The organism is Vibrio sp. 704 (genome assembly GCF_033339295.1).
Genome location: NZ_JAWOUH010000002.1, coordinates 114,881 through 171,872 on the forward strand (window position 1 = coordinate 114,881; position 56,992 = coordinate 171,872).

The window sequence follows — 56,992 nt, forward strand, 5'->3', positions numbered from 1 at the left end:
GCAGCGACTTGTACTCGGAAGTTACTCGGCCCCACAATCGGCGTAAGCATATCTGCTGCGCGTTGGATGATCTGTTTTTCAACACTCTTCTGGTATTCAAGATATTTCGCATTTACTTTACCAGCTTCCGCAGAAGCGACATCCGCACTAAGAAGACGGCCATACTGGTCAATGACAGAAACAAATTCTGGCTTCATTGCCGTGACACTGCCGACCACTAGGTTAATGATCGCTTCAACTTGTTCGGGCTTTAAGTCTTCACCAGGTTTGAGCTCAAGCATGACAGATGCTGAAGGATTCTCACTGTTTTGGCGGACGAATAGAGTTTGACGAGGTATTGCTAAATGAACACGCGCGTTCGCTACTGAGTTCAAAGACATGATAGTACGTACTAACTCACCTTCTAAACCATGACGATAACGCGCCGTTTCCATAAATTGGCTCGTACCAAGAGAGCTATCTTCCTTGAGCGAATCCAAACCTGTCGGCAGCTTAGCTTTAACACCTTTTGATGCAAGCAACATGCGTACCTTCGCAACCTCACCTTCTGGTACAAGAACTTGTCCATTTTGCTCTTGCATGCGGTAGCTTACGCCTTCGCTTTCTAATACCGACACAATTTCGCCGATATCAAAACGCTCTTGCTGGCTATATAGCGGACGAAAGCTCTGCGAGGAACTCCATAGTGCAACCACAATAATCGCTGCAACAATCGCAGCTAACACCGCAGATAGCACTAAGTTTCTCTGACTGCTAGACCAGATTTGCTTCAGCTTCGTTGTCACATCGTCCATGCCGTTGGCAGTAGAAAATGTCTGTGCTGTGCCGGTAGCCATAGCTGTGTTTCCGGCGACTTGGGGGGTTAGTTCTGACATGAATTACACCGGCATCTTCATAATATCTTCAAATGAGGTCACGACTTTGTTGCGCACTTGCATCAAAGCATTAAAGGACAAGCTGGCTTTTTGGCTCGCGACCATTGCACCAACTAGGTCATCACTTTTTCCTGTTTCTACGGCCGTCATTTTTTGACTAGCCACTGATTGATGTTGATTCACTGTATCCAACACATTTGTCATCGCTTGTGAGAACGATAAAGGTGCGTTTAGTGATTGTTGATCTAAAGGATTTGCACTCACGATAAACTCTGGCGGCTGCACTTGTGCCTGCATCGCCTGCATTTTTGACAACATAAGTTGCTCTGCCGAGACCGCATGAGTAGGTTGACTTGCCATCTATTTTTTCTCCTATTAGGCAGCCGAGCCTAGTGCCGACTGTAAATCAATACCATGTTCTCGCATTGCTGCGAGCTTGTAGCGTAGCGCTCGAGTAGAGACTCCAAGCGCGTTTGCGGTTTTCGTTCGGTTTCCACCAAACTGACGTAACTTTTCCAAAATAAACTGATATTCAGCTTGCTTCTTCGCTTCTACATGACCAAAACTTGAAGTTGGCTCTGCTGTAGGAACTGACGCAACAAGCTCAATAGGCAGCATCAGGTCATGGGCTGTAATGTAATCACCATGACGCATGACCAAAGCGCGTTGAATGACATTTTCCAACTCACGAATATTGCCCGGCCAGTGATACTGACTCAGCGCACTAATCGCATCTTGGGATAGGTGACAGCGGCTGCTATCTTGATACTTTTCAATAAAGAATTGGCTAATCGGTAGAATGTCCTCTTTTCTTTCACGCAAAGGCGGCCAGTGCAGAGGCAGCACATCTAATCGATAATAAAGATCTTCACGGAACGTGCCTTTTTGAACTTCCTCACGTAAGTCTTTGTTGGTTGCCGCAATAACACGAATATCGAGCTGAACGGCTTTATGGCTACCAACACGTTCTACTTCACGCTCTTGAAGGACGCGTAACAATTTCGCTTGAACCGCAGGTGACATTTCACCAATCTCGTCAAGCAGAATCGTCCCGCCATTTGCTTCTTCAAACTTACCGCTTTGAGAATTTGTCGCTCCGGTGAACGCGCCTTTTACATGACCGAATAGCACAGCCTCTAACATTGACTCTGGAATGGCGGCACAGTTAACCGCCACAAATGGACCATTGATACGCGGAGAGTGCTCATGCACATATCGCGCCAGCACTTCTTTACCCGTTCCCGATTCACCTGTAATAAGCACACTCGCGTTAGTACATGCTGCACGATGCGCCAATTGCAGAACTTGTTTGCTTCTCCAAGACTCCGCAACAATGTTGGCCATTGGCTTACCTAACGCTTCAACACGTTTAAGCAGATTAACCAACTGATTAGATTCAAATGGGCGTAATAGATAATCAGTAGCGCCCGCTTTCATCGTCTCAGCAGCCAAGATGCCTTGTTCTTGGTCGACAATCGCAATAACAACACCCGAATTTCGCTGCTTTTGGTGACACGCGACAAACTCACGAACACACATATCCGGCAGCGTAGAGCTCACTAAAGTGATTTCTGCTCGCTCTTCAAGCAAAGCGCCTCGACCAGTACGAGTGTGTTTCGCGGTGTAACCTGCATTTTGCAACACATCCAATACTGGTTGAGCAAGAGCTTCATTTGGCTCAACCAACAAAATTTTCGTTTTCGTCATCATTGAACCTTAACTTTCGTTTGTTGATTTTGTGATTGTAGATCTGGGTAGTGTTTCGCAGCCGTATACTCGTTGTCCCTCACTAAACGCAGGGTGACACGTCGGTTTTTTGCTTGGCCATTAACCGAGTTATTGCTGGCAATTGGGTAACGTGAACCATGAGCTCGTGTTTCGATCATCGACTCGTCGACCCCAAGCTCAATCAAAGCATTGGTGACTTGCTCTGCTCGAGTACGTGACACAGAAAGGTTCGTTAAACTTGAACCAACGTTATCGGTGTGACCGTCGATGAGGATTTTGGTCACTCGATCATCCACAGATACATAGCTATACAGCGCTTCTAGTGTTGCTTTCTGTCCACGACTTAACGTCTTCTGACCAAACTCAAATGATAGCGCCATATCCCTTGCCTCTGAAAAAGACAATTTAGGCAATCGCGCGCGACACGCATTAAATGATTTCAATGCGTTTTGAATTTGAAGAGTAGGAATCACAATCTCTGAAACAGAGGAAGCATTACTTCCTTTAAGTGACAGCGTCACCCAACTGCCCGAAGCAATTGAATCCATGAATTCTTCAGCGCCTTTATTAAAGATGAAACGCTGAGACGGCTTAGTAAATTCAAGGGAACCAAATTCTTTTCTATAAAGCTCATCACTCCAAGGAGCATTTTGAGCTGTTAAAGCAATCGTTTTCCATTTATTGTTTTCATATTCTATATCGGAAATAAAATAGAATTTATTATTAGGTTCCGCTAGGAAATAAAACTTCCCATAGTCATTATTTGATTGCAACAAGTTGCATTTGAATTTATTTCCCTCATATGTCCATTTAGAGAGGTCCATAGGGATTGTTAAGACTTCTTCTGAATATGACACTTTTGAAAAAATAAAACTGATAACAATAATTGTGTTACAAATTATCAAACGGACATGATTCATGTATATCTTACATTCCCATGACTTAAACCGTTTAATTAAATATGCCACCAAGCCGAGAGAACTGGCATAGCTAATCATTTTAATTACCTATTCTGAATATTAAAATTGTTTACAAAACGCTCAAGAGAGCACGCTTAGCCTCCGTCGGAAGCTTTAAGCATAAAAAACAGTATCTTATAATTTATTTATTTGAAGTTATTGTTACGCCATAAAGGCAATTTAAAAAATCCATAACAACTAAAACGCTCAACATTGTTATTTTATTTATTAAGCGATTTATAAAGAAAACTAACTCTTTTTAAATTTCATTAAAAGATTATGACTATATGAACAAAGCAACATGTGAACTAAAGTCACAATCTTAGAGTTTGGAGCTAAAAGATCATTAAAATTTCTGTGTAGACTACACGCCATTAAGTTAAAACACTTTCGATTGTTAACGCACGGTAAAATATAAATGGAAAATAGAGTTAGCGAGCCTATTTCTGATAGTCAACTACTTGATGTAGAATTATTAGGCAAACCTATTCATATCATTCGTGAGAAGCTCGATAATTTAATTTCAGAATCTTGCTCAAACCTTACGAATGAATTACAAAATTGGCTCAGCACAGGAAAAGTGGAAGCTAGCTTAACCTCAGTAGACTTGCACCGCTTTACATCGGTTGAGATGGACAAAGAGCAAACGTCGACCTATCAACATCAGGAAGGCGGCATGGTATTCATCCATGGTAACCCCCACACGCTAATAAAGTTGGCTGATAGATTTTATGGTGCAAGTGCAGAGCGTTCAGCCGCTACTCTGACGGCCAGTGACTTACGTTTACAAGAGCGCATCAGTCGAATCATCATCGGTTGGCTTGCTCCTGGTGAAATGTGGGACACGGGTGAGTATGAGACCCCTAGAGGTATTGGCATTAACGTTCAATTAAACATTGCATTTGACGATCATCAAGGCTCAATTCATCTCAAGCTAGATGGTCATCTTATTCAAACGCTGATCGAGCAGCTTGAACTGCAGCCTGATACCGATTTGTTTCAACCTTTCTGTCGTTCTTTAGAGACGACCCCCGTTCGACTGAACGTTGTTCTAAGTAAAAAGAAGATGCCTTTAAGTGATGTGGTTGGCTTACAACCCAACGATATTTTACCTATTGAGCTTCTTAACACGGTTCCAGTAAGCATTGGCAACCAATCTCTATTTACAGGTCGTATTGCCGAGCAAGACGGCCAACTTGTTTTGATCTTTAACCCTGATAAGGAACCGCAGCGATGAGCGAAGCGCTAGAAACTAATGCATTCGACGCAGAAGAACTGAACTTTGATGATTTTCAATTAGAAGACTTTGAAGCCGAAGATACGCTCCAACAAGAACCAGCCACTGCGGAACGTGACCTTAGCTTTTTCAAAAGCATTCCTGTCACAGTCACGCTGGAAGTTGCGAGTAAGGAGATCCCACTTGGGGACTTAATGAAAGCGGGTGAAGGCACGGTTATCGAGTTGGAAAAGCTCAATGGCGAGCCTTTAGACGTGAAAGTAAACGGTTCTCTTATGGGCCACGCTGAAGTTGTCGTTGTCAATGATAAGTATGGACTTCGTCTGATCGATGTACATGACTCTGCATTGAGTGGCGTTGGTCAATAATCTTAGGTAGGCATCACAATGAAAAATCTGAGCGCTTGGCACCGTTGGTTACCTCTTTTGGTATTGGTGTCACTTTTGTTTGCTTTCCCAACAATGGCGGCTGACAACGGCTTAACTATCTTGTCCGTTTCTGATGGCGACACACAACAAGAATACAGCGTTAAACTGCAAATTCTGTTGTTGATGACGGCGCTCAGTTTTCTTCCAGCATTTATTTTGATGGCGACGAGCTTTACTCGAATTGTCGTTGTCCTTGCGATTTTGCGCCAAGCTCTTGGTCTTCAACAAAGCCCACCTAACAGAGTGTTGGTCGGGATCGCTCTCGCATTGACGTTACTGATTATGCGCCCTGTCTGGAGCGATATTTATGAAAATGCGTTTCAGCCATACGACAACGGCGAAATCACGCTAATACAGGCTTTTTCTGTTGCAGAGAAACCAGTGAGAGAGTTCATGCTGGCACAGACGCACCAAAGCTCTCTTGAACAAATGTTACGTATTGCCAATGAGCCTCTCGACCAAAACGTTGAGGATATTTCATTTGCCGTTGTCTTGCCTGCATTTGTCATTAGTGAACTAAAAACCGCCTTCCAAATTGGTTTTATGCTTTTCATCCCGTTTTTGGTCATCGACTTGGTTGTCGCCAGTGTCCTGATGGCAATGGGTATGATGATGCTATCACCTTTAATTGTCTCACTTCCCTTTAAGTTGGTGGTATTTGTACTCGTGGATGGTTGGGCAATGACAGTTGGCACCTTATCTGCCAGCTTCGGTTAACTAGGAGCAGTTATGACCCCAGAACTAACCGTAACGTTATTTTCCGATGCAGTATGGCTGATCATTTTGATGGTTGCCGTATTGGTTGTTCCAGGCTTAATTGTCGGTTTGTGTATCGCCGTATTTCAGGCTGCCACACAAATCAACGAGCAAACACTCAGCTTTTTGCCACGTTTGCTCGTTACCTTATTAATGGTGATTTTTGCAGGTCACTGGATGCTCCGTAAGATCATGGAACTGTTTGATTTCTTGTTCCACAACATACCAGGGATGATTGGCTAATGGCCATCACATTTGCAGAGCTCTCGGCGATACTCGGTCAACTCTGGTGGCCGTTTTTTCGTGTGGGAGCCGTATTTATTTCAATGCCTTTCTTTGGTGATGCGATTATTCCAGTTTGGGTTCGTACTTTACTGGCCCTCTCGATCGTTGTCATTACTGGACCGTTAATGCCACCCATGCCACAAGTCGAGTTATTCTCTATGACTTCCCTGTTCCTTGCTTTTGAGCAAGCTATTTGGGGGGTAATGTTTGGGTTAATTTTGCACATGCTCTTTAACGTTTTCACCATGCTTGGTCAGGTGATTTCTCTGCAAATGGGCTTAGGTATGGCGATGATGAATGATCCTATTAACGGGCTTTCTGTCGCCATTTTGGGACGCATATTTCTGATTTTCTCAACCTTGTTGTTTCTTGCGCTAGAAGGACACTTACTCGTCATAGATATCGTGATTCAAAGCTTTGTTGTTTGGCCAGTCGGATCTGGTATCACATCGCTTTCTCTGCAAGGTGTTGTCAATATTTTCGGTTGGATGTTTGCCTCTTCACTAGCTTTGGCTTTGCCCGCTATTGTTTCCATGCTTCTAGCCAACATCAGTTTTGGTGTAATGAACCGAGCCGCACCATCACTTAATGTCTATGCGTTAGGTTTTCCTATGACGATGCTGCTGGGTCTATTCAGCGTATTAATCTCAGTTTCTGGTGTTCCTGGTCGCTACACGGCGCTCGTTCACGACACCATTAGACACTTGAGTAACTTTATGTTGGGGGGAGCATGAGCGATCAATCTTCTCAAGACAAAACTGAAAAAGCCTCACCGCAGAAGGTAAAGAAAGCCCGCCAGGAAGGACAAATTCCTCGCGCGAAAGAGTTTACTACTGCGGTAATATTTCTAGCGGTGGCGCTCTACTTTTACTCTCAGCTTAATAGTATTTGGGAAAGCATGTCGGGGATCTTTCGCTACAACATGATGCTGACGCGAGCCGACCTAGAAAATCCTAAACAACTTGTCGAGCAATTGGGACAAAGTTTAGCGGTCATCATCGACATGCTATTACCATTGTTTACCGTCATTATTATCGTGACCTGTGGTAGTAGCCTTGTGCTAGGCGGCTGGATGTTCCGTCCCGCGAACGTGATGCCAAAGCTGAGCAAAATTAATCCTTTGAGCGGGATAAAGCGCATTTTTTCGACCCGCTCAGTGGTTGAGCTCTTAAAGTCGACGTTCAAAGTAGCCGTGATCTTCGGCATCTTATATGGCTATTTAGACAACCACTTACAGCCATTACTTGGCATGCAAAATCTCCCGCTCAGCCAAGGTTTTTCTCTAGTAATGTCAATTCTGTTTGAAGGCTTACTCTTAATGGGCTTCGCCTTGTTGTTATTTGGGGTTATCGACATTCCTTATCAGCGTTGGGAACACCTAAAAGAACTCCGCATGACGAAACAAGAATTGAAAGAGGAATTTAAAAATAATGAAGGTCGTCCGGAAGTAAAACAACGTATTCGTCAAATACAGCAACAGTTTGCGCGCCGTAAGATCGATAAAATGGTGCCGACGGCTGACGTGATCATCACAAACCCAACGCACTACGCAGTCGCACTGAAATACGAGCCTTCGCTCTCTGACGCGCCCTTTGTCGTCGCAAAAGGCGTAGACGAAACTGCTATGCACATTCAACGTATCGCCCGAGAAAACAAAGTGGAAATCATTAACTCCCCGCCACTTACCCGTTCGATTTATCACACGACGGCGATTGAACAAGCAATCCCAAGCCAACTGTACATCGCAGTGGCACATATTCTTACTTACGTTTTGCAATTGAAAGCCTTTCGTAAAGGTGAGGGAAAAGAGCCAATTCCTTTACCTCATTTTTCGATTCCAAAACATTTGCAGCACTGATTAACCCGCGTTTATCCAAGGACACGAAAGTATGCTTAACCGGTTAAAACAACTTCAAACATCAACCAAAGGCTACGTTGGCATTCCAATCGTCTTGCTAATGATATTAGCAATGGTGATTCTTCCTTTGCCTCCTCTGCTACTGGATGCGCTGTTTACCTTTAATATCGTCTTAGCAATCCTAGTATTGCTGGTCAGCACAACCGCAAAGCGACCATTAGATTTCTCTGTTTTTCCAACTATTTTGCTGGTCGCAACATTATTACGTCTCACATTGAACGTGGCTTCTACGCGAATTGTACTCCTAGAAGGACATAATGGTGGTGACGCAGCGGGTAAGGTCATTCAAGCATTCGGTGAAGTCGTCATTGGCGGTAACTACGTCGTTGGTATGGTGGTTTTTGTTATCTTGATGATCATCAACTTCGTCGTAATCACCAAAGGTGGTGAACGTATTTCTGAGGTTTCAGCCCGCTTTACGTTGGATGCCCTACCAGGCAAACAAATGGCAATTGATGCAGACTTAAACGCTGGCCTTATCGATCAGGAAACGGCTCGCTTACGCCGTAAAGAAGTCGCCAACGAAGCCGATTTTCATGGTTCGATGGATGGTGCATCAAAGTTTGTGCGTGGCGATGCCATCGCAGGTTTGTTGATTCTGTTTATCAATATCATTGGTGGTATCAGCATTGGTGTCTTCGAGCATGGACTCGCTGCGTCTGACGCCTTTAAAACTTATGCCCTACTCACAATCGGTGATGGTCTAGTTGCTCAAATTCCTTCACTACTATTGGCAACGGCTGCCGCGATTATCGTTACGCGAATTAATGATAGCGATAATGGCATGTCGGAAACCATGCAAAAGCAATTACTGGCAACTCCTGCAACGCTATTTACTGTCGCAGGTATTATGGCGGTAATCGGTATGGTACCGGGTATGCCACACCTAGCCTTTTTTGCGTTTGCTGGCGCATTAGCGTTCGCAGGGTGGCGTCAAACCAAGAAGCCAGTGCAAGACTCCCAGATTGAAGAGGTCGAAGCACTTTCACAAGCAATGCAAGACGATGATACACCGCTGACATGGGATGATATTCCTCACGTCCAAACATTATCACTTGCGCTTGGTTACCGACTCGTCCATCTAGTCAATAAAGAACAAGGGGCACCTTTATCACAACGAATTCGCGGTGTGCGTCGAAACCTTTCTGAACAAGTTGGCTTTTTATTACCTGAAGTTCGTATTCGTGACAATCTGAGCCTCAAGCCAAACCAATACACAATTTCTCTAAATGGCGAAGTCATTGAGCAAGGTTTTATTGAACCAGAGCGTTTAATGGCGATAGCGGTTGGCGAAACTTACGGTGAGGTAGATGGCATTTTGGGTAGCGATCCTGCTTATCAGTTGCCGGCTGTGTGGATTGAGCATCAAGATAAAGCAAAAGCACTTAATATGGGTTACCAAGTTGTCGATGATGGCACTGTTATTGCCACTCATATTAGTAAAATCATGAAGACAAACCTTGCAGAATTGTTTACGCACGACGATGTGGAAGCAATAACCCAGCGTTTGACACAACAAGCCCCGAAACTAGCAGAAGCATTAGCAGCAGCACTTAATCCAGCACAGCAGCTGAAAGTATATCGCCAGCTTTTATTGGACCAAGTGCCACTAAAAGATATTCGCACGATTGCCAACACAATGTTGGAATCCGCGGAAAATACAAAGGACCCGATCCTACTTGCATCTGATGTACGCTGTGCACTAAAGCGTACGCTTGTTAACTTAATTGCAGGACAAAAGAACGAATTAAATGTCTACGCACTGTCTGATGAGTTAGAACAAATGCTACTAACTTCACTGCAACAAGCACAATCTTCTGGTACGGTAACACTAGATAGCTTCCCAATTGAGCCAAACATTCTTGGTCAGTTCCAACAAAACTTGCCATTGATTAGACAACAGCTTAAACAACAGGGGCTACCTCCGATCCTTCTCGTTATGCCACAGCTGCGCCCTCTTCTAGCGCGTTACGCTCGCACATTTACACAAGGGCTGGCAGTATTGTCTTACAACGAAATCCCAGAAAACAAACAAATCAATGTGGTAGGAAACCTTGGTTAATCTTATTTCAACACATGCGATGTACGAACATTTGGTTGGTCTCGCAGTACAACACATCGTCACGGATGACGATCAATTAGTCTTTGATGCTTTAAAACACAATGATGTCCAACACGCATGCCAAGCAATTAGGGAAGCTCAATCAGGGGAAGTAGAATTCCAACACCTGACGTTGAGATTTGGTATGCGTGGAGAACAAAGTGTCTATCAGTTCAAACTCTCTGAACAAATGCAGTACTGCCTGGATTTGTTCAGTCTTTACCTTGCACTAAGACAAACACAATTTCAGTTAGAAGCCTTTCATCACGACTTGATTAGTAATGTTGTCGTGCCGATTCGCGTGGATGCATTACTTTGGGAGCCTGGGGTTTATTTTCTCGAACAGACGATTCAATTCCACTCTTCTGCTTTTCAACATGTGATTCCTTCTCTTCAAGCTGATGAAACGTTATGTGATAGTGATAAAGTCGCCACACTCACCAAAAAGTTAAAAGAGAATGCATATTCACTTTGGTTTGAAGTCGCGACATCGCAAGTGAACTTCGAGCGCGTCGCAGACTTTAGTCCCGATATGATCAAATTGTCAGTCACACTAGAGGATAAAGAAGAAAGACACGCTTTCCTACCTATTGCTAAGTTCTTAAGAAAGCATAAATATACTTGGGTTGCCGGACGTGTAGCGAGTCAAACGGAACTTAACCGCTATCGTTTATTGGGTGCCAGTTATTATTTTGGTTATTTCAGCGATATCCCAACCTCTCTCTCCTTTCAGTCTTTTGATGAGGAATAGTTGAAACTCAACCATTTATATTTAAAACAGCACGATTTATTCGTGCTGTTTTTTTATTTATAACGGATAACCACAAGACCATTGGGCAATAGTTTCTTTTACTTAACTAAAAAATTTAGGCTTATATGATGATTTTCCCGGTTTTCATGGAATACAAATCACTAAAAATCATCAATTTTTATCTTTTTTAGAAATTTTTTAATTTTCAAATTAATCATTAAAGCCGACCGACCGCCTCTAGTTAGTGACAAGGGAATATCCCGAGGCCTGAAAGATATAGTGACTAACTAAGGAGACTAAGATGGCTTTATCAATGCACACTAACTACGCTTCGCTTGTAACTCAAAACACAATGAACACAACAAGCGGACTTCTAAACACAGCAATGGAACGTCTAAGCACAGGCTACCGTGTGAACTCAGCTGCTGATGACGCTGCTGGTCTTCAAATTGCTAACCGTCTAGAAGCGCAAACACGCGGCATGTCAGTAGCAATGCGTAACGCACAAGACGGCATCTCTATGATGCAAACTGCTGAAGGTGCGATGGATGAAATGACAAACATCGTTTACCGTATGAACGACCTTGCTACACAATCGTTGAACGGTTCAAACAGTGCAACAGACCGTGCGTCTCTTAACAAAGAGTTCACACAGCTTACTGCAGAACTAAACAACATCGTAGACAACACTAAGTTCGGTGGTCAAAACCTTCTTAAAGGCGGCGGCTTCGGTGCAGGTGACGTAACATTCCAAATCGGTGCATCTTCTGCTGAAACATTGACTGTAAGCGCAAGCGCAGGTATCGGTGAAATCACTACTATTCTTGCTGATGCAGCAATTACAGATGGTATCGATGACGCGACTAAAGCAAAAGCAGCACTAGACAAAATCAGCGGCGCTGACGGTCTAGTAGAAAAAATTGGTAGCTCTCGTGCAGACTTCGGTGCGAACATCAACCGTCTTGAGCACACTATGGCTAACCTTGGTAACATGGTAGAAAACGTTACAGCATCTAAAGGTCGTATCATGGATACAGACTTTGCAGTAGAGTCTTCAAACATGACTAAGAACCAAATGTTGATGCAAGCAGGTACAACTGTTCTGTCTCAAACTAACCAGCTTCCAAGCATGGCAATGTCACTACTACGCTAATTACTTAGTTAATAGTGCGCTTAATTTAAATCGTCTTAATTATAAAGCCTTCCTATGGAAGGCTTTATTTTTATCTACGAATATAAATAGAGCTCGTATTATCTTTGTGAGATTCAGGTACTCTGAATCCGAATTTCAACATAATATTAAATAAAACCTTATTAAACAGTTCTAATTCTATCGTCTCTAATTTGCTTCCTATTTTACTATCTCTAAGTTCAGGAAAATTGAACTTAGCTTCCTTTAAGATACTAGCTATCTCATCAGAATTGATGCTCTGTTTACTTAATAGTTTTTTGTTAATGAACTCTTCATATGCACGAGCACACTTCATCAATCGCAACGCAAATTCATTCATAACTGACATTCTTTGAAACGTAAAAATTTAATTTTTAGTGAGAACACTTGCACGTCACACTATCAAAAATAATATCAGAACGTAATTAATGTACTCTGTAAGAATTATCTGAATCAAGCTGAAGTAAAGGCTGAATATAACGTCTAATTAAAACATCTCTCCTAATTAGAACCGTCAATACAATTAAATATTTTCTTTGTTTAGGTCGCCTTTTCTTATAAGGAAATTACTTTTTCCATGGAGGAAGGCGGAACAAACAAGGTGGAAACACCACTTCCTCCCAAGAAAACAAAATAGCTTTAAACCTTTGTTTTAGTTGAATTTAATATACGGCACGTATCTTGCCACTGATAATTAAACTAAGGCGTAGCATTCAAAGTATTCAAGCCAATAAGAGATGAGAGGAGCACACCTCATGAGTTCTTTAGACCCAGTAAAAATGGCAACCCAATTCGCACAATTGGACACAAACCCATTCAAAAACCGTTACCAAGCGCAAGCTAATGTGTACCAGTCACAACTGTCAGCTTTTAATAAAGTTGAAAGCGCACTACGTGATTTTCGTACTGCAATGAAAGAGATGAATAACAGCACAAACAGCATCATCAAAAACAGTGCGACACTCTCTCAAGAAGGTAACTTTACTGCAAACGCGGATGCTAAAGCGCTAACGGGTAACTATCAGATTTTTGTAGAAAAAGTGGCAACGGCGCATCAAGTATCTACAGGAATGCCGGCAGACCTTGAGGCAACGACAGAAGTACCAACAACTGGATCTTTAGAATTCACCATCAACGGTGAAACAATGACTCTAGACTTGTCCTCCGTTGATGTTAATGGTGACGGCACTGCAACGATCAGTGATTTAGCAAGCGCGATTAACAATCACACGGATAACCCTGGCGTTAACGCCACTCTAGTTCGCTCGAATGGTCAAACACACTTTATGCTATCGAGCACTGAGACTGGTGTCGAGAATAAGATCAACGTATCTGCAACGGGTACTGGCCAAGCGTGGTTTGAAGACGCCTTCACCAACCTCAAGCAAATTAACGCTCCACAAGATGCGGTTATGTGGCTAGGTGCAAAAGACTCAGGCCTGAAACTAACCAACGCAAGTAATACTTTTGAAGGTGTCATCGACGGTGTTGACATTACCGTATCTAAACCGCAAGCCGCGGGAGATTCGCCAATCGGTTTAAAAATTGGAGCTGATAGCGAAGGCACTAAAGAACAACTAGATAAGTTTGTGGAAACCTACAATGCCCTTGTTTCGACTATCGATCAGTACACCCAAATTGGCGGTGAAGATCAGAAACGCGGCGTGCTCGCTAGCGACTCGACATTGCGTTCTATTGAGAGTCAGTTAACGGGGTTAATCCGAGGTGAACACAATGGTATGCGCCTAAGCGAAATCGGCGTGAGCCTAGACCGCAACGGTAAAATGAAAGTTGATCAAGAAAAGTTCAAAGAAGCTCAACAAACAAACAGCGCAGGCTTAGAGGCGTTGTTTAATGGGGATGACGCTTTGCTAGATTCTCTTGACGCAATGGTAGAGCCTTTCTTGAAGTTCTCATCAGGTACCTTCAGCACGCGTAAAGACGCAATACAGTCAAGCTTAGACCGAATCAAAGATAAACAAACCAATTTAGAGCGTAAGTACGAAATGTCGTACAACCGCTACCTCAAACAATTCACTCAAATGAATTCAATTATGACCCAAATGAACCAAACCATGTCCATGTTTAAAGCTCAAAAATAAGACATTTGGTTCCAAATTTAGGAGAAATATTCATGCTTATGGATTCTGGTTACGATTCGTACCAACAAGTCGATCTCGACGCTCAAGCGGCAGCAGCAAATCCACACCAATTGGTCATCATGTTAATCGATGGCCTACTCAATGAAGTTGAACGTATTCGCGGCCACCTAGCCGCAAATCGTTTGGCCGAGAAAGGGAATGGAATCAACAAATGCATGAACATCTTGATTGGACTAACAAGTGCTTTAGATGATGAAAACGGCGGTGAAATTGCGGAAAACCTACGCCAGCTATATGACTTCTGCCAAGTCGAACTTTATTACGCTAGCGTGCAAAACGATGCAAATCGCTTGGTTAACGTTGAGCGTGTAATGGGTAACATTCGTGAAGGTTGGATGAATTTTGGACAACAAGCATAAAGTATCGCCAGAGCGATTCCGTCATTTATCTCAGCTCATCCAGTTCGCCGCAAAAACGGCCGATTGGCATGCGCTCAAGCGGTACGACTTGCAGTTGCGAGAGCTTTTGATCAGTCACAAGCCTTTTTTGAAAGATCCTAAGCTTGCACCTGAAATCCAGCGAGCGAAAACAGTGCACGCTAATGCCTTCGCAGTATTAGAGAAGTCGACCAACGAGTTGAAAAAAGAGATGAACATGGTCAATGACCATCAAGAACGCGCTATGGCCTATCAATTAGCAATGACCATGGAGCTAACTCAATGATCATACCTTCTTCAACTCAGCACTCAGTTAATTCGCCAGCTAACAATGAGGGTCACATCAAGCAAGCGAGCTCGGTACACGGCTTTTCTCATGGTTTTAAATCAGGGAACAAGCAGAATGGTGAGCAAGACTTTAACTCTGCGTCAGAGGTACCGAGTTTTCACCTTACGGCCTCTACTTTGAACAGCGCAAACAAAGTACAAAGTCATGGTTTTGATACTGATGACCGCTCAGCTTCAGATCCGGATGCCAACTTGACCAGTACACCAGGGTTAACAGAATCGACTGATCTTGCAGCGCAAGCTCAAGCTTTAACCCAGGGTATGATTACCATGGCAGAGAAGCAGGCTGAGAAACTAGGAAAAGCGTCATCTTTAATGGCTGCGAGCGAAGTTAAGTCTGTTACTCAAGATTCGTCTAACGCCATGTTAAACACATCATCAAAACAAGATGTGAAGCAAAGTCTGCCGACTTCATCGAGTTCGCGTTTGCCTATCTCCGGTGCTGAGTTTCAAACTCTTTTGAATCAACCTGTTCAAGGGCAACCAACCGCCTCTCTACTTCAAGCACAAGCTCCTACAACACAACCTGCACATTCACCGGTTGCGACGAGTCATGTTCAAGCTCAAGGCTCTGAGTGGGCAGCAGTGCGTGTTGATACCACTGCCGGAAAGTGGGGCGAGCAAATGATGCAAGTTTTACATGATCGCGTGACGCTCCAAGCTCAACAAAATGTACAAGAAGCAAAAATCCGCCTAGACCCACCAGACTTAGGGAAATTGGATTTACTTGTACGTGTTGAAGGTGACCGATTGAGTGTCCACATCAACGCCAATGCCGCAGCAACACGAGAAGCTTTAATGCAAGTTTCGGAACGATTGCGTACTGAGTTACAAGAGCAAAACTTCGTTCATGTCGATGTCAATGTTGGCTCTGATCAAAACCAAGGTCGAAATGACCCACATGCAAACGAAGAAGACGCCAATATTTTCGCCGCACGAGAATCTGGTGCATTCCAAACCACGACAACAACTAACTATTCAGAACACTGGCTAAGCACTCAAGCTTAGTGAATCTTCGAGGAAAAAGGTTATGACCAAACAACAAATGATCGCCCTGTTTATCGCCATGATCATCACCAGTGCCCTCGTTTCGGCCGTCACAATTATGGGCGGAATCTGGTACTTAAACAAACACGCTCAAGAGTCACCTGACTCTGGTTCACTGATCGAAGACTCTCCACTGTCTTTTTTGGTCACAGAACAACCGACAAGTAAAGGTCCTAGCTTCCATCCTTTGGACAAAGTCGTTTTGACCGTTAAAGGCAAGAAACAGACTCACTTTGTGATGCTAGAACTGGCAATTGAGACACGCCGTCCAGAGCGTATCAAAGAGATCGATGAATACATGCCTATGGTACAAAACTCTCTATTAAAACTGTTTAGCGACAAAACGTTTGATCAGTTACAGCAAGCGGGTGCCATCGATATTCTGCAAGACGAAGTGAAGCAAACGCTTCTACTCGCTTTTGCTAAAACAGACATCGTCCGAGAAATCGACGATGTTTTGTTGACTAAATATGTTGTGCAATAACGGAGCACAACCATGTTAGACATGAATGTACAAGACACTTACACCACAGAAGAGGAAGTGACAACACCGTCACGACCAATTGATGAAAACGCATTGCTACAACGTCATCAGGTCATGGTAAAACGCGTAGTTAACCAGCTGCGCGTTCATGCCACTTCTCACTGTAGTATTGAAGATATGCAGCAGATAGGCCTTATCGCTCTAGTCGAGGCTGGACGCCGATATGGCGATGTTGACGATCCTCACTTTCCTGCTTTCGCCGTTTGTCGAGTTCGGGGAGCTATTTTAGACGAATTACGCCGACTAGATTGGCGTTCACGTAAGACTCGTCAACAAGCCCACGAGCTCAACGACGTGACTCGAGATCTCACTCGAACGTTAGGTCGAATGCCAACGGATGCCGAAATCATCCAGGCTTTAGGGACGAATGAGCAAGATTATTACAACCGCCAAAATGCCGCTCTCGCAGGCGAGATGCAAAGCCTTGACCAACTGATGGAGAGCAGCGGTGATAGCTACATTGGCGGGCAATACGATGGCATGGAACATGAACATATTCGTCGTAGTTTAGACAGTGCTTTGGGTAAATTACCTAAGCGCGATCAACTGCTCCTGACTCTGTTCTATCAACATGAACTCAACTTACACGAAATAGCTCTGGTATTGGATCTGACACCACCTCGTATATGTCAGCTTCACAAACAAGCGCTGAAACAACTCAACCAATTAATGTCCTCTTAGGAGTCACAAGATGCAAAAGTTTTTTGGAGTGCTCACTATCCTGGTGTGCGTCTTCGGTGGATATATGTGGGCCGGTGGTAGCTTAGGTGCTATCTGGCAGCCAGCCGAATTCCTTATCATTATTGGCGCCGCTGCTGGTTCTTTGATCATCGGTAATCCGCCTCATGTACTGAAAGAAATGCGTCGCCAAGTGCCAGCGACCATTAAAGGTCCAACAGAAGAGCATGAGTACTACATGGAATTAATGGCACTACTCAACAACTTGCTAGAGACAGCGAGAAACCGCGGATACAAGTTTCTGGATTCTCATATTGAGGCTCCGGAGCAAAGCTCTATGTTCCTCGCTTACCCGACGATTGCAGAAGATCATCGCCTAATTTCTTTCATTACTGACAATTTACGTTTAATGGCAATGGGACAGATGTCGCCTCATGAATTAGAGGGACTGCTAGAGCAAGAAATCGAAGCAATACAGAACGAAATGCTTTTACCTTCACGCTCACTACAGCGTACAGCAGAAGCACTACCTGGCTTCGGTATTCTTGCAGCAGTTGGTGGCATCATTATCACCATGCAAGCTATTGATGGCTCAATCGCTATGATTGGTTATCACGTTGCGGCAGCTCTCGTTGGTACATTCATTGGTATTTTCGGTTGTTACTGTGGCTTAGATCCACTAAGTAACGCCATGGCTCAGCGAGTAAAACGTAATATGACTGCTTTTGAGTGCGTTCGTGCAACCTTGGTTGCCTACGTAGCGAAAAAGCCGACATTGCTCGCCATTGACGCTGGTCGTAAACATATTCAGCTAGACATCAAACCAACATTCAACCAAATGGAGAAGTGGTTAGCTGAACAGGAGGGATAATGCAAAAACAAGAGCATGTAGTGTTCAAACGTGCCAAAGTATACAGCCATGATGAGTCGTCTCATGGCGGCGCGTGGAAAGTCGCGTTTGCTGACTTCATGATCGCCCTAATGGCGCTGTTTCTTGTACTTTGGGTTATGCAGGTGGTAGACAAAGAAGAGCGTAAAGCGATTGTTGCCCACTTGCATAGTTCAAGCGTATTCGACAAGAGTTACGGCAACCCATTTGATACGTCACAAAGTATTTCTCCTATCGACTTGGCACAGGACTCTTCTGTGCCAAGTAAACACAACTCCAACCATGTGGTAAGCTCTTACTTTAAAGGTGATGGGGATGGACCAGAAATTGATTCTTTGATTCCTGGTAACTTCGATACTCAAGAGCAACTTGCCGCACTAGCGAAAGTAATTGAGCAAATGACTGCCCAAATTAATGCGCAGGGAAATGTAAACGTCACGGTGACACCACAAGGTTTGCGTATCGTCCTTCAAGATGATTACAAACAGCATATGTTCAGCCGTGGTGGTGCAGAACTTACTCCTTTTTTTGAAGATTTACTGCTCGCACTAGCACCTGTATTTCATCGTGTTAACAACCCTCTGATCATCAGCGGACACACAGATGCAATTCCATTTAAAAAGCGTTTTGGTCGTCAATCTAACTGGGCGTTATCAGCCTCTCGAGCAGACGTAGCAAGAAATACGTTAGTTGAAGGCGGTATGCCAGATGATAGAGTAATGCAGGTAACGGGTATGTCAGATAGAGCGCTGCTTAATCCTGATGAGCCAGATTCTAGCGAAAACCGTCGTATTGAGCTGTTTGTTTTAACGACTCCTGCAGCTAAAGTGCTTGAGACCCTTTTTGGCAACCACCAAGAAAGTGAACTGCAAAAAGCGAAAGATAAGGCTGAATTTAACCAACCAGTCATTCGTCAAGAAGTCATCAATTACTCCGGCGATACCGCCACCAGCGAAGTAAAAATTCAAGAATTATAATCTTAAAAGGTCACCACTCTGATGGTGACCTCTCTAACCAAAGCCTCTGTTACTGTGACTTTTTAGTTGAGTTCTATATGCACATAACATCATCCGAAAAAAGAAAAAGCGACTTACTGAAGAAAGCCTTTTTATGGCTCATTGTCTTCGATTACCTTTTATTGGCGTTTTTCTTAACTCAGCTATCAAGTATGACACTAAACAGCGGAACCATGATCAGCTTGTTACTTGTTGTTTATAACGTCTTACTTGTTTCGCTATGCTTTCAACGAACCAACAAGCAGGACTCTTACATTATCTACCCTGTTTTGTCCGCAACGTTATTAGCATTTGTCTGCTTTCTTTACTTCTTTTTTTTAATTTAGCTCCCCGACTCGACCATTGATTTTATTTTTACTGCTTTTTCGAAGTGGTCGAGCTGATGAGTCTGAATCCACCACGTAGCCGCTTCCATCAACAGCTCTGGGTCATCATTTTTATTAGCGAAAAACGCATAAAAAGAGAGACCAACCAATTCACCTTTACTCGAGATCTTTTTGTCACAGATCTCTATAATTTTGTCTCTCAGCGAAGCTCTCATTTCTAATCCCTTAACCTAGTACATACTCACTAACCATACGGTTGAAAGAAATCAAATCAAACGAGCCTTTAATTTCAAAACGCACTCTTCCCACCTCACTCATGAAGAACTCGATTTCACAATCCAAATCAAAAGTACCAGAGGTCTCGATAGAAAATGCATTGATCTTACTGTAAGGCAAAGAAGTGTAATCCACTTTTGAGCCGGTAATCCCTTGCACATTTGCCGCTATCACTCGCTTGTTCGTAAACACCACTTGGTCACGAACTGTTTTAAAAGCAGCGAAAATAGTCTCACCATCAATCAAGAACTTAAGGAAGTCTTCTCTGGCATTAGAAACGTCAATCGGCTTAAGCTTAAATACAGAGGAATTGTCGAAATCAATCATAATTAATCCTTTGAGTGGGCGTTAGAACGATTTATCAACGTATCAGATAGCACCACTTTTGCCTACTCGCAACACACGTTTCTGCTTGATTCGCCCAACAACGAAGCGTCACTCACTTCCACCCTTGCATCCATTGCTCAGAGTCTTTTAGGTCTTGCCAGTTCATCTCTCGGTCGCGTTTACTCATGACTGCCTCGATGACACATCTCACAACGTTACCATCTTCATCTAGTTCCATTTCCGTCACGACAAAATGCTTCTCTTTGTTTTTAGGTGAAATTGCCGTCCATTTACTGTGCAATAGTTTCTTAGGGTGGATTCTGTTCATCGCATTGTACCAATTTAACTACCATGTTGATGTATACGACTGAATACCAAGAGAGAATCAGATTTTGTTTTTGCAAACAGACAAAAGATAAAACCGCAAAAGAGATCACTCCCTTTCGCGGCTCTAACTACAATCCGACTAGGTCTTCTGACCATTCAGTCGAGGGTTTAGGTACTGACTTTGTAGCAACTGTAACCCTTTACCGACCAGAACAATCACTACCGCGCCAATCAGGACAGGCGTGAAGAGAAAACTCCATCCCTGCCCAGACGCCATGATCAAAATTGGATTTGCACCCGCAGGTGGATGAGTGGTCTTCGTAATCAGCATCGCAGAAACACCTAGCCCCGTCGCAATCGCGAGCGTGACCGGCGTGACGTCAACATACTGGCTAAACGCAATACCGATAGAGGCCGTGATGAAGTGACCAATGATCACGTTTTTGGGTTGAGCAAGAGGACTGCCAGGCACCCCAAACACCAGTACTGCGGTAGCACCAAATGGTGCCATCAGGAGTACAACCTCCGTCAGTGATACCTCAGCGTAGGACAATACGCCAATAGCCAACGTAGCGCCAAGCCCGGCAACCAACGATAAAATTAAATTATTCATAAACACCTCAAAGTAGACCGAATTGTCTACAAAATAAAATAGACAAATCTGTCTACCTTTGTCAATATGTGTTTATGGAACTTTTTGAGGACATAGTTATGAACAAAAAGAAACAGTTATTGATCGACACAGCTTTGTCACTGTTTTACAAACAAGGCATCAACTCTATTGGCATCAATGAAGTCCTCAATGTTTCCGGCGTAGCTAAACGCACGCTATATAACCATTTTGAGAGCAAAGAAGCGCTTATCATCGCCGCATTAGAACAACGCCACCAAGTATTTATGGAATGGTTGGAGGAAAAGCTTTCTTCAGCACAAACGTGCGCGGAGGTGATCGATCAGTTATTTACAGCACTCAACGGCTGGTTTCATGGCTCTGAAGAAAAGCTGGGCGAGTTTCGCGGTTGCTTTTTCATCAATACGTCCGCGGAATTCAGTGACGACAGTGGCGAGATCGCAACGTATTGCCGCTACCATAAGCAGCAAGTCAGAGAGCTAATTCAACGCTATCTCAAATCAGACAACGCTTCGTTACTCGATGCCATTTGCATCATGAAAGAGGGCGCGATCACTACCGCTTACATGACGAAAGAGTACGACAACGTCACGAAGAAATGCGTGACCATTTTGCACAAGCTTTAATGCGTTCAGGTATAGTCATTTGCGGATTAAGTATTCAAACGAAAGGCACCAATCGGTGCCTTTCGTATTACTTAGTGAGTGTACTTACAGCTCGTGCTCGGTACGTGCGATGATGTCGTCTTGCGCATCTGGTGATAGCGCGGTGAAGAAGGCTGAGTAGCCTGCAACTCGCACAACAAGATCACGATATTGCTCTGGGTTCTTCTTCGCAGCTAGCAAGGTGTCACGAGAGACGATGTTGTACTGCACGTGCCAACCTTTGTGGTGGTTGAAGAAGGTGCGAATCAACATAGAAAGCTTGAGTTTATCCCCTTCAGACTCAACCGCTGCCGGACTTAATTTTTGGTTAAGCAGCACGCCACCCAAGATCTTATTCGCTTGGATCTTACCCACTGAGTTATACACTGCGGTTGGACCTAAACGGTCTGAGCCAGACGACGGGCTTGCACCTTCTGCTAATGGCGTTTTCGCTTTACGACCGTCTGGCGTTGCCATAGTTGAAGCGCCAAATGGGACGTTTGCCGAGATACTTGATGTACCTGCGTAGTAACCTCCGCCAATTGGACCACGCCCATGACGCGTATTAACGAACTGCTCTAGCTCATCAATGTACACTTGATAAGCGTCTGCCAGTAGTTGGTCTACTGCATCATCATCGTTACCGTATTTTGGTGCAAAGTTGATAAGACGTTGGCGAAGCTGTTCGTTCTCCATGCCATCGAAATCTTCTGCCAATGCTTTTGCTAGCTGTTGTTGTGAGATAAGAGGCTGAGTAATCTGCGCGTCATCGAAAACAAGGTGCTTGATGGCGGCTAGGCTGTTGCCCAAGTTTGCGATACCGACTTGCAAGCCAGATACCCAGTCGTATTTCGCACCGCCTTCTTTCACAGTTTTACCACGAGCCAAACAGTCATCCACCAGCGTTGAACAGAAGATGTCTTGTGCTTGCTGTTCAAGTACGCTGTCGACTACCGTATCAATCTCAATCGATTTACGGGTGTAGTAGCGGATTTGCTCTGCCCAAGAAGCTGTCACTTGCTCAAAGTTCTCAAAGTTGCCTTTTGCTAATGACTTATCGTGCCGCAAGAAAGCTTTACCTGTTGTTGCATCCACACCTTCGTTAAGTGCCGCCAGCAGGATACGAGCGAAGTTAATAAAGCTCATGCCCGTACAACGGTAACCCCATTTGCCCGGAACCGCCGTCTCGATACAGCCGATAGATGCGTAGTTGTAAGCGTCTTCTTTCTCTACACCAAGCTTGATAAATTCAGGAATAACAATCTCATCGTTGTTGAACGCAGGCATACCGAAGCCGCACTTAATCACTTCGATACAACCCATTAAGAACTCTTGGTTCAAACCTTCGTGGTAACGCACACTCAAGTTAGGTTGCGTCGAACGCAACTGACCACAAGATTCCAGAATCGCCCAAGAAAGGGGATTCACTGCGTCTTCAGGTTCACCCTTTTCATTCAACTTCTGACCGCCGATACACACGTTTTGATACAACGGAGAACCTGCGGAGGCTTTTGAGTGCGCGCCAGAGCGAATCTTGTTTACTTCAAGCAGCTTCAACCAGCAGCTTTGTAAAAGCTCTAGTGCAAAGTCTTTTTCAATCGTGCCGTTTTCGATATCGCGAACATAAAATTCGTTGAGGAATTGGTCCATACGACCGAAAGAAACCGAGTGACCATTCGATTCGATTTGTAGCATCAACTGAACAAAGTAGCTCAATTGCAGTGCTTGCCAGAAGTTTTCTGGTGCGTGGCTTGCTACATGACGACAGTTTGCCGCAATGCTTTCTAACTCAGCTTTGCGCAGCGGGCGCGTCTCTTCTAACGCCATTTTTGCTGCTAATTCAGCGTAGCTCACCATGTGATCTTGAATGGCAAGCAGTACGATTTCGACTGATTTATAGAACTGCTCTTTCTTCAAGCCTTCAAAGGTCGAAACATCATTGTTAGCACGGTGCTGACGAACATCCTCTAACAAACCGTTCATGCCTAGCTTCAAGATTTTCTCGTTATCCGCCGCAAGGTGCGCATCACCAGAAGTCATGTTGCCTTCAGCTTTAATGATGGTGCTGGCTAAGATCTCTTGCTGCTCATCAGTAAACAAGCCATAACAACGGTCTTGAACGGTTTTGCCACGCCAGTACGGTGTGATGCTGTGGATGCTTTGTTTATCTTCTTCAGTGACCGCAAAGCCTGCACCAGGACGGTCGGCTAGCTCATCAATTTCCGCTTCAATCCAACGTACAGTGTATTCTGGGAAAATAGGCGCAGCGCGCACTTTGCTCGCTTGGTTACCGACGATTAACTCATCGTGTTTAATCCAAATCGTACGAGTGCGTAAGTGCTCTTGCAGTGCTAGCGCACGTTGGACAATCACAGGTTTGTCTTCGTTTGCTTGATAAGCACGAGTGTATGCCTCTGCACGCTCGGTACAGACCGGTGGCGTTACGATATTTACCAGTGCCGATTTGTGCGCTTTGATACGCTCAGGAAGGTAATTCAGGTCCATAGTTAACCTCTTACAATCACGTTAAGTTGGGTGTTTTCGCTTGCGTATTGCATGGCGCTTTCTAGCAGTTCTGGTTTGTTTAATGGCTTGTCAGAACACTCGTAAGGCATATCGAGCAAACGGTATTTATTGATGCCGAGCGTGTGGTACGGCAGCAAGTGAAGTTCTTGGCAGCTTTCTAGTGAAGCCGCAAAATCGATGATGTCTTTCAACTCTTCGATGGTGTCATTGAACCCCGGCACAACGGGAACACGAATCACAATGCGTTTCGCGATAGGTGCCAGTTTTCGGAAATTGTCTTTGATGCGTTTTAGTGAACCTTTCGCCCAGCTAAGAAACTTTTCTTCATCGGTGTGTTTTAAATCCGCCAACCAGCAATCAATATGCGGCGCGGCTTTTTCGACGTTCTTCCACGGCACATGCATGCACGATTCAATAGCGGTAGAGACTTGGTTGTCATGCAGACGCTGCGCGAGTTCCGCCACTAAATCCGCTTGCATGAGTGGCTCACCACCGGAGAAGGTCACGCCACCTTGGCTTTGGTCATAGAAAGGTTTGTCTTTCATCAAGGTGTAGAACAGCATGTCTGATTTTGCCTCTTCACCGCAGACGGTCAGTGCTTGCGTAGGACAGACGTTTCGCAGCGCGATCAGTTGGTCTTCTTTGATGGCTTTGCGATTGATGATGATCTGGTTGTCGATGCGTTGAATACCATCACCTACCGTTTCACTATCCGCTGTAGATTGAGTTGTGGCTTGATAAGCAGAAACGCACAGTTGGCAACCTTCCATACAGCTTCGCTGATCAAACAACAGTGAATGCTTTTCGCTGCGGCTTTCTGGGTTTTGACACCAAGGGCAAGACAAGCTGCATCCTTTAAGAAAAAGAATGGAACGAATGCCATCGCCATCATGGGTAGAGAATCGTTGGATATTGAAATACATCTCTGCTTGCCTCTTGGTCTGTGCTACCGCTGTGTACCTAATTCGTTTCTTTCTTGCTGGTTAAGTCTTATCAGCGGCTTTTCTTTGTTCTAACTGAAAGCTTCATTTGAGCGTTTACAAGTTTCACTTAACTTTCATTTAATGAAATTATTATGGCTTCAAATGAAATTTCAATTGATCAAAATCAAGATCTCGTTCGATTGTCAGATCTATAGTGATCCCATCATCAAAACGAAGATTTTGTTTAAGGTAGAAACCATGATTGAACTTTATTTAGATACTGCTGATGTGGCAGAAGTAAAACGCTTTAACCAGTGCCTACCGCTAAAAGGCGTGACGACAAACCCAAGCATTTTGGCGAAATCAAAACAGGGACTGAATGAAACCCTAGCAGACATGCAAGAAGCACTTGGCGGTACACCTCGCTTTCACGCTCAAGTCGTGAGTTCAACTGTCGAAGGTATGGTGGCAGAAGCGCGCCAACTGAATGAATTGCCTTACGATATGGTGGTAAAAGTGCCAGCAACAGAAACCGGCTTAGCGGCAATTAAGCTAATGAAAAAAGAGGAAATTCAGGTTCTTGCTACCGCTATCTATTCAGCTCAACAGGGTTTCCTTGCGGCACTGTGCGGTGCAGACTACCTAGCACCTTACGTAAACCGCATTGATGCGATGAACGGCAACGGTGTTGAAGTGGTCGCGGATCTTCAATTGTTGCTCGATCAAAACCAACTACCAGCGAAGATTTTGGCAGCCAGTTTCAAAAACACTCAACAAGCGATGGAGGTGATGAAACTGGGCATCGAAGCCATTACATTGCCAACCGATGTGGCGGCACAAATGTTCGCTCACCCAGCAGTCAAACCGGCGGTCGAACAGTTCGATAAAGACTGGAAAGAGACGTTCGGTGAGAAACTTTCATTTGAAAGCTAATTAAAAGTAGCAGCGAGACGTCTCAATGAATAATAAAGGGAGTCTTAACTCACCCTGTGCGCCGGTGAACTTAAAGTTCCCTTTTGTATTTCATATAAACAGGTGAGGTTTACAGCAGTTCTCTATTGGTCAGTGACCAAAGGTACACGCGCTTGAGTAAACTGATTTTGAGCCTCTTACGAATACCTCGTTTGGAATGGTGGATGCAGAGAATCGCAGGTGGATAGCGGACGTCTCTTCCATCATTTCGCTTGGCTGACCAGTGAGAATTGCTCGTTTAAACATCTTCATGATTCGCCTTTGCGCTTTCTTCTGCTTTCTTATTTCGTGCGTACCAGTCGACATTACGTGTAATGACCATAGTGAAGCTCAAAATCGCAAAACACAGTAATGTACCCATGACCAATGCGTAGCTCTCTGCTTGTAGCAAGCCAAATAGCAATCCGTAGAGAGTGAGCAAACACGCTCCGAACATCGCGCCGTGTTTGGTGTTGCTCAACATACCGCTCACGTACACACTTAAAAGCCCGGTCGATGCAACTGCCGACACCACATATGCCCAGTTGAAGCCGAGGTGTTCACTCATCGAAATCAGCAATAGATAGAAAAGTGCTAAAGCCAGACCAATAAAGCCGTATTGCACTGGGTGAACCGGACGCGCTTGGAACAGCTCCAGTAAGAAGAAACTCGCAAATACTAATGTGATAACCAACAGTGAATAATTAATGGCTCGGTGAGACTTCAAATAGTGATCAACAGGGTCAATCAAATCTACGCCCATTTGTCGCTGTTCAAGCTCGTGACAAGCGTGATTCGATGACAAACAGCTTTGGAACAGCTGCGCGATATTGGTTGAGAAGTTGTTGCTCGCCCATTGCGCGTTAAATCCATCTTCAGATACCTCTGACGACACCGGTAAGTAATCACCAATAAAGCTTGGATGTGCCCAAGTTGAAGAGAGTTCAACCGTTGTTTGACTGCCGATTGGTGTGACTTGAAGCTGACCCATCCCTTGCAGCAAGAAGTTAAGATCGAATGCCAAAGGTTGTTCTGCGTTTACGTCTGCAAGTGTCAGATCACTGTGGAAGCCTTGTGGCAACTGATTTAACCCCGTTCCCGGTGCGACTTCGATGTCAGCACTCGCCATGGTCATGTCATCCAAACGAATCAATCCACGGCTGTCTTCAATGCCAACCACTAGGCTCATGTTTTCAATATCAAGCCCCTGCAACGCCGCGAGATCGTCTGCATCAAAAGCGCCTTTCAGTGCCACTTGTGCTTTGTATAAACGCGCGCGGTAAATGCCTCGGTACTTTTCAAAACTGTCCAGATTCGCGCTCATATCAAAAGTGCTAGGTAAAAGAAATTTACGACGCTCTTTAATCTGTACTTTGTCATCTCGGTAACTGGTTTCGGTGTAGTTAACCATGATGAATGGACCAATGATACGCTGCTCGCCGCTGCTGCTGCGTGCGATGTCGTTTCTGACTTCATCTTGGCGATATGAGCGTTCTGAGATCAGTCCTGTGACCATTGAAAGCGAGATTTGCAGTAAGACAAACAAAAACAGCACGAAGGCGAACTTCGTGCCGAGTTGGTTATTGAGGATCTTTTTCATGTTTCATTCTCCATTTGCTGATGGAAGTAATCTAAATCAGCAATTTGGAGAACGAATGGAGCTAATGTGGAGTTTCTATGGAGTTGGTAAAATCAGGGTCACTTTCACGCCAGCATCGACGTTTTCGACTTGCAACTGACCTTTGTGCAGCTTGATCACTTGCTCAACAAAATTCAGCCCGAGCCCAGTGCTCTTAACACCATTTTCCCGAGCGAGGGAGTAGAAGCGCTCGGTTAAACGAGGCAATGCATAGTCGGGAATGTGAGGACCTGAATTGAAAATCGACAGGCACACCTTTTCTTTCGTGACCTCAGTTTTCCATTCAATGCATCCCTCTGAATGAACAAAATCCAGCGCATTGTCCATCAGGTTAAAAACGGCTTGTTTCAGTAAGAAGGCATCACCAAGTACGGAGAGATGGTCATCAATTTGGATTTTGGCAGTGACCGACTTAGCACTCAAACGCGCATCCGCCGACTCAACCACTTCATTGACCATTTGTTCTAGCGAGATAGCTTCGACTTGTTCTAACTCGGGGCGCTTTTCAAGACGAGCCAGTTCGAGCAACTTATCAATCAATGACTGCATGCGGTCGCTTTCTCGCTCAATGTTGCCAGCAAAGCGCGTGACCTTTTCTTCAGGCAACGGCATTTGCAATATTTCACTCGCGCCTTTAATCGCTGATAACGGGCTTTTCAGCTCATGAGTCAGCGTCTGTACGTACTCTTCCACATACTGCTTACCATCGAGCTGATTGCGCATTTTCTCTAATGCATCACTTAGCGTGCCGTACTCATAAAAGATACGAAATGTCGGCTTAGAGACCTTTTTGCCCTCACCCATTTTGGTCGCGTAGTCTTCTAGCTTGTTCAATGCCGAGTGAATTCGCCAAGCAAACAATGCCCCTGCCAATAGCACTAAACCACTCATCCATACCATCCAAAACAGCACATTGCGTTTAGAAAGATCGATGAAGGGTTGTACTGAGCGATTGGATTTTGCCACCGTCACGCTGCCAATGATTTCGCCTTTGTGGTAGATGGGCGCAGCAACGTGCATGACGGTTGAAAGCGGATCTTTCGGGTCTTCGATGGTACTGCGCGCGCCGTATTGACCACGCAACGTGAGATAAACATCGTTCCATTGCGAGTAGTCTTTGCCTACGTCTTGCTGCCAAGAATCCGCAATCACAATCCCTTGTTTATCGGTGATGTAAATTCGATGGTTAATCGCTTTTTTACCGATTTCCCAAATGCGCGCTTGAGGTTCTCGCTGCCCATAAGCCGTTAATAGTTTGGAGAAGCGACTCTCAGACAACTTTCCGTTTGCAACGTCTTCTTCCGCCAATACCGCAAGCAAGTTCGCCATATCCACCAGCGTCTCTTCGGTGGTTTGACGCACGGTTGGCTTAAGTTCTTGGACAACCGTTTTGCTCACCATGTAAGCCGTCATTCCGACTAAGATGAAGTAGAGAAAAAACAGTCTGAGTCCAAGAGGGATCTTCGGCCAGCGGTTCATCATTCACCTTTAATGCAGTAAAAGTAACCAAAGCCACGCTTGGTACAGATGCGTTCAGACATCTCAAACGGCTTCAACTTATGGCGAATGGCTTTGATGTGGGTATCGATATTGCGCTCGTATGCAGCCTCTGGCGCCATGTCTGCCGCGACCATGAGCTGCTCTCGGCTCAATACATTGGAAGAGACAGAAATCAGTTTATCGAGGATTTTGAACTCCACCGCGGTCAGCCCAAGCATTTGCCCGCCAACACCGTAGTCGAAGTTCTGCGCAACTAAATCATGGTTCAATGGAGGTTGTTCTGGAACAGCTACAGGCTCTGGTTTGTCCTCCATCATTGGCGCTTTAGCTTTGATTCGAAGTTTAATGCGAGCCAACATTTCGCGCGGGCTAAATGGCTTAGTCACGTAATCATCCGCGCCAATTTCCAAACCGACTACGCGGTCAATTTCATCGCTTCTTGCGGTGAGAAAGATTATGGGAATATCAGAAAACTCACGGATGGTTTTGCATAATTCAAAACCATTGCCATCCGGTAAGCCTACGTCTAACACAAGTAACGCTGCGGAGTTGTGCTGCAAAAAAGCTAAGCCCTCTCCTGCTGTTGCAAACCACTCTGCGTGGTAGCCATCCATCTCTAATACATGAATCAGGTTCTCTGCGATAGCAGATTCATCCTCGATAATAAGGACGGTGGGTTGTTCGCTCAATGTCTTAGCCTCATTGACGGTGTTTATCTTTATGTTGGTATTATCACTTAATTTGGGGCCAAGGCTAGTGGATTGATGCAGCAAAGGCGCAGTTCGTGGATAATACTAATCAAACACACTTCTATTCAGCATAATAAATTTATCACTTAGATTAATGAGTCACCACAATTGTGAATACAATGATTTCAACCATTGATATGAACAGTGTTCATTTTAAACTCAAGTTATCAATTCGATTTTATTTAAAGGACAGTCACTGATGAAAAGAGCGCTAATCCCCCTGGCTTTACTGACTTTGCTCTCAGGTTGCGCCAGCATGTCTCCGGATGAGTGCAAAACGGCAAACTGGTACAACGTAGGTTATCAAGATGGCCGAGACGGCAACGATCCAAACATTATCAATAGCTATACCGAAGACTGTGGTGAAGCGGGTGTGACACCCGACCGAGCGAAATGGAAAGAAGGCTTTGATAAAGGCACTATCCAATATTGCTCACCAGACAATGGGTACACTGTCGGTATCGAAGGCAAAGAATATTACGGTGTATGCAGCAGCAAAGGGTTTATTGAGAACTACCAGTTAGGTCATCAAGAATATCAACGCCAGCAACGCATCCAACAAATCGATACTGAAATCTCGGTCATCGATAGTCAGCTTGATGGCAATCCAGACAAAGATAATGCCAAGAGACTGAAAGAGAAGAGAAAGCGATTGGCTGACGAGCGTTCAAGCCTCTTGTCGCCAACCATCAACTTGAATCTGAATTTCTAAATCGATTGGATTTAGCTTCTAAAAATTCATGGCCCTAACTCAGTTCTAGGGTCATGAATTGACTGTTCGGATCGAGTTCGTAATCCCCGAACGGCTCGCAGTACACAAAGCCATGCTTTTCATACAACAGGCGCGCTGGTTTAAAAAACTCCATCGAGCCCGTTTCTAAACTCAAGCGCTGCAAACCTTTTTGCTTCGCTTGCTCAATCACATGAATCAATAATTGAGATGCCACACCTTGGTTTCTTGCCGTAGGCGTGGTGCGCATGGATTTCAGCTCCGCGTGTTGGTCATCCAACTCTTTAATCGCCGCACACCCAAGCAGTTGCTCACCTTTCCATCCGGTCCAAAACGTCACTTCTGGCGCTTTGAGCTTATCTAAATCTAACGCATGCACGCTTTCTGGTGGTGACGTGGCGTACATGTCCTGTAAATGTCCTTCCAACAGCGCTATCACTTGCGGCCGTTCTAAATTGTCGATTTCAATCCTCATCTTTCCATCCTTGGTTTTTCCTAGCTAAAGCGGCTGTCTCATAATGTGTTGCGGTCCAACGGGGCCGCCGTGGTAAAGCTCATTGGTATCTTCAAACCCTGATTTTAAATAGCACTGATAAGCAGGTATGTTGCGGCAATTCACAGTGAGATAAAGCGCATCAAATTCGGGATAATGGCGTTTGGCGAAATTGGCAAACTGTTGAATTGCTCGCTTGGCGATGCCTTTGCCTTGATGACGGTGATCCACCAGCAAAGCACGCACGCCTAAACTGTTTTTCGGGCAAAAATCGTATTTCTCGCTGTAAGCTGCATCAAATAGAAAAAAGCCAACCACGTCATCGTCCGCCAGAATCAGATGCGGAAGCTCTGTGGGTTCAAGACGTGTAAGCATTTCACCCACATCCGCGACCGTAAACTGCGATTGCTCTTCTAGCACGCTAAGTTCGCAAGTTTGTTCATGTCGCTCAGGCGAATACTTTTCAATGGTAATCATAATCTTCCTTGTTGTTTTTATGCTCAATTCATACAGGGTATGTCGTAAATAGAAATACCTGGTGTCGTATTTCCCACTCGCAGGCAAACGTTTAGCACTCTATTATCCTCGCCATTCGATAGAGAGGTTTCCATGTCCCGTTTTTTACTTTGTAGTTTTGCACTCGTTTTACTCTACCCTACTGCCATTGATTTGTATCTTGTTGGTTTGCCTCAAATTGCGTCAGATCTCAACGCCAGTGAATCTCAGTTGCATATTGCGTTTTCGATCTATTTAGCTGGCATGGCTACCACCATGTTATTCGCGGGGAAAATTGCAGACTCTGTGGGACGAAAGCCTGTTGCCGTCGTCGGCGCGATGATCTTCGTGCTCGCGTCTTTTCTCGGCGGGATGGCTGAGCAACCAAACACTTTCTTGATTGCTCGCTTTTGCCAAGGCATCGGGGCTGGATCTTGCTATGTCGTCGCGTTCGCGATTTTACGCGACACGTTAGACGATGAACGCCGCGCGAAAGTATTGTCGATGCTCAATGGCATCACCTGTATCATTCCAGTGATCGCACCCGTGATTGGTCACTTGATTATGCTGAAATTTCCTTGGCCGAGTTTGTTTACCACGATGGCAGGAATGGGCATTCTCGTCAGTGTATTGGCCATTTTTGTTCTCAAGGAATCACTACCCAGCCAACAAGGTGAAGAACAGACAACGCCAGAGAGCCATCAAGAGACTTTCTTCGAGCGATTTTTTATCAGTAGGCTGATCATTACTGCACTTGGAGTGACCACCATCCTGACCTTTGTTAACGCTTCACCAATTGTTGTGATGAGTATGCTTGGTTTTGATCGCGGTGGCTATTCTTCCATCATGGCGGGGACTGCGACGATCAGTATGTTGATTTCGTTCTCGGCGCCATTGGCATTGGGGATTTTTAAGCAGCGAACCTTAATGATGACCTCTCAAGTATTGCTCGCGTGTGCAGGCATCGTGCTCAGTGCTGCCCATTTCCATGATGGACAACCTTTTTACTATGTGTTCGGACTTGGGCTGATTTGCGCAGGCTTCGCTTGTGGCTTTGGCGTGGCCATGAGCCAAGCGCTCAGCCCATTCTCTCAACAAGCTGGCGTGGCAAGCTCGTTACTGGGCATTGCTCAAGTTTGTAGTTCCGCGTTCTATATTTGGTTTATGGGTTTCATCGGCGTTAGTGCACTGAATATGTTGGTGTTTATCTTAGTGTTAGGTAGCGTAATCAGCCTTGCTCTAATACTATTGATTCCAAAGCCTGTTCACGATACCCATTATGAAGAAATCCCTAGCGCGACTTGATTTAAACTTACTGTTCACTCTGCAATTATTGCTGCAAGAGCAAAGCGTCTCGAAAGCCTCGAAAAAGCTGAACGTTACGCCCTCTACCGTAAGTAAGTCGCTCAACAAACTTCGTCATTGGTTCGATGATCCTTTGTTTGTCAAAACACCTAAAGGTCTTGCGCCAACGCCTTTGGCACAAAGCATGGAGCAAGATCTCGCAGAATGGCTGCAAATTGGCAGCCAGATTGCAGAAAAACGCAGCGATATTACGCCTAAAGGAGTGCGTTTTGATATCACGATTGAGTCGCCATTAGTGCTCACAGTGCTGGACAGACTCATCGTCGCGATCCACCAACGATACCCTGAAGCGAAAGTAAAAACCAGTAACTGGGATTACGATTCACTCGACGCCATCATTCGAGGCGAGGCGGATATCGGTTTTACCGGCCGAGAAAGTCACTCGAGATCGAAAGAGTCGTTGGATCTTCTGCCGTATTTCTTGGATTTTGAGATTCTATTTTATGACCTGCCGATGGTGTATTTACATAAAGATCATCCGGCATTACAGCAAGAGTGGAATCTCGAGACCTTTCTGAGCTACCAACACATCAATATTGTTTGGGAAAAAGTGAAACTTGGGCGTTGGATGAAGTATTAACGGAACTAGGGCTACAGCGCTCTATCGGGCTGACGATGTCCAACTTTGAGCAATCCCTTTTTATGGCAGCGCAGCCGACGCATGACATGATCACCACCGCGCCGCACTATTGCAAAAGTTACACAGAAAAGCTGCATCTCGATTTGGTGTGCTTGCCAATTCCATTAGACCAAGCTCAACAAGACAAGTTACTGATTCCATTTACCATGATTTGGCATAAACGCAATGCGTACAATCCCAAATTGCTATGGTTGAAAAACACCATTAAGTCATTGTACAAACAACCTTCCCAACCACAGTAAGACTCAGGCTAAGGTCAGGTTTTCTCTGGTTATTTTTAATGACTTTCTTGCTCTGATAGCTATAACTAATCACTTTATCAACTAATAAAAATGTTCTTTTGGATCTACACTAGCTGTTCATTTACACGCTAAGGATCAAGGATGTCGACCTTTTTACTCACTGCCATTGCAATGCTGGCGTTCGCTGCCAATTCATTATTGTGTCGACTTGCCTTAGCAGAAGGGTTAATTGATGCAGGAAGCTTCACGCTCGTTCGATTGATATCCGGCGATGTTATCTTAATCGCAATGCTTGTCGTGAGAGGTCAGTGGAAAACCGATCGGCCAACTTCTCGCTTTCGCTTTTTTGCTGGCGTGGCGTTATTTGGTTACGCTGCCCTTTTCTCTTTCGCGTACTTACAACTGGCGACAGGAACCGGTGCTTTGCTTTTGTTTGGTGCCGTGCAACTTACATTACTGGCGATCTATTGGTGGCAAGGTGAGCGCTTTCAGTTTCTCGAAATCATCGGTATCGGCCTTTCAATTGTTGGGTTTGTTTGGTTGATGTTGCCATCTGCCACGCGCCCCGATATTAGCTCTGCACTTCTCATGTTGATTTCTGGCGTTTGTTGGGCTGCGTTTACTGCGCTCGGTAAACAAGCGCCTTCTCCAAGTAGTGGCATCACGTGGGGATTCATCGCTGCATCAATAATTGGCGTGCTCCTTTCGCCATTAATCTTGTCCTCAATCCACCTTTCTTTGAGCGGAGTGTTGCTCGCTATCGCATCTGGTGCCATTGCCTCTGGCCTTGGTTATACGCTTTGGTACCAAGTCGTACGTAAGCTCTCTTTGCTTCAAGCCGCCGTCAGCCAACTTTCCGTGCCAGCCATTGCTTTGCTACTCGGCAGCATCGTACTCCACGAGCCTCTTTCACTGCATATTCTTTTAACCAGCGGCATCATTCTTGGTGGGATCGCTTTGGTTTTTTTATCTCGATCCAAAAAAACAAACGAACAATCGGCAAGCCGATAAAAAGTAATAACTTTCCCTCTCAAGTACCCATTCATCATCTATGCTTTTTAAAGCAGTAAAGCTCATTGCAGATGGTACAAGTGGTCTGCTTTGGTACCAGGCGAAGAATATAAGGTGAGAATTGGCTCACGCAATGCAGCGATTTTGTTTCAAAAGTGAGAATCATCACAGATCGCGAATTTGCTCGTTTTAGGCGTTTCACCAATAACGCCAAGGGCTAGCACGAGATCAAGCCAAATACGCACTTTTTGTTTTGACAAAGGGTTTACAAAGCACACTTTTTCACCCGCTATATTCCGCCCCCCGAATTTATTCAGAACAAGATTCTGATTATTCATATAAGAAATTCATCAACTTATAACGATAAGCCTGAGCAAACTTTGACACTATGAACGACAAAATAAAATTCGCTATTAAAGTATCGCTTAGCCTGACTCTGGCTTATCTGATCCCGTTTGCCATGGGTTGGCCGCAAGCATCGACGGCCGCAACCACAGTGATGCTGATTGCATCCACAGGCAGTCGTCGTGAATCCCTCGCCAAAGGTACCTTACGCGTGTTCGGTACGTTGGTTGGCGCCGTCGTTGGCTTGTTACTGGTGGGATTGTTTGCTCAAGACCGCTTGCTGTACATGTTGAGCGTGTCGGTTGTGGTCTCATTCATTTTTTACTTCCGTAATGCCTATCAAAAAGATCCAACGCTACTCATGCTGACCGGCGTGATGACGTTGATGATGTCCAATGGCGGTGACGCAGAAGGTGCGTTTCTTTATGGCGTTGACCGCGCCTATATGACGGTGTTTGGGGTGGTGGTTTACACACTCGTGGGGACTTTCTTATTCCCGACCAAAACAGAACAAAACCTAAGACAGCTCATCGAACAACTCAACCAAGCACAACGCGCGTTGTTCACCTCTATCTTGCAAAATTTCGAGCAAAAATCGGCAGGGCAAGTCTCTCTTCAAGAAGAGGGCGAAGAAAATCCAGAAGCGGAAGAGCCACAACCTAGCGTGGATTCTCTTATCGAACAGATGTTTGCCGCCCAAAATGCGCTCGAACAGCGTTTTGCCACAGTCAGTGTGGAATGCAGCGACGTGTCGGCCTACATGAAAGAGTGGCGCTTGGCGGTCCATTTGAACAAGCAAGTAACGCAACAATTGACCGTTGCGGCGCACAGCCACTTTAGCCACCAGCAAGACCGTGAAAGCATCAGCAACTTTGATCAAGCCGTTGCGGAAATTGACGCGCTATTTGATACCTGCCAACAAGTCTGGGACGAAAAAGAGCCCGCTTTTCGTGCTCAAGAGTTCAAAGTCGAATACAACCAAGCGTTACTTGAAGACGCAGCGCACCTAGAGAAAGGCTCTGCGATTATGCTGGGGCACCTCTTGGGGCTCATGCATCAAAACTTGTCGCGTTTAGCGGAGAGCATTAGCTGCATTGACTCTGTGACGAACAATGTCTCCTTTGACCTGCCGCTGCCGAAACCGAAAGGCAAGTTTCTATGGTGGGACGCAGAAAACTTTAAAACCGCGGTCAAAACCTTTGTCACTTATTGGGTTGCAGGACTGATTTGGATTTATTTCAATCCACCAGGCGGCTACTCGTTCGTGGTCTTCTCGACCATGTTTATGTCTTTGCTGTCGTTCGTGCCTGTGCACCCGATTTTGTTGCTAGTGCTTTTCACTTTCGGCTTCTTGTTCGCGGTGCCTTCTTACGTCTTCATTCTTCCGCAATTGGATCTCGGGTTAGAGCTTGGCCTGTTTATCTTTATCTACACCTTTATCGGTTTTTATCTGTTTAACGGGCCAGTGACGATTTTCTATATGATTGGCTTGTTTGTTCTCGGTTTAGACAACAACATGTTTTATCACTTCGGGATCCTCATGACGATCATGCTGTTGTTCTACACGGTGGTGTTCATGATTATTTTCGCGCACTACTTCCCGTTTAGCTCACGACCAGAACACCTCTTTTTGACCATAAAAGAACGCTACTTCCGACATACCCGAGAGCTGTTCACTACCTATCAACAGCAGTCTAGCTCGGTTATTACGCCGCTCAAACGGGCCTTACACTTGGTGACGCTCAATGTCTCATCGAAAAAGCTCAAAGTCTGGGGTTCGAAAATCAACCACAAACACTTTGATAAAACCACGCCAGAAGCGATTGGCGCGTTTAGCAAAGCGTGTGATGTACTCAGTAATCACATCAACATCTTAATGGCCGCCGAGAAAAAGTTGATGACCAATCCACTAATTACTCAGCTTCGCCAACAGCACCGCGATTCCATCATTCCTTTGATGGCGGGCGCTTTAGCCAGCCATCAAGCAACACAAGAACTCGACTCCGTATTCGACCAATACAGTCAAGATTACCAAACATTCGAAGATAAACTGGAAGATTTTTTTAGTGAGTTGGATTTATCTGACTACGCTTATTCAGAGATAGCCGGTTTTTATATCTTGCTGAATTTAAAACGGAACGTGTTCGAAGCAATCAAGCATTGCAAGCAAACCTACGAGGATATCGATTGGGTGAACTTACAACAGAAGCGTTTTTAAAGGTGGGGATATGATGCTTCCAAAACTAACCAAACCAAGCCTCGCCATACTTTCTTTGCTCGGACTCAGTGCGTGTACCACGGTAGGACCAGATTATGTTCATCCAAAGCAGGCGCCACTGCCAAGTGACTGGTCGGTGCAAAAAGCAGCAGCCAAAGATACGCAGCAATCAGAGCAACAGCTACAACAATGGTGGCAGCAATTTAATGACTCAACTCTTAATCAGCTGGTTGAGTTGGCGAGCAAACAAAACCTCGATTTAGAAGCCGCAGGGCTACGAATTGTTCAAGCACGTTCATTGCTTGGTATTTCGACTGGTTTGCAATACCCACAAGTTCAAACCGTGTCAGGAAACCTAGCGCGTGCCTACGTAAATGATCAGGGCGTGAATAACGCCACTTTGTCGTTTGATGCTGCTTGGGAAATGGATGTTTGGGGCAAGTATGCTCGCGGAATTGAGTCGGCAGAAGCGGGTTACTACGCATCCATCGCATCGTATCACGACATCATGGTCACCATAACCGCCGAAGTGGCGCGCAATTACATCAACTATCGCACATTCCAAGAACGTATTTTGCTGTCTCGCCGCAATATCGAGATTCAAGAGCGTGTCGTACGTATTACTCAGGTGCAGTTCGACTCTGGCAACGTTACAGAATTGGACGTTCAACAAGCTAAAAACCAACTCTACACCACCAAAGCAGCGTTACCGAGCCTCGAAGTGGCAATGAAGCAATCACGTACTGTGTTGGCTTTGCTACTGGGTCTGTTACCAGAAGAAGTAGATCGACTGCTACAGTCGGATGGGATGCACAAGCAAATCGCTGAGTACGAAGCCCAGTTCAAATCGACGGGCAGAAAATCGGCGCTATCGGGCACCGACGAGCGTTCCATTGTGCCACGTCCACCGCTTTTGGATACGCAAGTGGATGCTAACTTAGTGATGCGACGTCCGGATTTGCAAGTCTCTGAGATGCAAGCTCGCGCGCAAAGTGCGCAGATTGGCGTGGCAGAAACCGCTCTGTACCCAAGCTTTTCGTTGTTCGGTTCCATCGGTATCGACAGTACGGTTCCCGATGGCAGCAGTTTCAGTTTTAGCGATTCGCTCACCATGGTGGTTGGCCCAACGTTCAGTTGGAATATTTTCCAATACGGACGCGTGAAAAATAACATTCGTTTCGAAGATGCTCGCTTCCAAGAAACACTGACCAACTACAACAAAAAAGTGCTGCAAGCCGTTAATGAAGTCACCAATGCAATCGAAGCGTATGACCTGTATTTGCAGCAAAAAGATTTACGTTTGCAATCGGTCAACTCTTCCATTCGTGCATTCAATATCTCCATGACGCAGTACGAAAACGGCCAAATCTCTTTTGAACGTCTGCTCAACTCGGTAGAGAAAATGACCCGCGCAGAGGACAGCTACGCAACGATCAAAGGTAATGTTGCGAACCAAGTTGTCGCGCTCTACAAAGCCCTCGGTGGAGGCTGGCAAACCCAAACAGGCAAACCCTTCCTCAGTGAATCTATTGCCAAGCAAATGACAGAACGAACTGACTGGGATGGTTATTTAAATGAAGAAAACCGCGTATTGCCGCCTTTGCGACTCGAAACTCCGGCTGAGACCAGTGATGAAAACAAAACGGAGGATCGGTAATGCCTCATGAACTCTCTTGGGGAGACGTTTACTTTTCTCCTACGCTACTCGTGCTCTTTCTCGCCGTCACGGCCACGTGGATAACGGTGATGATATTGAACAAGACACGTTTGTCTCGCTTCATCGCTTTTCCGTCTCTGACGTTTATTGCCATCATGGTCGGTTATGTGGTGGCCATCGACAGCTTTTACATTCAATTTTAGGTGCCAAACAAGTGAAAAAACTATTCGTAATCGCACTCAATCTTGTCATTCTTGGTGGCGCAGCTTGGCTCGGCTATCAAAAATTTGAAGAGTATTTTAATAACCCTTGGACACGCGACGGCCAAGTGCGCGCGAACGTCATCAAAGTAGCTCCTCGTGTATCAGGCCCAATTGTAAATGTCGCGGTGCAAGACAACCAAGAAGTGAAAACAGGCGATTTACTGTTTGAAATCGATCCTGCGACTTACGAAGTTGCGTTATCTCAAGCCGAAGTAGCACTGGAGCGCTCCATTGTTAGCTCTCGCGGTAAAAAAATCGAATACGACCGCCTTAAAGATATTCGCGCGAAAGACCGCGGCGCGGTTTCTCACAAGGATCTGATTCGTCGTGAAATCGCTTACGAAGAATCGCTACTGCAAATCAAATCTGCAGAAGAGCAACTAAAATCAGCACGCCTTAATCTCAGCTTTACCAAAGTTTATGCGACCGTCGATGGTTTTGTATCTAACCTCGATATTAGAAACGGTACGCAAGCGGTCGCAAACCAACCACTGCTCGCACTGATCGACAAAAACAGCTTTTGGGTATTTGGTTTCTTCCGTGAAAACCAACTTGCGCAAATCGAACCTGGCAGCCAAGCGCGTGTCACTTTGATGTCTCACCCAGACACGCCAATTGACGCGACGGTTGACTCGATTGGTTGGGGTATTGCGCCCAAAGACGGCACGGTCGGCTACAACCTTCTTCCAAACGTAAACCCTGTTTTTCAGTGGATTCGCCTAGCACAACGTATTCCGGTGCGAATCTCCCTACAAGAACTTCCTGAAGATGTTGATCTTCGATTCGGGCTTTCTGCGTCCATCATGGTGATGAAAGAGTCATCCGCAGAAAGTGAACAATAACTAAGTGAGAAGAGCCATGGTCATTGGTAAAAACCTCAAAAATATTAATGAAGAAAACAACTTCTTCTATCTAACCTTAGCACTAGTGATTTTGTTGCTAGGGAGTGCGATGGCACAAGTCGTAGGTGAAGGGACGATTGAACACATACTTCAGGCTTTCACGGTTCTGACGTTTATCGTCTGTTTTGCGAGCCTTCGCTTTGACAAAACCTGGTCTCGTTTCCTCTACAGCCTGTTTGGTGTTTGGGTTCTTGTGATTGTGATCAAGACCGTTTTCGACATCAGAGAGATGAATGTGGTGATGCTTGCCCTCACCTTTGCGTTCTTTTTCGGCACTTTTAAATCCATCGCAAGACAGATTCTTTTCACCGGCCATGTCAACAGCAACAAAGTCATTGGCTCGGTAGCGCTTTTCTTGCTACTTGGTCTGATGTGGGCGATTGCCTACCTCATTCTGCTTGAGTTTTCGCCTGAAGCCTTTACCGGTATGGAAGCGATTTCTTGGGGGCAGAACTTCTCCAATGCAGCGTATTTCAGTTTCGTTACCTTAACCACGCTCGGTTATGGCGACATTAGTCCTCTAACACCACTGGCTCAAGTCGTGGTGTATTTAGAGGCCATCACAGGTGTTTTTTATATGGCGATTGTTGTTTCAAGTCTCGTCAGTTCTAACATTGATCATCAGGTAAACAAAAATGGATAAACAATCGGTAAAAATCGACAGTAAGCTTTTCATCAGTAATATGGTGGAATCAGCAATACGCATTGGCTTGATCTTTGTCTTGCTGATGTTTACGTACGACATCATCAAACCCTTCATCCTTCCGGTTATTTGGGGCGCTATTATAGCCGTCGCTTTAATGCCGCTTACCCAAAAATTGCAGCGTGTATATGGTGGTCGCAGAGGTCTGGCAGCCACAACCATTGCTTTACTTGGTATTGCCCTCCTTGTCACGCCACTTGTTATGGTATCAGGCTCCATTGTGGATGGTGCAACGCACGCGCTTGAAGTACTACAAAATGGACAAGTGAAAATACCAGGGCCAAAACCTTCCGTAGCGGATTGGCCTATCGTGGGTGATAAGCTCTACGAAGTGTGGACCCTATTCGCTACTAATCTTGAACAAGCGATTCAAACCTTTATGCCACAAATAAAGGCAGGGCTCACATCTTTACTGGGTACACTGGGGGGCGTATTGGGAAGTTTACTGCTTTCAATCTTGTCACTTGCGATTGCAGCAGGTTTCATGACGTACTCTGAATCTGCAGCATCAGGCTTAAGAACCATCGCGATTCGAACCGCTGGTGAAAACGCAAAAAGCTGGACCACGCTTATCGCTGCGACAATTAAAAGCGTACTGCTTGGCGTAGTCGGTGTAGCGGCGATTCAAGCACTGTTGATCGGTGCTGGTTTCTTCGTATTTGGCGTTCCGGCAGCAGGTTTACTCACACTGCTTCTAATGATTTTATGTATCGCTCAGCTCCCGGCGTTGCTCGCAGTGCTACCTGTGATTGGCTTCATGTACATGACCCAAGACACCTCAACAGCAACCATGTTTACTGTTTGGGTCGTAGTTGCGGCTCTTTCTGAAAACCTGTTCAAACCAATGTTAATGGGACGTGGCGTCGACGTGCCAATGCCTGTGATTCTGCTCGGTGCCATCGGTGGTATGCTTTTCTACGGCATCGTTGGTCTGTTCTTAGGTGCCGTTATCCTAGCAATTTGGTATGAGTTATTTGTTTGGTGGTTGAGCATTGAGAAAGCACAACAGCAAGAAGAAATGGCAGAACAACAAGACGCTTCTGATGACCAATCAGAACCTGGACATGGTGCTGGCATTTAATAAATCAATAAGTTAGAAAGAAATTTAATCTATAAGTTATGATATCAAACCGCTGAATTTCAGCGGTTTGATTCTATTTGGATCACAGTTTCGTCGTAATAAATGCGATAAAAATGACGTTCTTGTTAAATTTTCATACTTATTACACTTGGGAGTTGCAATCGGGCAATGAACGATGCACTCTCGATGACCACTAATTTGCTTAGGATAAAAACAATGAAATTGATCAAGCCTTTAACTTGTGCGCTTGCTCTCGCAATGAGTGGCATGGCATTCGCAGATGTAACCGTGAGTGTTCCTGACAACGTTTCAGTATTAGCGGCTAACGGTGAAAAAGCAGATCTTTCGGGTGGTTTTTTCGCCTCTGAAAGAACACTGACGTTACCTGATGGCCTTAACCAAGTCGTATTTCGTTTCGCCCCTTACTTCAACCAAGGTAATGACCGTTTAAGTGTTGAAAGCGATGTTATCGTTACACGATTTGACGCGACCAATGCCGAACTCACTCTACAAATGCCAGAATACCGCAACCTACGTGATGCGGAAGAGAAGATCAAAGACTTAGATTGGAAACTGGTTGATGATTCTGGCAACGCAATCGCGGTTGACCAAGACAAGTTGCTCAAACCGGGTATGCAAATCGGTCGTGATTACGTACGTGAAATCGAAGATTATAACCAAGCTGGCGGTGCAGCAGCCGTGGCTTTTGCTGGCGCAGCGACCATGCAGCCAGTCACGCTTCCTGCAAAGGTTCCTGCGGATATGAAGCAAGTGAGAGCAACTGCGGTTAAAGCGGATTCGACAGCTGAAGAGATGCTGCACTTCTGGTACCAAAAAGCAGACGCAGAAACCAAAGCTCGCTTTAAGAAATATGTTAATCAACAGTAAATCTGGTTAACTTTATCGATATTAAAAAAGCCACTTCACGTGGCTTTTTCGATCAAAAAATTAGGAAACTTGGACAACTTTAGTATTGGCGATCAAGTCATGCAACAAACGTCGCTCCGGATGAAAGAACAACAATGCCAAATTTACCAACGGGATCCCCGGAATGAGCATCTCCAGTAAGTAGCTAATAACAAGCCTTAACCCTGCTGTAACTTTCGTTGCCTTACTATCATTTTTCATTACAACTTTAATACCAATCATGCGCATACCAATGGTTTGCCCATGACTCAATGCATTCCAGTTGATCATTAAAACCGTTGGTAAAGAAAGCAAGTAAAACGCCTGAGTTTCACGAACAAGCGTGAGGTTATCTGCTAAAGAGAGCTGAAAGTCGTTAAGAAAAGAGTTAATACTCAATGCGATGATTAACACGACCACCATCGTAAAGAGCAGGTCGATAAAACCAGCAATGATTCTCTGTTGCTTGCTCGCGATAAAAGCATACATGGACTTCAGTCACCTCAATGTAATTGGTTAAGCGAGAATGACTGAGTGTACAGACGCGCAATGGTGAGCGCAGTTTAGGTATTGCCAACATAATATTCAACTAAGAACATACTAAATCGCGGTCGTATCTCAAAAGTAATCATTACATCTTGAGCATAACCGTATCAATTTAACAAAACGCTACCAGTAACGTTCGTAAATGATATTTCCCCCAGTTTGATGGCGATACTTTTCCAAGCCTAGCTCTTGTAAAACGGGCACGGTATCTTTGATCATTTGTGGATTCCCACACATCATGACAAAGCTACGCTGAGCTGAGAATGGCGCATCAGCGGCGTTGGACAGTAAACCCGATTCGATGAGTTCAGGAATTCGGCCTTGTAATTTACCATCAACCACTTCCCTGCTAACTATCGGTATATACTTTAATCTGCCTTCATATCGTTGCTGAAGCTGTTCAATTAGGTATTTATAAACCAGATCTTTTTCGAAACGAACGGCATGAACCAGCACAATGCGTTCATTGTGAGGCGGTAAGTTTATATCATCCAGCAGCGACAAAAACGGTCCAATCCCCGTACCTGTAGATAGCAGCCACAGGTCATGAGCCTGTTTAGGAATAGAATCATGGATTAAATCGCCATGTGCGGTGGCACCGACATAAATGCTATCACCAGATTTAAGCTTTTGGAGCCGTGGAGAAAGTTGTCCTTGAGGGTCGGCTACTATTAGAAATTCCAACCAATCGAATTGCTCGCTTGGCGCATTAACCACAGAGTAAGCACGGCTGATCGGCTTACCTTCATCATCAAGCAAAGCAAGCTTGGTGAATTGGCCAGCTTTAAATGAAAGAGGCGCGCCAGATATTCTCAAACTGAACAGCTCACCTGTCCAATCAATGCGTTTCTCAACTCTTGCGAGGTTGAAACCTTTGAGTTCAATCATGAGACACCTCCTATCTGGTTACTCTTAGTTAAACTTACGCCTTCAACTCGATTATGTAAAGTTTCTAGTTTACATAATCAAACCACTATTTCATTTCACATTTTAAAAACAATTTTATTACATATTAAATGATTACATCTAGAATAAATGCTCAAAGTGATAAGTCGCGTCGCAATTTGTGGCAAAGCAGATGAAAAAGGAGCAATAGAAATGGACACACTGTTAAAGGACTTTCCCGTTATCACAGAGATAAAAGTCGCATGGGGTGAAATGGATGCTCTGCAACACGTTAATAACGTGGTCTATTTTCGCTACTTCGAGACCGCACGTTTAGATTACTTCAACAAAATTAACCTGCTGGTCGACCTGCAGACCTCGCAAATTGGGCCAGTACTGAGCGAGACTCAATGCCGCTACAAATTGCCTGTTACTTACCCAGACACGCTATTAGTCGGTTCTCGCGTAATCGACATGCAAGAAGATCGCATCACAATGGAGTACCAAGTGCTGAGTAAGAAGTGGGGGAAAATTGCGACCATCGCGACCGCCACTGGTGTGATGTTTGATTTTAAGAACAACGTTAAAGCTGCGATTCCAGATCACGTTCGCCAGTCGATTTTAGACTTGGAAGGAACCGTGGGTAGTACGCATCATTTGGAGTAGCAAGAAACGAGAGATTAAAGGCGAGGTTCCCGACAGCGCTCCTTCATCGCTATCGGGAATGATGCTGAGGTACCATTCCAACTTACGCAATAAGAAAACTAGCGTCATTCTAATGAGCCTAAGTGAATCATTCGAAACCTCGCTAAACGTAACAGCAGCGCGACTCTTCCAGCCTACGCGATAAGAAAGCTACGTCATTCTAGCGAGCCATAGCGAGACTAAGAATCTACTTACCGCTTGCTGCAGACCATAAAGCCATGAATAAACTCAATACAATCTGAGAGTAGATTCTGAATCACGCTCGTTCCTCGCTGTTCAGAATGACGGTTCGAGTTTGGCTCTGATCTCTACAAAACCATCTAAAAAAGCGATTCCAGACGAGCCTATTTGACCATCCGGAATCTCGCTTTAGACGCATCAGTAGAGCGACTCTTCCAGCCTACGCGATAAGAAAAGCTGCGTCATTCTAGCGAGCCATAGCGAGACTAAGAATCTACTTACCGCTTGCTGCAGACCATAAAGCCATGAATAAACTCAATACAATCTGAGGGTAAATTCTGAATCACGCTCGTTCCTCTCGGTTCAGAATAACAGTTCGAGTTTGGCTCTGAGCTCTACAAAACCATCTAAAAAAGCGATTCCAGATAAGCCTAAGTGACCATCCGAAATCTCGCTTAAGACGCATCAGCAGCGCGACTCTTCCAGCCTACGCGATAAGAAAAGCTGCGTCATTCTAGCGAGCCAAAGCGAGACTAAGAATCTACTTACCGCTGCTGCAGACCATAGAGCGGTTAGCAGAATGTCTCGATGTACAGCGCTTCGACTTTGTCCCGCGCCCATTGCGTTTTACGCAGGAACTTCAGCGACGATTTGATTGAAGGATCTTTCTTGAAACAGTTCACACGAACCTGCTCATACATGCCATTCCAACCAAAGTGTTCAACTAGTCGGGTGACGATTTTCTCTAAACTCAACCCGTGAAGTGGGTTATTCGGCTGCTGTTGGCTCATGCTATTGATCCGGTAAAGTGAAGTTGCGCGCTAATCTAACTCAAACTCGCCGTGCAACCTAATGTTTTAACCTTGAATTGACCTACGACTCTCCCCTATAGTAGCCCAAACTTCTTAAAAGCCCTTTTCACAATGAAAGCCCTCAACGACCTCAATATTTTTGTCGAAACCGCGCGCCAAGGCAGCTTTTCAAAAGCCGCTAACAGCATGGACATGACACCTGCCGCCATTAGCGCATCGATTAAGCGTCTTGAAGGGCAAATCGGTTTCCCGTTGTTTGTGCGTTCCACCCGAAGCCTGCGTTTAACCTCAGAGGGCGAACTGTTTTTAGACAAAACCACGCAAGCGTTGGCAACATTGCAAGAGGGGTTGGATCAGATCTCAAGTGCGCGCGGGGAGTTGTCTGGTCAGCTGCACATTACTGCACCCTCCGATTTTGGTCGCAATATGTTGCTCGATTGGGTGGATGAGTTCATCGATCTCTACCCAAATGTTTCCATTAAACTAGAGCTGTCCGATAGCTTGACGGATATGTATACCAAGCCTGTCGATATTGCGATTCGCTACGGCGAACCGGCCGACTCCAATCTGGTCGTATTGGCATTGTGTGGGTCAAACGAACGGATATTATGTGCATCGCCAGAGTACGTAGCTACACATCCAGAACTCACCTCTCCTGCCGATTTAACGCAACACAATTGCTTGTGCTACATGGTCGCGGATTCGGTCTACAACAAATGGACGCTCACGCGTGGCAGCGAGAAAGAACAAATCGTGGTCAGCGGTAACTTGTTGAGCAACGATAGTGACTTGCCACACCGGTTAGCGATCAAAGGCAAAGGCATTGCGAATAAATCATTGATGGACATCAGCCGAGACTTAATCGAGGGAAGATTGGTGCGAGTGTTACCAGAGTGGGATTGCGGCCCAGTGCCGCTCTACATGGTATGTGCCGATCGTCGATTATTGACGCCAACGATTCGGACTTTCCGCGACTTTATCCAACAAAAATGCTGCCAGCAACGCGCCAACGTGCTGGCAACCTTCTGTCATTAGGCGATAAATCGAAGAGGACGAATCTGGGTATATTCAACCCAATCGTTCTCTTCCAATGTTTCAAGAAACGTCGCCATATGCGGGCTTTGCAAATGCTTATCCAAGGCCTCTTGCGATGCCCAGATTTCTTGGAACATAAATAGGCCATCAACTTTTTCGTCGAGATACAACTCGTATTGGCAACAGCCTTCTTCTTTGCGAGTTGGCTCTAGTAAACCAGCAAGCAAATTCACCACCTGATCCTTACTGTCTGGATAGGCTTTCACTTCTGCGACTAAGTGGATCATCGTTTTATCACTCTTTTCCGATTTATATATTGATTACAAGGTTCTACGTCACCTGCAAGTAAGCTCGAATTAGATCTCGGTGAATACGGTTTCTGCGTCCCAGCGAGACTTTGGCGTTTTCGCGTTGAAGTCATCTTCCGCGTGGTAGCCAAGCGGCACGATTACAACGCTGGTGTAACCTTTTTCACGCAAGCCAAATTCTTCATCCAGCACTTTGGGATCAAACCCTTCAATTGGCACTGCATCGATTTCTAACGTCGAAGCACCCAACAGCAACGTACCCACGTTGAGGTAAACTTGTTTCTCCATCCAATGGTTTGCATCTTTCAGATCAAAACGGTGCATGTTCACAAAGTAGCTACGACCACCGCGTACAGCCGCTTTCGCTTCTTCAGTTGGGAATCGACCATCTTTTTCTTCTTGCACCATTAGCGCTTCAATGTAGTCGTTATCAATGCCTGTTTTCGCACAAAACACCAATACGTGAGAAGCGTTGAGAATCTTCGCTGCGTTAAATGCGTAGTTCTCTTGCGCCGCTTTAGCGATGCGCTGTTTGCCTTCTTCTGTGCTTGCCAGAATGAAATGCCAAGGTTGAGAGTTCACACTCGATGGACTAAAACGAATCAGCTCTTTAACTGCATCGATTTTTTCTTGAGATAGCTTGCGCGTTGGGTCAAACACTTTCGTTGAGTAACGAGATTTTGCAGCTTGTACGATATCCATGAGGCTCTCCAATTAATGAGTTTAAGCTGAGTAACAGCATAACCTCATGAGATAAAGGGAAAAACCGATTTCGATTAAAAACATTTTCAAAATAAATTTGAAAATAAAACGATAAGAAAGGCTTTGAGCGTTCTCACTGAATTTCTTCATCTTTTCGGCAATAATGCATGTTTGCTCGCAACCAAACTCAACTCATGCTGCCTCAAGATAACGTTATTACATCCTTTCTGTGCAAAAAGCTCGGTCACAATCACCTTCGAATTGCCGGCGAATATTGGCACATTGAGAAGTTGGTGGCCTTGCAATGCATGATGTTGAAAGAAGCGCCTAACCTCCAGGAAGGGCTGCTTTGGTGGAGTAAAAGTGTCTCATTATTCGACCGCCGTTTGTACGTCACATTTCAACATGGTGATGCCCAAATCCATCTGCAAGTAGAATGCAGAACAGCCGATATGCCAAATTGGGCGGAGTCGGTGTTTGGCTTGCTCAAAATGCAGTTGGAGACGCTTGAGCTAAGTGAATCAATACAAGTACAAGTTCAAGCCAGCAATCCACTCGCGGCCGATATTTTTCTAGGGGAAACGCGAGATTCTAAAACCAGTTCAAGCGTGTTTGAACTGGTGAAACATGTTTATTTGCTGCTTTCTCACCAACCAATTGAACAGCCAGAATTGCTGAGTGTTTTGAACGCCTTGTTCATCAAAAACAGTAATTACGCGCTCAAGTTAGAGCAAGCGGCAAGGCAACTGGGCGTCTCCAAACGCACCTTGCAACGTCGACTGCAAGAAAAGCAAATGAGCTACTCTCAATGCGTTGATTTCGCTAAAAGAAAGCAAGCACTCACTTTGCTTGCCGACACCCAACTCACAACGCAGCAAATCGCCTATCAACTTGGTTATGAAGAACCTTCGAACTTTCACCGCACTTTTCGTCGTTGGTATCCGTTTTCACCCATGCAATATCGCCAGCAGTGCTTAGATAACCGCACTCATCTCAACAACCAACCCATCCGCTTGTACTACGCCAAAGCGAATACTTTAGCCGATAACGACATTGACCAACCCGTCGGTAGAATCTGGATGGAAGTAGATAATATTGCGTTTGAAAAAGTGGTCTCAGTTGAGTGTCGAGACCGTGATGGTGCATGGCGGCGCTATCCCGCCTTCTTCGAGCGCTTTTTAAGTCATGGCATCGAACTCTGGGCAACGACCGAACTTCCGGTAGCGCACCCCCTTACCTTTCGCCTTTGTTATGAAGTCGATGGGGAACGTTACATTGAGAATAACCACCAGCGTGATTACGTGGTTTCTAAGGGGCTTTTAATTGGCGCAACGGAATACATTGTCCCGACTCGACAGCTTATTAATATTGGGGCGCAATACACGCTCTTTGTCGAACTGGCATGCCGACTTGAAAACGTTGCGAGGATTGACTGTTACGTCGATGATGCCCCTACACCTCACGTAATGCGCTTGACCCAACACTCGCTACATTATGCTTGTTGGGTGCTGCAATTATCGCTCACTCAAACTGCAAAGCAGTGCCGTTTCCGCCTTTATGATGAATCCGACAACGAGCTCGCGAAAGAGCATTACCCGATACAATATCCTATTGTGCAACCGCTCAATTAAAACTGTCGGTCAGATCAAAATCGTCTCTTCGTGACATCATATCACGTCTTTTTTGGCGTGAAATGACACTCTCAATTTCAAACCTTTGCTTTATCGTTTCTGCATTGCTGCATAACGGAGGCAAAGACCGTGTTTGAAACTCTACCTAACTCAATGAATAAAATAAAAATACTTCCTTTATCGATCGCTCTAGCTCTTTCTGGCTGTGGAAGCGACGAAACCGCACCAGTCGATACAGGCAGCCACGTGGCATCTCCTGATTGGCAAGATCAAATCATTTACTTCCTGATGATCGACCGTTTTAACGACGGCGACAGCGCTCTTAATGATCAAGGGCAAAACGAATTCGATCCGACTTCGGATAAAAAGTTCAGCGGCGGCGACCTCGTTGGCGTGAGTGATAAGTTAAGCTACATCGAAACTCTCGGTGCCACATCGATCTGGATTACTCCGCCAGTGGCAAACCAATGGTGGGATGCAGAACAAAACTATGGTGGCTACCACGGTTACTGGGCGCGTGACTTCCAAAAAGTGGATGAGCACTTTGGTGACATGGAAAGCTACCAAGCGTTAGCACGCGAAGTGCATGCGCGTAACATGTTCTTAATTCAGGACATCGTGACCAACCATGTAGGCAACTTCTTCACCTACAATGATCCTTACAGTTATGATCCAAGCCTACCTTGCCAAGGCTTCCGTTTGATTAAAAATGCGCTACCCGCCGGGCAAGAACTGCCGTACCCACTCAACATGAACGAGTGTAAAACAGACGGCACAGGCAGCTACCACTGGACGCCAACCATCACCGACCACAACGATCCGGTACAAGAAAAAACCTGGCAACTGTCGGATCTGGATGACCTAAATACGTCCGATCCTGAAGTACGCGCTTATCTAAAAGAGAGCTACCGAAAATGGATCCGAGAAGTTGGCGTTGACGGTTTCCGTATCGATACCGTGAAGTTTGTAGAGCACGATTTCTGGAACGACTTCCTGCACGCCGACGATGGTGTGATGACTCAAGCGGTTGATACTGGTCGCGATAACTTCCTCACCTTTGGTGAAGTCTTCGAAACATCTACGCCTTACCACACCGAAGGCGAAGAGAAGATGCTGACTTACATCGGTGAAAGTGGCTCGCCGAAACAGCTAACCTCGGTACTGAACTTCCCATTGCAAGCAACCATGACGCGCGTATTTGCATCAGGGCAACCGACCGACTATTTACGTTTCCGTCTTGAGAAGATGATGGAGATGTTCCCGAATCCATACATCATGCCGAACTTCATTGATAATCACGACATGCCACGTTTTCTGTCGCAAGGTAGCGTGAATGACATGAAACAAGCACTGATCACCATGATGAGCGTACCGGGCATTCCTGTGATTTACCAAGGTACAGAGCAAGCGATGCCAGCAGCGCGCGATGCGATGTTTGCTGGCGGTTACCGTGAAGACGGCGACTACGTAGATTCATTCGACCAAAACAGTGAGATGTACTTGTTTATTCAAGAACTTGCCAAGCTACGCACTGAAAACAAAGTCATGACACGTGGTGAAATAAAAGTGATTGGCAGCGATAAAGTGGGCGCGGGCGTGTTCGCCTTTACTCGAACGTTGGATAACGACGAAGTCTTGGTTGTGATGAATACATCCAACTCGCCGATGTTGATGAACCAACTCGATGTAGAACAAGTTGGTGGCACCGTCTTCAAACAACAAATCATGTCGAACTGGGTAGACGCTCCAGAGCAGTTAATCGCAGATGAAAACGGTCACGTAACCCTTGAGCTACCAGCCAAATCTGCCGTGATTTACTCTAAAACTAACGATACCCAATCGGTAGATACCCCAGACCTCAACATCCAACTGGCGCAGGATTGGGAAGGAAAAACCATCACTGGTGATATTGTTATCGCGGGTAGTGCGAACGCCAACGAGAAGTTGAACCTTGTCGTCGATGGTAACTTAGAAACAGCGCAAGCCATTACTGCAGGCGCTGATGGTCAGTTTAGTGTCACGCTGTCGACTCGTCACTTTGCAATTGGCGAACAACAACACCGCTTCGCGATTTATTCTACTGAGAAAAAAGCTGGCATTGAAGATGTTAACTTTGTGTCGGACTTAAGCTGGTCAAACATGCCAGACGACACTATTGATGACGCGGGTGATGCGCAAGATGGCATGGGCGGTCCTAACGGTAACTATTCGCTACCAACGGATCCAACATTCGATAAAAACAATAGCCAACTCGCAATCAACAAAGCTGAGGTATTTACCGTCGGCAGTAACGTGCGCTTGACCTTCACCATGGACAAGATCACCGATACTTGGTTGCCGCCAAATGGATTTGACCACGTTGGTTTCACCATCTTCATTGATTTACCGGAAGAAGCGGCAACCAACCTAACGGAACTGCCTAAGATCAACGCTTCTATGCCAAGCGGAACATGGAGTCGCAATGCCGTGGTCTTCGGCTGGCAAAGTTCGATTTACAACACTCAAGGCGCAAACGCGACAACATGGGGTGAAGCGGTGACACCAGCACCAATGGTCACGGTAGACAAAGCCAACAACACCATTTCGATGGACTTTGCTAGCGATGCACTAGGCCGCCCAGATTCGCTCGATGGTATCCGCTTCTATGTCACGACTTGGGACTTAGACGGTCTTTCAGCAACTTACCGTCCGCTAGAGCAAGACAAAGGCCCTTGGAACTTCTCCGGTGGCGCATCGGATGAAAGTAAGATTTGGGATGACTTACCAATCATCACCTTGTCTGAATAATCACTGAAACCACAATAAACGCGAACGCAAAAAGCAGCTCACCTTCGAGCTGCTTTTCTTTTTCTGAAATTCTGAAATCACTATCGCGAAACTCACCCTTGCGCTAGTTAAACAGAGACTTCACCCACAGCACCAAACTGTCCCATAACTTCCCAATCCACGAGCCCTCTTCCACCGCTTGGCTGCTGACCAAGGGATAACTCGCCACGGTACTGTCATCGCTTTTCCAAACGACCTTACCAATCTCATCCCCTTGTGCTATCGGCGCAATCAACGGTTCATTTAACACCACACTCTTATCAAGCCCAGCCGTCATTGAACGAGGCAGAGTGAGATAGGCATCTTTAGCGAAGATCGCCTCAACTTGATTGGCATTACCCTTCCAAACGCGAACTTTAGACTCAACTTGGCCCTGCTTAGCAACTTGCTTGGTGTCATAAAAACGAAAACCATAGCTGAGTAGATTCTTCGATTGGCTGATCCGAGCCTGTTTACTTGGCGTGCCCATCACCACCGAGATAAGGCGCATTCTTCCTTCTTTGGCCGAACTCACCAAGCTGTATCCCGCATTGCTGGTGTAGCCGGTTTTTCCCCCGTCGACATCAATGGAATTGTCCCACAGCAATTTATTGCGGTTGTACTGTGTAATGTCGTTCCACTTGAAGACTTTCTCACTGTATAGCGCATACACATCAGGAACATCGCTGATGATCGACTGCATGAGTTTTGCCATATCGGTTGGTGAGGTTTGGATGCCATCACTATCAAGACCATGGGAGTTCACAAAATAGGTGTCTTGCAGTCCTAATTTCTCCGCCCAACCATTCATCAAGGCGACAAAGCCGCGTTCACTGCCTGCAACATGCTCAGCCAGTGCAACACACGCATCATTTCCTGATTGGATGATCACGCCGCGCATTAAGTTCGCAACACTAATTTCATCTTTCGGTTTGATGAACATTTTAGAAGAACCGGGAAACTTGGCCGACCACGCGTTTTCGCTCACGGTGACAACATCATCCCAATTCAAACGCCCCGCTTTGATTTCTTGTCCAACTACATAAGCGGTCATCAACTTGGTTAAACTCGCCGGAGCAAGGCCTGCTCGCCCGTTATGCTCGGCAATAATGGCACCGGATTGAAAGTCCATTAATACGTAGCCTTTTGCCTGTAACTGAGGTGGGTTAGGCGTAACAACGGCAAAAGTAGGTACGCTTATTAAACAAGTCACAATTGTCCATCGAGCCAGTGACACTTTCATCCGACTTCCTCCATGCTCTTACTTTGTCGCAACTCTATTGAGCATAGCTCACTCAATCAGTTGCACCAGTCGCTAATCGTTTCATTTTCTTGAACTTACATTGATTTGACCAAGGTATAGAACTGAAGAGGCAATTGGGAAATAGCATTGGTTCTTCGCGCCATTCGCAGTAAAGTAGCGCTACCCCTCAATAAGGAAATAAAGATAACAATGAACGCTCAATCATTTATCGACGCAGGATTGCATTACACTCCCCACAGTTTTACCGTTCCTCTGGATTACCAAGACGCGAGCAAAGGCACCATTGAAGTCTTCGCCCGTTCGGTTTGCCTAGTTGGCGATGAAGAATCGACCAAACCTTGGTTGGTTTACTTTCAGGGCGGGCCTGGCTTTCCTTCTCCACGTCAAAACGGCAATAACGGCTGGGTAAAACGCGCCCTGCAAGAGTACCGAGTTTTACTTCTCGACCAGCGCGGTACGGGCAACAGCAGCGTAATTAATCACCAGACGCTTGCTCACCTCACGCCAGAGCAACAAGCAGACTACTTGAGCCACTTCCGAGCGGATAACATCGTGCGCGACGCGGAATACATTCGTGAGCAATTTGGCGTCGAAAAATGGGCGATCTTAGGTCAAAGCTTTGGTGGGTTTTGCTCCCTCACCTATTTGTCTTTGTTCCCAGATAGCTTGCTACAAAGCTACATCACAGGTGGCGTGCCATCAGTCTCACGTCATGCCGACGATGTGTATGAAGCCACTTTCAAACGCACCATGGAGAAAAACCAAGCGTTCTTCCAACAATTTCCAAGTGCGCAACAACTTTGCCAAAACATTGCGAATCACTTGCTGGAAAATGAAGAGTACCTACCAAATGGTCAACGCTTCACGGTGGAGCAATTTCAACAAATCGGCATCAACTTTGGTGTGAGTGATACTTTCTTACCAACTTACTATTGGCTAGAAAGCGCGTTGATTGAAGTGAACGGCAAACCACAACTTCGTTATGAGTTCTTAAACGATATGTTGGCGCAGCAAAACTTCCAAACCAACCCGATCTACGCCATTTTGCATGAATCGATTTACTGTCAAAGCTTCGCGTCGAATTGGAGTGCGCACCGCGTTCGCCAAACCCGATCAGAGTTTAATTATGAATCTGGCAAGCCATTTTACTTTACGGGGGAAATGGTCTTCCCATGGATGTTCGACCAATACGTTAACCTCAAGCCACTAAAAGACGCCGCAGAAATATTGGCCGCGAAAGAAGATTGGGCTGCGCTGTACGATCAAACACAATTGGCTCAAAATAAAGTGCCTGTCAGTTGCGCCGTTTACGCCGATGATATGTTTGTTGAAATGGATATCAGCCGAGAGACGCTCGCGTTAATCCCAAATTCAAAAGCGTGGATCACCAACGAGTACGAGCACAACGGTTTGCGTGCCGACGGTGAACGTATTCTCGACAGGCTCATAGCCATGGGCAAACAGACCGCAGCTACGTTGAAATAAGCACGGCAGACGTTAGAAAAACGCCTTTTCAGTATTTGGTGAAAAGGCGTTTATAGCAGTTTATGAACAATGGCGATCAGTCATTCACTCTTTGTCCCTAAACCTTTATCCCTCACCACCTCATGTATAAAACTGCGACATGTCCTTTCCTTGTCAATGACTCCGGTGATTATTTGGTGCTTCTTGCGCCTAACTTTTTTGAAGGGCCTAAAACAGAATAACAGCATAAATTTAAACCAAAAGTATCGGCCCCAACCTACCTAACCCACTATAATTAATGCTTATAATTTGAACACATAGCGGCTTCACCTGCGGACATGCTCCCCCTATCAAAGACCGCCAGGCCCCGCCTACTCATAATATCCGTATAATTTGTCCGTATTTCCGACTGGTTTAGTCAGGTATACTTCGTGCCGCTAAAATTTTAAGGTCGTTGACCACCTGTATTTTTAAAGGAAACCTCATGAGTCAGTATGTAGTTTGTGCGCTGTACAAGTTTGTTGAGCTGAATAACTATCAAGAGCTACGCGAGCCATTATTTGCGTTGATGGAAAAACACCATATTCGCGGAACATTACTACTGGCAAGTGAAGGTATCAACGGTACTGTTGCATCTGATCGTGCAGGTATTGATACGCTACTGGAGTGGCTAAACAACGAACCTCGTTTGACTGGCACCGTATACAAAGAGTCGTATTCTGAGACCCAGCCATTCAATCGCACCAAAGTGAAACTGAAAAAAGAGATCGTAACATTAGGTGTTGAAGGTATAGACCCTCGCCACGTAGTGGGTACTTACGTGAAACCTCAAGAGTGGAACGATCTTATTGCTGATCCTGAAGTGTTTGTTGTCGATACACGTAATGATTACGAAATCGAGATCGGGACATTCAAAGGCGCTGTAAACCCAAATACTGAAACCTTTCGTGAATTCCCAGACTATGTAAAAGAAAACATGGACCCGGCAAAACACAAGAAAGTTGCGATGTTCTGTACCGGTGGTATCCGCTGCGAAAAATCAACGGCTTACATGAAAGAACAGGGCTTTGATGAGGTCTACCACCTAGAAGGCGGCATTCTTAAATATCTTGAAGAAGTTCCTCAAGAAGAGAGCATGTGGGAAGGCGATTGTTACGTATTTGACGGTCGTGTTGCAGTGAACCACCAGCTAGAAAAAGCAGATTACGATTTATGTAACGCTTGTCGTCTACCGATCACTGAAGAAGACAAACAGTCAGAATTGTTCGAGCAAGGCGTGAGCTGTCCAAAATGTCACGGCACACACTCAGAAGAACAAATTGCTCGATTCCGCGAGCGTGAAAAACAAGTTGTTCTTGCAGAGCAGCGAGGCGAGCAGCATGTTGGTGGTGAAAGTGCCAAGCAAAGAGAAGCCCGACGTGCCGCTAAGTACGCGCAAAAAGAAGCGCAGCGTAAACAAGACTAAGCCCAACTCTCCTTATATTTAGCGAGCTGCCGTAAGGTGGCTCGCTTTTA

At 45.3% G+C, this 56,992-nt stretch carries 59 protein-coding genes and 1 pseudogene (1 of these 60 only partly in view); 37 read left to right on the top strand and 23 right to left on the bottom strand.

The window, feature by feature from the left end; genetic code table 11:
- The 4 genes in view from fliF to R7R24_RS04435 are tightly spaced (at most 15 nt apart) and all read right to left on the bottom strand, a layout consistent with a single transcriptional unit that may run on beyond the window.
- On the bottom strand, positions 1-875 hold the 5' portion of the coding sequence (fliF, locus tag R7R24_RS04420; protein WP_005384024.1) for a flagellar basal-body MS-ring/collar protein FliF. The gene continues 877 nt to the left of window position 1, outside the view; only the first 875 of its 1,752 coding nucleotides appear in the window; its start codon is at positions 873-875; the stop codon falls past the left edge of the window.
- Positions 876-878: 3 nt separating this feature from the next.
- On the bottom strand, positions 879-1,235 hold the full coding sequence (gene fliE / locus R7R24_RS04425) for a flagellar hook-basal body complex protein FliE (RefSeq protein WP_005375045.1): 357 nt from the start codon (positions 1,233-1,235) through the stop codon (positions 879-881).
- Between the two features lie 15 nt (positions 1,236-1,250).
- Positions 1,251-2,582 carry a sigma-54 interaction domain-containing protein gene (locus R7R24_RS04430; RefSeq protein WP_031778880.1) on the bottom strand — a complete coding sequence of 444 codons (1,332 nt, stop codon included), beginning with the start codon at positions 2,580-2,582 and terminating at the stop codon, positions 1,251-1,253.
- Positions 2,582-3,601, bottom strand: coding sequence for an OmpA family protein (locus tag R7R24_RS04435; protein WP_054579360.1), 1,020 nt, complete (start codon positions 3,599-3,601; stop codon positions 2,582-2,584). The genes R7R24_RS04430 and R7R24_RS04435 overlap by 1 nt, the downstream gene beginning before the upstream one ends.
- Positions 3,602-3,980: 379 nt before the next feature.
- On the opposite strand from R7R24_RS04435, the gene R7R24_RS04440 reads away from it, so the two are divergent.
- The 9 genes from R7R24_RS04440 (at position 3,981) to lafA (ending at position 12,191) form a co-directional block, all read left to right on the top strand.
- Entirely contained in the window at positions 3,981-4,799 is an 819-nt protein-coding gene (locus R7R24_RS04440; protein WP_206946679.1) for a FliM/FliN family flagellar motor switch protein, read from the top strand.
- A complete protein-coding gene (gene fliN, locus R7R24_RS04445; RefSeq protein WP_005375038.1) occupies positions 4,796-5,167 on the top strand; it encodes a flagellar motor switch protein FliN in 372 nt (123 codons plus the stop codon). Before R7R24_RS04440 ends, fliN begins: the two co-directional genes overlap by 4 nt.
- A gap of 18 nt (positions 5,168-5,185) precedes the next feature.
- Positions 5,186-5,944, top strand: coding sequence for a flagellar type III secretion system pore protein FliP (gene fliP, locus R7R24_RS04450; RefSeq protein WP_005375037.1), 759 nt, complete (start codon positions 5,186-5,188; stop codon positions 5,942-5,944).
- A gap of 12 nt (positions 5,945-5,956) precedes the next feature.
- Entirely contained in the window at positions 5,957-6,226 is a 270-nt protein-coding gene (gene fliQ, locus R7R24_RS04455) for a flagellar biosynthesis protein FliQ (protein WP_005375036.1), read from the top strand.
- Positions 6,226-7,002 carry a flagellar biosynthetic protein FliR gene (fliR, locus tag R7R24_RS04460; RefSeq protein WP_005375027.1) on the top strand — a complete coding sequence of 259 codons (777 nt, stop codon included), beginning with the start codon at positions 6,226-6,228 and terminating at the stop codon, positions 7,000-7,002. The genes fliQ and fliR overlap by 1 nt, the downstream gene beginning before the upstream one ends.
- Positions 6,999-8,126, top strand: coding sequence for a flagellar biosynthesis protein FlhB (gene flhB / locus R7R24_RS04465; RefSeq protein WP_005375025.1), 1,128 nt, complete (start codon positions 6,999-7,001; stop codon positions 8,124-8,126). The genes fliR and flhB overlap by 4 nt, the downstream gene beginning before the upstream one ends.
- 31 nt (positions 8,127-8,157) lie before the next feature.
- Positions 8,158-10,248, top strand: coding sequence for a flagellar biosynthesis protein FlhA (gene flhA, locus R7R24_RS04470; RefSeq protein WP_005375024.1), 2,091 nt, complete (start codon positions 8,158-8,160; stop codon positions 10,246-10,248).
- Positions 10,249-10,267: 19 nt separating this feature from the next.
- Complete coding sequence (locus R7R24_RS04475) at positions 10,268-11,038, top strand: EAL domain-containing protein (RefSeq protein ID WP_017633491.1); 771 nt, start codon at positions 10,268-10,270, stop codon at positions 11,036-11,038.
- Positions 11,039-11,339: 301 nt separating this feature from the next.
- Positions 11,340-12,191, top strand: coding sequence for a lateral flagellin LafA (lafA, locus tag R7R24_RS04480; protein ID WP_005375019.1), 852 nt, complete (start codon positions 11,340-11,342; stop codon positions 12,189-12,191).
- Between the two features lie 70 nt (positions 12,192-12,261).
- Here the strand turns inward: lafA and R7R24_RS04485 are convergent, their stop codons facing one another.
- Positions 12,262-12,549: a hypothetical protein gene (locus R7R24_RS04485; RefSeq protein ID WP_005375016.1), complete on the bottom strand. Its 288-nt coding sequence runs from the start codon at positions 12,547-12,549 to the stop codon at positions 12,262-12,264.
- A 415-nt stretch (positions 12,550-12,964) separates the two neighbouring features.
- On the opposite strand from R7R24_RS04485, the gene fliD reads away from it, so the two are divergent.
- From fliD to R7R24_RS04530, 9 genes are all read left to right on the top strand, one after another.
- On the top strand, positions 12,965-14,311 hold the full coding sequence (fliD, locus tag R7R24_RS04490; RefSeq protein ID WP_042521679.1) for a flagellar filament capping protein FliD: 1,347 nt from the start codon (positions 12,965-12,967) through the stop codon (positions 14,309-14,311).
- 32 nt (positions 14,312-14,343) lie between these two features.
- Positions 14,344-14,730 carry a flagellar export chaperone FliS gene (gene fliS / locus R7R24_RS04495; protein WP_054579361.1) on the top strand — a complete coding sequence of 129 codons (387 nt, stop codon included), beginning with the start codon at positions 14,344-14,346 and terminating at the stop codon, positions 14,728-14,730.
- Positions 14,714-15,034 (top strand): hypothetical protein, encoded by a 321-nt coding sequence (locus tag R7R24_RS04500; RefSeq protein ID WP_005375013.1) that lies wholly within the window; start codon positions 14,714-14,716, stop codon positions 15,032-15,034. Before fliS ends, R7R24_RS04500 begins: the two co-directional genes overlap by 17 nt.
- Positions 15,031-16,104 (top strand): flagellar hook-length control protein FliK, encoded by a 1,074-nt coding sequence (locus tag R7R24_RS04505; protein WP_054579362.1) that lies wholly within the window; start codon positions 15,031-15,033, stop codon positions 16,102-16,104. Before R7R24_RS04500 ends, R7R24_RS04505 begins: the two co-directional genes overlap by 4 nt.
- 22 nt (positions 16,105-16,126) lie before the next feature.
- Entirely contained in the window at positions 16,127-16,627 is a 501-nt protein-coding gene (gene fliL, locus R7R24_RS04510) for a flagellar basal body-associated protein FliL (RefSeq protein WP_005375011.1), read from the top strand.
- Positions 16,628-16,639: 12 nt separating this feature from the next.
- Positions 16,640-17,368: a FliA/WhiG family RNA polymerase sigma factor gene (locus R7R24_RS04515; RefSeq protein ID WP_005375008.1), complete on the top strand. Its 729-nt coding sequence runs from the start codon at positions 16,640-16,642 to the stop codon at positions 17,366-17,368.
- Positions 17,369-17,378: 10 nt separating this feature from the next.
- Positions 17,379-18,236: a flagellar motor stator protein MotA gene (gene motA / locus R7R24_RS04520; protein ID WP_005375006.1), complete on the top strand. Its 858-nt coding sequence runs from the start codon at positions 17,379-17,381 to the stop codon at positions 18,234-18,236.
- Positions 18,236-19,231: a flagellar motor protein MotB gene (locus R7R24_RS04525; RefSeq protein ID WP_005375003.1), complete on the top strand. Its 996-nt coding sequence runs from the start codon at positions 18,236-18,238 to the stop codon at positions 19,229-19,231. The genes motA and R7R24_RS04525 overlap by 1 nt, the downstream gene beginning before the upstream one ends.
- A gap of 77 nt (positions 19,232-19,308) precedes the next feature.
- A complete protein-coding gene (locus R7R24_RS04530; RefSeq protein WP_005375002.1) occupies positions 19,309-19,596 on the top strand; it encodes a hypothetical protein in 288 nt (95 codons plus the stop codon).
- Here the strand turns inward: R7R24_RS04530 and R7R24_RS04535 are convergent.
- From R7R24_RS04535 to R7R24_RS04550, 4 genes are all read right to left on the bottom strand, one after another.
- Entirely contained in the window at positions 19,593-19,811 is a 219-nt protein-coding gene (locus R7R24_RS04535) for a DUF6500 family protein (RefSeq protein ID WP_054579364.1), read from the bottom strand. The two genes, R7R24_RS04530 and R7R24_RS04535, sit on opposite strands and share 4 nt — an antisense overlap.
- Positions 19,812-19,821: 10 nt before the next feature.
- Complete coding sequence (locus R7R24_RS04540) at positions 19,822-20,199, bottom strand: PH domain-containing protein (RefSeq protein ID WP_005386881.1); 378 nt, start codon at positions 20,197-20,199, stop codon at positions 19,822-19,824.
- Between the two features lie 112 nt (positions 20,200-20,311).
- Positions 20,312-20,527, bottom strand: coding sequence for a TIGR02450 family Trp-rich protein (locus R7R24_RS04545; RefSeq protein WP_005374999.1), 216 nt, complete (start codon positions 20,525-20,527; stop codon positions 20,312-20,314).
- 138 nt (positions 20,528-20,665) lie between these two features.
- The gene (locus R7R24_RS04550) at positions 20,666-21,139 is read right to left on the bottom strand and encodes an HPP family protein (protein WP_005386883.1); all 474 of its coding nucleotides are present in this window, start codon (positions 21,137-21,139) and stop codon (positions 20,666-20,668) included.
- A gap of 98 nt (positions 21,140-21,237) precedes the next feature.
- Between R7R24_RS04550 and R7R24_RS04555 the strand changes: the two genes are divergently transcribed.
- Positions 21,238-21,783: a TetR/AcrR family transcriptional regulator gene (locus R7R24_RS04555; protein WP_054574902.1), complete on the top strand. Its 546-nt coding sequence runs from the start codon at positions 21,238-21,240 to the stop codon at positions 21,781-21,783.
- An 84-nt stretch (positions 21,784-21,867) separates the two neighbouring features.
- On the opposite strand, the gene R7R24_RS04560 is transcribed toward R7R24_RS04555, so the two are convergent.
- Complete coding sequence (locus R7R24_RS04560; RefSeq protein ID WP_206946681.1) at positions 21,868-24,306, bottom strand: formate C-acetyltransferase/glycerol dehydratase family glycyl radical enzyme; 2,439 nt, start codon at positions 24,304-24,306, stop codon at positions 21,868-21,870.
- Positions 24,307-24,308: 2 nt separating this feature from the next.
- Entirely contained in the window at positions 24,309-25,250 is a 942-nt protein-coding gene (locus R7R24_RS04565; protein ID WP_206946683.1) for a glycyl-radical enzyme activating protein, read from the bottom strand.
- A 258-nt stretch (positions 25,251-25,508) separates the two neighbouring features.
- Between R7R24_RS04565 and R7R24_RS04570 the strand changes: the two genes are divergently transcribed.
- Positions 25,509-26,183 (top strand): fructose-6-phosphate aldolase, encoded by a 675-nt coding sequence (locus tag R7R24_RS04570; protein ID WP_054574942.1) that lies wholly within the window; start codon positions 25,509-25,511, stop codon positions 26,181-26,183.
- A gap of 129 nt (positions 26,184-26,312) precedes the next feature.
- Here R7R24_RS04570 and R7R24_RS30975 read toward each other — a convergent pair whose 3' ends face one another.
- The 4 genes from R7R24_RS30975 to R7R24_RS04590 form a co-directional block, all read right to left on the bottom strand.
- Positions 26,313-26,474, bottom strand: coding sequence for a hypothetical protein (locus tag R7R24_RS30975; protein ID WP_242533945.1), 162 nt, complete (start codon positions 26,472-26,474; stop codon positions 26,313-26,315).
- On the bottom strand, positions 26,461-27,801 hold the full coding sequence (creD, locus tag R7R24_RS04580) for a cell envelope integrity protein CreD (protein WP_206946685.1): 1,341 nt from the start codon (positions 27,799-27,801) through the stop codon (positions 26,461-26,463). Before creD ends, R7R24_RS30975 begins: the two co-directional genes overlap by 14 nt.
- Positions 27,802-27,876: 75 nt before the next feature.
- Positions 27,877-29,319, bottom strand: coding sequence for a two-component system sensor histidine kinase CreC (creC, locus tag R7R24_RS04585; RefSeq protein ID WP_025768606.1), 1,443 nt, complete (start codon positions 29,317-29,319; stop codon positions 27,877-27,879).
- The gene (locus R7R24_RS04590; RefSeq protein ID WP_191116026.1) at positions 29,319-30,029 is read right to left on the bottom strand and encodes a response regulator; all 711 of its coding nucleotides are present in this window, start codon (positions 30,027-30,029) and stop codon (positions 29,319-29,321) included. Before R7R24_RS04590 ends, creC begins: the two co-directional genes overlap by 1 nt.
- A 259-nt stretch (positions 30,030-30,288) precedes the next feature.
- Between R7R24_RS04590 and R7R24_RS04595 the strand changes: the two genes are divergently transcribed.
- A complete protein-coding gene (locus R7R24_RS04595) occupies positions 30,289-30,801 on the top strand; it encodes a DUF2799 domain-containing protein (protein WP_191116025.1) in 513 nt (170 codons plus the stop codon).
- 34 nt (positions 30,802-30,835) lie between these two features.
- On the opposite strand, the gene R7R24_RS04600 is transcribed toward R7R24_RS04595, so the two are convergent.
- On the bottom strand, positions 30,836-31,294 hold the full coding sequence (locus R7R24_RS04600) for a GNAT family N-acetyltransferase (protein ID WP_005386911.1): 459 nt from the start codon (positions 31,292-31,294) through the stop codon (positions 30,836-30,838).
- 24 nt (positions 31,295-31,318) lie between these two features.
- Complete coding sequence (locus tag R7R24_RS04605; protein WP_054579371.1) at positions 31,319-31,789, bottom strand: GNAT family N-acetyltransferase; 471 nt, start codon at positions 31,787-31,789, stop codon at positions 31,319-31,321.
- A gap of 132 nt (positions 31,790-31,921) precedes the next feature.
- Here R7R24_RS04605 and R7R24_RS04610 point away from each other — a divergent pair, with 132 nt between their 5' ends.
- The 10 genes and pseudogenes from R7R24_RS04610 (at position 31,922) to R7R24_RS04655 (ending at position 43,122) form a co-directional block, all read left to right on the top strand.
- Positions 31,922-33,112, top strand: a complete 1,191-nt coding sequence (locus R7R24_RS04610; protein WP_191116024.1) for an MFS transporter — start codon at positions 31,922-31,924, stop codon at positions 33,110-33,112.
- Positions 33,087-34,054: pseudogene (gene yidZ / locus R7R24_RS04615) on the top strand (HTH-type transcriptional regulator YidZ). The gene R7R24_RS04610 and the pseudogene yidZ overlap by 26 nt, the downstream one beginning before the upstream one ends.
- A 141-nt stretch (positions 34,055-34,195) precedes the next feature.
- Entirely contained in the window at positions 34,196-35,065 is an 870-nt protein-coding gene (locus tag R7R24_RS04620; RefSeq protein WP_136976817.1) for a DMT family transporter, read from the top strand.
- A gap of 388 nt (positions 35,066-35,453) precedes the next feature.
- On the top strand, positions 35,454-37,628 hold the full coding sequence (locus R7R24_RS04625; protein WP_191116023.1) for an FUSC family protein: 2,175 nt from the start codon (positions 35,454-35,456) through the stop codon (positions 37,626-37,628).
- 10 nt (positions 37,629-37,638) lie between these two features.
- The gene (locus R7R24_RS04630; RefSeq protein WP_191116022.1) at positions 37,639-39,285 is read left to right on the top strand and encodes a TolC family protein; all 1,647 of its coding nucleotides are present in this window, start codon (positions 37,639-37,641) and stop codon (positions 39,283-39,285) included.
- Complete coding sequence (locus R7R24_RS04635) at positions 39,285-39,488, top strand: DUF1656 domain-containing protein (protein ID WP_005374946.1); 204 nt, start codon at positions 39,285-39,287, stop codon at positions 39,486-39,488. Before R7R24_RS04630 ends, R7R24_RS04635 begins: the two co-directional genes overlap by 1 nt.
- 11 nt (positions 39,489-39,499) lie before the next feature.
- Positions 39,500-40,390 (top strand): HlyD family secretion protein, encoded by an 891-nt coding sequence (locus tag R7R24_RS04640; protein ID WP_025768613.1) that lies wholly within the window; start codon positions 39,500-39,502, stop codon positions 40,388-40,390.
- A gap of 16 nt (positions 40,391-40,406) precedes the next feature.
- A complete protein-coding gene (locus R7R24_RS04645) occupies positions 40,407-41,093 on the top strand; it encodes a potassium channel family protein (RefSeq protein ID WP_017634413.1) in 687 nt (228 codons plus the stop codon).
- On the top strand, positions 41,086-42,234 hold the full coding sequence (locus R7R24_RS04650) for an AI-2E family transporter (protein ID WP_005386936.1): 1,149 nt from the start codon (positions 41,086-41,088) through the stop codon (positions 42,232-42,234). The genes R7R24_RS04645 and R7R24_RS04650 overlap by 8 nt, the downstream gene beginning before the upstream one ends.
- Positions 42,235-42,450: 216 nt before the next feature.
- Positions 42,451-43,122, top strand: coding sequence for a DUF2057 domain-containing protein (locus R7R24_RS04655; RefSeq protein ID WP_017634411.1), 672 nt, complete (start codon positions 42,451-42,453; stop codon positions 43,120-43,122).
- Positions 43,123-43,182: 60 nt separating this feature from the next.
- Here the strand turns inward: R7R24_RS04655 and R7R24_RS04660 are convergent, their stop codons facing one another.
- Positions 43,183-43,629, bottom strand: coding sequence for an RDD family protein (locus R7R24_RS04660; protein WP_025768614.1), 447 nt, complete (start codon positions 43,627-43,629; stop codon positions 43,183-43,185).
- Between the two features lie 180 nt (positions 43,630-43,809).
- A complete protein-coding gene (locus R7R24_RS04665; RefSeq protein WP_005374935.1) occupies positions 43,810-44,574 on the bottom strand; it encodes a ferredoxin--NADP reductase in 765 nt (254 codons plus the stop codon).
- A 210-nt stretch (positions 44,575-44,784) separates the two neighbouring features.
- Between R7R24_RS04665 and R7R24_RS04670 the strand changes: the two genes are divergently transcribed.
- A complete protein-coding gene (locus R7R24_RS04670) occupies positions 44,785-45,237 on the top strand; it encodes an acyl-CoA thioesterase (RefSeq protein ID WP_005374933.1) in 453 nt (150 codons plus the stop codon).
- A gap of 791 nt (positions 45,238-46,028) precedes the next feature.
- On the opposite strand, the gene R7R24_RS04675 is transcribed toward R7R24_RS04670, so the two are convergent.
- Complete coding sequence (locus R7R24_RS04675; protein ID WP_054579375.1) at positions 46,029-46,247, bottom strand: VF530 family DNA-binding protein; 219 nt, start codon at positions 46,245-46,247, stop codon at positions 46,029-46,031.
- A 132-nt stretch (positions 46,248-46,379) separates the two neighbouring features.
- On the opposite strand from R7R24_RS04675, the gene R7R24_RS04680 reads away from it, so the two are divergent.
- Positions 46,380-47,303: a LysR family transcriptional regulator gene (locus R7R24_RS04680; protein ID WP_025768616.1), complete on the top strand. Its 924-nt coding sequence runs from the start codon at positions 46,380-46,382 to the stop codon at positions 47,301-47,303.
- Here the strand turns inward: R7R24_RS04680 and R7R24_RS04685 are convergent.
- Both R7R24_RS04685 and R7R24_RS04690 read right to left on the bottom strand, forming a co-directional pair.
- Positions 47,300-47,590: a putative quinol monooxygenase gene (locus R7R24_RS04685; protein ID WP_005374925.1), complete on the bottom strand. Its 291-nt coding sequence runs from the start codon at positions 47,588-47,590 to the stop codon at positions 47,300-47,302. The genes R7R24_RS04680 and R7R24_RS04685 overlap by 4 nt on opposite strands.
- A 69-nt stretch (positions 47,591-47,659) precedes the next feature.
- Entirely contained in the window at positions 47,660-48,313 is a 654-nt protein-coding gene (locus tag R7R24_RS04690; RefSeq protein ID WP_005384588.1) for an oxygen-insensitive NAD(P)H-dependent nitroreductase NfsB, read from the bottom strand.
- 167 nt (positions 48,314-48,480) lie between these two features.
- On the opposite strand from R7R24_RS04690, the gene R7R24_RS04695 reads away from it, so the two are divergent.
- Complete coding sequence (locus tag R7R24_RS04695; RefSeq protein WP_191116021.1) at positions 48,481-49,944, top strand: helix-turn-helix transcriptional regulator; 1,464 nt, start codon at positions 48,481-48,483, stop codon at positions 49,942-49,944.
- Positions 49,945-50,073: 129 nt separating this feature from the next.
- Positions 50,074-52,731 carry an alpha-amylase family glycosyl hydrolase gene (locus tag R7R24_RS04700; RefSeq protein WP_054579376.1) on the top strand — a complete coding sequence of 886 codons (2,658 nt, stop codon included), beginning with the start codon at positions 50,074-50,076 and terminating at the stop codon, positions 52,729-52,731.
- A 103-nt stretch (positions 52,732-52,834) separates the two neighbouring features.
- Here R7R24_RS04700 and R7R24_RS04705 read toward each other — a convergent pair whose 3' ends face one another.
- The gene (locus R7R24_RS04705; protein ID WP_054579377.1) at positions 52,835-53,992 is read right to left on the bottom strand and encodes a D-alanyl-D-alanine carboxypeptidase family protein; all 1,158 of its coding nucleotides are present in this window, start codon (positions 53,990-53,992) and stop codon (positions 52,835-52,837) included.
- Between the two features lie 210 nt (positions 53,993-54,202).
- On the opposite strand from R7R24_RS04705, the gene R7R24_RS04710 reads away from it, so the two are divergent.
- Together R7R24_RS04710 and R7R24_RS04715 are read left to right on the top strand one after the other, a co-directional pair.
- The gene (locus tag R7R24_RS04710; protein WP_047102397.1) at positions 54,203-55,498 is read left to right on the top strand and encodes an alpha/beta fold hydrolase; all 1,296 of its coding nucleotides are present in this window, start codon (positions 54,203-54,205) and stop codon (positions 55,496-55,498) included.
- Positions 55,499-55,961: 463 nt separating this feature from the next.
- The gene (locus R7R24_RS04715) at positions 55,962-56,942 is read left to right on the top strand and encodes a rhodanese-related sulfurtransferase (RefSeq protein WP_047102398.1); all 981 of its coding nucleotides are present in this window, start codon (positions 55,962-55,964) and stop codon (positions 56,940-56,942) included.
- Positions 56,943-56,992: the final 50 nt, after the last annotated feature.

Coding starts and splice junctions, on each gene's coding strand:
- creD (WP_206946685.1), bottom strand. CDS start 27,801: ATGAAAAAGATCCTCAATAACCAACTCGGCACGAAGTTCGCCTTCGTG.
- R7R24_RS04710 (WP_047102397.1), top strand. CDS start 54,203: ATGAACGCTCAATCATTTATCGACGCAGGATTGCATTACACTCCCCAC.
- R7R24_RS04505 (WP_054579362.1), top strand. CDS start 15,031: ATGATCATACCTTCTTCAACTCAGCACTCAGTTAATTCGCCAGCTAAC.
- R7R24_RS04525 (WP_005375003.1), top strand. CDS start 18,236: ATGCAAAAACAAGAGCATGTAGTGTTCAAACGTGCCAAAGTATACAGC.
- R7R24_RS04660 (WP_025768614.1), bottom strand. CDS start 43,629: ATGTATGCTTTTATCGCGAGCAAGCAACAGAGAATCATTGCTGGTTTT.
- R7R24_RS04705 (WP_054579377.1), bottom strand. CDS start 53,992: ATGAAAGTGTCACTGGCTCGATGGACAATTGTGACTTGTTTAATAAGC.
- creC (WP_025768606.1), bottom strand. CDS start 29,319: ATGAACCGCTGGCCGAAGATCCCTCTTGGACTCAGACTGTTTTTTCTC.
- flhA (WP_005375024.1), top strand. CDS start 8,158: ATGCTTAACCGGTTAAAACAACTTCAAACATCAACCAAAGGCTACGTT.
- fliQ (WP_005375036.1), top strand. CDS start 5,957: ATGACCCCAGAACTAACCGTAACGTTATTTTCCGATGCAGTATGGCTG.
- R7R24_RS04595 (WP_191116025.1), top strand. CDS start 30,289: ATGAAAAGAGCGCTAATCCCCCTGGCTTTACTGACTTTGCTCTCAGGT.
- R7R24_RS04625 (WP_191116023.1), top strand. CDS start 35,454: ATGAACGACAAAATAAAATTCGCTATTAAAGTATCGCTTAGCCTGACT.
- R7R24_RS04535 (WP_054579364.1), bottom strand. CDS start 19,811: ATGAGAGCTTCGCTGAGAGACAAAATTATAGAGATCTGTGACAAAAAG.
- fliE (WP_005375045.1), bottom strand. CDS start 1,235: ATGGCAAGTCAACCTACTCATGCGGTCTCGGCAGAGCAACTTATGTTG.
- R7R24_RS04645 (WP_017634413.1), top strand. CDS start 40,407: ATGGTCATTGGTAAAAACCTCAAAAATATTAATGAAGAAAACAACTTC.
- lafA (WP_005375019.1), top strand. CDS start 11,340: ATGGCTTTATCAATGCACACTAACTACGCTTCGCTTGTAACTCAAAAC.
- fliP (WP_005375037.1), top strand. CDS start 5,186: ATGAAAAATCTGAGCGCTTGGCACCGTTGGTTACCTCTTTTGGTATTG.
- R7R24_RS04670 (WP_005374933.1), top strand. CDS start 44,785: ATGGACACACTGTTAAAGGACTTTCCCGTTATCACAGAGATAAAAGTC.
- R7R24_RS04475 (WP_017633491.1), top strand. CDS start 10,268: ATGTACGAACATTTGGTTGGTCTCGCAGTACAACACATCGTCACGGAT.
- R7R24_RS04435 (WP_054579360.1), bottom strand. CDS start 3,601: ATGATTAGCTATGCCAGTTCTCTCGGCTTGGTGGCATATTTAATTAAA.
- fliR (WP_005375027.1), top strand. CDS start 6,226: ATGGCCATCACATTTGCAGAGCTCTCGGCGATACTCGGTCAACTCTGG.
- R7R24_RS04715 (WP_047102398.1), top strand. CDS start 55,962: ATGAGTCAGTATGTAGTTTGTGCGCTGTACAAGTTTGTTGAGCTGAAT.
- R7R24_RS04630 (WP_191116022.1), top strand. CDS start 37,639: ATGATGCTTCCAAAACTAACCAAACCAAGCCTCGCCATACTTTCTTTG.
- R7R24_RS04655 (WP_017634411.1), top strand. CDS start 42,451: ATGAAATTGATCAAGCCTTTAACTTGTGCGCTTGCTCTCGCAATGAGT.
- R7R24_RS04675 (WP_054579375.1), bottom strand. CDS start 46,247: ATGAGCCAACAGCAGCCGAATAACCCACTTCACGGGTTGAGTTTAGAG.
- R7R24_RS04620 (WP_136976817.1), top strand. CDS start 34,196: ATGTCGACCTTTTTACTCACTGCCATTGCAATGCTGGCGTTCGCTGCC.
- R7R24_RS04650 (WP_005386936.1), top strand. CDS start 41,086: ATGGATAAACAATCGGTAAAAATCGACAGTAAGCTTTTCATCAGTAAT.
- R7R24_RS30975 (WP_242533945.1), bottom strand. CDS start 26,474: ATGAAGATGTTTAAACGAGCAATTCTCACTGGTCAGCCAAGCGAAATG.
- fliD (WP_042521679.1), top strand. CDS start 12,965: ATGAGTTCTTTAGACCCAGTAAAAATGGCAACCCAATTCGCACAATTG.
- R7R24_RS04540 (WP_005386881.1), bottom strand. CDS start 20,199: ATGATTGATTTCGACAATTCCTCTGTATTTAAGCTTAAGCCGATTGAC.
- R7R24_RS04550 (WP_005386883.1), bottom strand. CDS start 21,139: ATGAATAATTTAATTTTATCGTTGGTTGCCGGGCTTGGCGCTACGTTG.
- R7R24_RS04665 (WP_005374935.1), bottom strand. CDS start 44,574: ATGATTGAACTCAAAGGTTTCAACCTCGCAAGAGTTGAGAAACGCATT.
- R7R24_RS04515 (WP_005375008.1), top strand. CDS start 16,640: ATGTTAGACATGAATGTACAAGACACTTACACCACAGAAGAGGAAGTG.
- R7R24_RS04635 (WP_005374946.1), top strand. CDS start 39,285: ATGCCTCATGAACTCTCTTGGGGAGACGTTTACTTTTCTCCTACGCTA.
- R7R24_RS04430 (WP_031778880.1), bottom strand. CDS start 2,582: ATGACGAAAACGAAAATTTTGTTGGTTGAGCCAAATGAAGCTCTTGCT.
- R7R24_RS04440 (WP_206946679.1), top strand. CDS start 3,981: ATGGAAAATAGAGTTAGCGAGCCTATTTCTGATAGTCAACTACTTGAT.
- R7R24_RS04690 (WP_005384588.1), bottom strand. CDS start 48,313: ATGGATATCGTACAAGCTGCAAAATCTCGTTACTCAACGAAAGTGTTT.
- motA (WP_005375006.1), top strand. CDS start 17,379: ATGCAAAAGTTTTTTGGAGTGCTCACTATCCTGGTGTGCGTCTTCGGT.
- R7R24_RS04695 (WP_191116021.1), top strand. CDS start 48,481: ATGTTTGCTCGCAACCAAACTCAACTCATGCTGCCTCAAGATAACGTT.
- R7R24_RS04555 (WP_054574902.1), top strand. CDS start 21,238: ATGAACAAAAAGAAACAGTTATTGATCGACACAGCTTTGTCACTGTTT.
- R7R24_RS04570 (WP_054574942.1), top strand. CDS start 25,509: ATGATTGAACTTTATTTAGATACTGCTGATGTGGCAGAAGTAAAACGC.
- R7R24_RS04485 (WP_005375016.1), bottom strand. CDS start 12,549: ATGAATGAATTTGCGTTGCGATTGATGAAGTGTGCTCGTGCATATGAA.
- fliL (WP_005375011.1), top strand. CDS start 16,127: ATGACCAAACAACAAATGATCGCCCTGTTTATCGCCATGATCATCACC.
- fliN (WP_005375038.1), top strand. CDS start 4,796: ATGAGCGAAGCGCTAGAAACTAATGCATTCGACGCAGAAGAACTGAAC.
- R7R24_RS04610 (WP_191116024.1), top strand. CDS start 31,922: ATGTCCCGTTTTTTACTTTGTAGTTTTGCACTCGTTTTACTCTACCCT.
- R7R24_RS04680 (WP_025768616.1), top strand. CDS start 46,380: ATGAAAGCCCTCAACGACCTCAATATTTTTGTCGAAACCGCGCGCCAA.
- R7R24_RS04685 (WP_005374925.1), bottom strand. CDS start 47,590: ATGATCCACTTAGTCGCAGAAGTGAAAGCCTATCCAGACAGTAAGGAT.
- R7R24_RS04545 (WP_005374999.1), bottom strand. CDS start 20,527: ATGAACAGAATCCACCCTAAGAAACTATTGCACAGTAAATGGACGGCA.
- R7R24_RS04600 (WP_005386911.1), bottom strand. CDS start 31,294: ATGAGGATTGAAATCGACAATTTAGAACGGCCGCAAGTGATAGCGCTG.
- R7R24_RS04605 (WP_054579371.1), bottom strand. CDS start 31,789: ATGATTACCATTGAAAAGTATTCGCCTGAGCGACATGAACAAACTTGC.
- R7R24_RS04530 (WP_005375002.1), top strand. CDS start 19,309: ATGCACATAACATCATCCGAAAAAAGAAAAAGCGACTTACTGAAGAAA.
- fliS (WP_054579361.1), top strand. CDS start 14,344: ATGCTTATGGATTCTGGTTACGATTCGTACCAACAAGTCGATCTCGAC.
- R7R24_RS04560 (WP_206946681.1), bottom strand. CDS start 24,306: ATGGACCTGAATTACCTTCCTGAGCGTATCAAAGCGCACAAATCGGCA.
- R7R24_RS04565 (WP_206946683.1), bottom strand. CDS start 25,250: ATGTATTTCAATATCCAACGATTCTCTACCCATGATGGCGATGGCATT.
- flhB (WP_005375025.1), top strand. CDS start 6,999: ATGAGCGATCAATCTTCTCAAGACAAAACTGAAAAAGCCTCACCGCAG.